The sequence below is a fragment of the Yersinia sp. IP36721 genome (assembly GCF_003634395.1).
Lineage (GTDB): Bacteria > Pseudomonadota > Gammaproteobacteria > Enterobacterales > Enterobacteriaceae > Yersinia > Yersinia entomophaga.
This window is the reverse complement of sequence record NZ_QCZL01000030.1, coordinates 1-52,222: the sequence shown is the minus strand read 5'-3', so window position 1 is coordinate 52,222 and position 52,222 is coordinate 1. Positions and strand designations below refer to the sequence as shown.

Genomic DNA, 52,222 nt, shown 5'->3' with positions numbered 1-52,222 from the left:
CTGTTAGGGCGCGGCTGGCAACAGAGCCTTATAGGCGCATATGAAAAACCTCCGGCTATGCCGGAGGATATTTATTTATATCCATCGGTTCTTTAGATGCAAAGCTAGCGGGCTATTTGCTCGCCAGCGCCTGTGCGCACGCCCAGGCGGAGCTCCATGCCCACTGGAAGTTGTAGCCGCCCAGCCAACCGGTCACGTCCACCACTTCTCCGATAAAATACAGCCCCGGAACTTTATGAGCTTCCATAGTTTTGGAAGACAGCTCCTGCGTATCTACACCGCCGATGGTAACTTCTGCGGTGCGGTAGCCCTCAGTACCATTAGGTTGCACCCGCCATTCTTGCAACGTCACCGCCAGCGCTGCCTGCTGAGGCACATTAAGCTGTTTTAAGGTGACGTCAGGTATCTGACCTAACAGCTGTAAGCACTCCACCAAACGTTTCGGAAGCAGCTGCGCCAGCGTGTTCTTCAAACTTTGATTCGGATGTGCCTGGCGCTCGCTATTCAGGAAAGCGTCCAAATCGGTATCAGGAAGTAAGTTAATGCTCACATATTCGCCAGGCTGCCAATAGCTGGAAAGCTGAAGAATGGCCGGGCCAGACAGGCCGCGATGAGTAAACAAAATGCTTTCGCGGAAACTGACGCCGTTTTCTGCCGTCACTACCGCGGGCACTGAAACGCCGGAGAGAGTTTGTAGATGCTCCAGCAGAGGTTTATGCAGTGTAAAAGGCACCAACGCGGCGCGGGTCGGCAAAACCTTCAGGCCAAACTGTTCGGCGATTTTATAACCGAAAGGCGTCGCGCCCAGCCCCGGCATCGACAAGCCACCGGAAGCGATAACCAGTGAGGAAGTGCTCACTTTATGTTCATTTATCTGTAATTCAAAGCCCGCGTCGATTTTCTCGACCGCCAGAATCTCGCTGCGTAAACGGATAGTTACCTGACCTGATTCGCACTCTTTCAGCAACAGTTCCACCACTTGCTGCGCGGAATCATCACAAAACAGCTGACCGAGGGTTTTCTCGTGATAGGCAATACCGTGTCGATTGATCAGATCAATGAAATCCCATTGGGTATAACGCGCCAGCGCAGATTTACAGAAATGAGGGTTTTGCGAAAGATAAGCCGCAGGTTCCGCGTAGAGATTGGTGAAATTACAGCGCCCGCCGCCAGACATCAGGATTTTACGCCCAGCCTTTTTGCCGTTATCCACCAGCAATACCCGACGCCCTAATTGCCCTGCCTGAGCCGCGCAAAATAGCCCTGCGGCACCCGCGCCCACCACCACTACGTCAAACTGTTCCACTTTCGGCCTCTCTCTGTAAAATCATTATCGCCGCAAAATTGCTCATATTTCGCAATTTTACCGCAGTGTTCACCACAAATAACCGAATAATCAGCGGCGGAGGATTGTAAGGCCCTAACAGAAAGATCGCTATAGTAAGAAAATGTTAGATTCAGTAAATCAGAGTAACTTGCTGATATCTCATGGTTATGTTCATGGTTATGATGCATCTATCCACATTTATATCAAAGAAAGGTCATTTTTTCCTTTTCCCCAACCCCTATTGTCACCGATAATGCGCCGCGTTCATGTCCACAAACTGGCGTAACGCTTATGCTACATCTTTTCGCTGGCCTGGATTTCCATACCGGCCTTATGTTAGTTCTTGCTCTTTTGTTCGTGCTGTTTTACGAAGCCATCAATGGTTTTCATGATACAGCCAATGCGGTTGCTACCGTAATTTACACCCGTGCCATGCGTTCACAGATCGCTGTGGTTATGGCGGGGGTATTCAACTTTCTTGGCGTGATGCTGGGCGGTTTGAGCGTGGCCTATGCCATCGTTCATTTATTGCCTACAGATCTCCTGTTGAATGTCAGTTCGGCTCATGGGTTGGCGATGGTCTTCTCCATGTTGTTGGCGGCGATCATCTGGAATCTGGGAACCTGGTACTTCGGTATTCCTGCTTCCAGCTCACATACGCTGATTGGTGCCATCATTGGGATCGGCCTAACCAACGCGGTGATGACTAGTACATCCGTGGTGGATGCACTGAATATTCCAAAGATGATACAAATCTTCCTATCACTGATTTTGTCGCCGTTAGTGGGCTTAATTATTGCTGGGTTGATGGTATTCCTGCTGCGTCGTTACTGGAGCGGAACCAAAAAGCGAGCTCGTATTCACTTAACGCCTGCTGAGCGTGAAAAGAAAGATGGTAAACGCAAACCACCGTTCTGGACCCGTACAGCTCTGATTTTATCGGCTATCGGCGTGAGTTTCTCTCACGGCGCTAACGATGGTCAGAAAGGTATCGGCCTGATTATGTTGGTGTTGATTGGCGTCGCACCGGCTGGTTTTGTCGTTAATATGAGCGCGACTGGTTACGATATTGCCCGTACGCGGGATGCCGTAACTCATTTGCAGCAATATTATCAGCAACACAGTGAAGCCTTGCCGCACGCTATCGCGTTGAAGCCTTTGGTCCCCGCACCAGAGACTCTGCCTGATACACCGGCGCAGTTCCATTGTGACAGCTCTCGCGCCATGATTGCTATCGACCATGCGCAGGCACTGTTGGCTAACCTGCAAAGCTACGACGACCTGACTGTGGAGCAACGCAGCCATATGCGTCGCTTGCTGATGTGTGTCGCCGAAACGGCTGGCACGGTTGCCAAGTTACCGGAAACCAGTTCTGCGGACAGGCGTTTCCTGAACAACCTGCGTAAAGATTTGCTGGAAACCGTGGAATACGCACCTACCTGGATTATCGTTGCAGTAGCTTTGGCGCTCTCTCTGGGCACTATGGTTGGCTGGAAACGTGTTGCAGTGACCATTGGTGAGAAGATTGGTAAGAAAGGAATGACCTACGCGCAAGGGGTTTCGGCCCAGATGACCGCGGCGGTATCTATCGGTATTGCCAGCTACACCGGTATGCCGGTTTCCACGACCCAGGTTCTCTCCTCAGCCGTTGCCGGTACTATGCTGGTCGATGGCGGTGGCGTACAGGGTAAAACCATTAAGAGCATCATGCTGGCCTGGATTCTTACTCTGCCAGTATCGATTCTTCTTTCCGGTTCACTGTACTGGATAGCGTTGAAATTCATCTAAGCCTGGCTGGATGACTCCACGTTACCGCAAATAAAAAGGCGGCCTCATCATCGGGGTCGCCTTTTTTAGTTGGCTATCATCAAAAATCATCTCAGTACCATAGAGCCAGCGCCATCAAGCTGACAACGACCAAGCCGCACAGGGCGCTGGTGAGAATGAACTGGCCGCGCAGTCTTTCACAGCGACGGATAAATTCCGGATCGTGGTGGTCGGTATAACGCTGGGCGTAGATATAACGCACTAGCCGAATTTGTTTACTGGGTTGTCCGTGAGAGGTGAAAAAACCGCCCCCATCCACATATTGATACAGCAATGGATCACAGCCGCGTAACACCACTAATAGCGCACGTAGAGACGAATAATAACGCGCCATATTCACCACGCACACCACACATAAAGCCCAGAAAAGCGCGACGGTACTGATCATGATTCCCCCTCCAGCGATATTTCGCGTTAACGACACCTTTGATTCGCCGTTACGCCATCGCCCGCTCTAGCCATTACAACCATCCCCGAGGCGCAGAAACATGCCTCTCCATCACCTTTTTTATATATGAGCCGACGCTACCGCTAAAATTTTGCCTAACCCATTTACCAGTGTAGGAAATGAAATCAGAAATAGCCTGATAATCTCTGATTTATCCGGTCACATTTTGTACGCAACTGATGCTTTTAGGCGCAAATTTCAGTGAAAAACCGCCAGAAACAGCTCAAAATAGTTAGTCTCTCTTAACTTAAATGCAGAGATAAAAGCTAGCGAACCGGCGTTTTTGATCAATACTCACTGCTTTATCAGTACTATAATTATGGATATAGCGAGCCAAATGATTACCGGATAAACGGCCAAATATTTGACAACAGCGGTCTGAGCAATAGGATTAAGCCGTCTATTGGTGTAAAACAGTGACTTAAGCTTTAACGCGTACAATTAAAAGCCTGCGTTGTGATCGGTGAAACACTTCGCTTATGGATCATAGTGATAGTATCTAGACATAGCCTTAGCGCCCGTTCAGTTACCTGAATGATTGCTTACCCATTAATTAGCATTATGGAAGGAGTTTACTTATGGCTTACAAACACATTCTGATTGCGGTAGACCTGTCTCCGGAAAGCAAGGTGTTGGTTGAAAAAGCGGTCTCTATGGCCAAACCATACAATGCCAAAGTGTCCCTGATCCATGTGGATGTTAACTATTCGGATCTCTATACCGGCCTGATCGACGTTAATTTGGGCGACATGCAGAAACGTATTTCTGAAGAAACCCACAGCGCGCTGACCGAGCTATCCCAAAATGCAGGTTATCCAATCACTGAAACCTTAAGCGGTAGCGGCGATTTGGGCCAGGTTCTGGTTGATGCGATTAAAAAATACGATATCGATCTGGTGCTGTGTGGTCACCATCAAGACTTCTGGAGCAAGCTGATGTCCTCTGCTCGCCAGCTGATTAATACCGTTCACGTCGACATGTTGATCGTTCCGTTGAAAGACGAAGATGACGAATAATAAACCACGATTGAATTAATATACATTTAGAACGCCTGCCTATGCAGGCGTTTATCATTATATAACCCCAAATCCCTTTGTCCCCCGCCCTAATAACTTCGTTATATTTCAGTGAGAAAACCCTTGCGGTATGATTATAAAGCGGTGATATAGTCAAGAAAGACACAACATCGCCCTCTCACTATTTCGCCATACTCATTCCAATAAGAAATCGTTAGCGGGGATCTACCATGTACAAAGGAATCTTTTTTGATGAATGATTTAGCCTCTCTGGAGTCGTTTCTAGAATCTTTACAACAACGTGATGCCCACCAGCCGGAATTCCTTCAGGCAGTCCGTGAAGTTTTCACCTCCCTATGGCCATTCCTGGAACAGAATCCGCGCTATCGCGAGCAAAGTCTGCTGGAGCGTCTGGTTGAACCTGAGCGAGTCATCCAGTTCCGCGTATCGTGGGTTGATGATAAAGGTCAGGTACAGGTTAACCGCGCGTGGCGGGTGCAGTTCAGCTCCGCAATCGGCCCTTACAAAGGCGGGATGCGCTTCCATCCATCGGTAAATCTTTCGATTCTGAAATTCCTCGGCTTTGAGCAAACTTTCAAAAATGCTCTCACCACCCTGCCAATGGGTGGCGGAAAAGGTGGATCCGACTTCAACCCTAAAGGGAAAAGTCAGGCTGAAGTCATGCGTTTCTGTCAGGCATTGATGACCGAACTCTATCGTCATCTTGGCCCAGACACCGACGTGCCAGCCGGTGATATCGGCGTTGGCAGTCGTGAAGTTGGATTTATGACCGGCATGATGAAAAAGCTGTCCAACAACACCGCCTGCGTGTTCACTGGCAAAGGTTTGTCCTTCGGTGGCAGTCTGATTCGCCCAGAAGCTACCGGCTACGGTCTGGTTTATTTCACCGACGCTATGTTGAAACGCCACGGTTTGGGATTTGAAGGCATGAAAGTGGCAGTATCCGGCGCGGGTAACGTAGCGCAGTATACCATTGAGAAAGCAATGGAATTGGGCGCGCGCGTGATTACCGTTTCCGATTCTGGCGGCACTCTGGTAGATGAGGCTGGCTTTACGCCAGAAAAACTGGCCCACCTGTCTGAAATCAAAAACCAACGTTATGGCCGCGTGGAAGATTATGCCCGCGAGCGCAATCTGACCTATCTGACGGGTGAGCAGCCTTGGAACGTGCCGGTAGACATTGCTCTGCCTTGCGCGACCCAAAATGAATTGGATCTGCCCGCCGCTCGTCAGCTTATCGCCAACGGTGTGAAAGCCGTCGCGGAAGGCGCAAATATGCCAACGACCATTCAGGCCACTGATGCTTTTATCGAAGCTGGCGTGCTGTTTGCTCCGGGTAAGGCTGCCAATGCCGGCGGCGTTGCCACATCGGGTTTGGAAATGGCGCAGAATGCGGCACGCCTGAGCTGGAAATCAGAGAAAGTGGATGTGCGTTTACGTCACATCATGCTGGATATTCACCAGTCTTGCGTGGAATTCGGCGGAGAAGGAAAACAAACGCAATACGTTCACGGTGCCAATATCGCAGGCTTTGTAAAAGTTGCTGATGCCATGCTGGCGCAGGGCGTGCTTTAAGTTAAGGTCGGATAATAAAACCCCATTCTGGCAAAAACGTCGCGCTGGAATGGGGAGTTTAGACAACGAATTTAAACGATATCGCCTAAGGCAAATACAGATCGAAACGGTGACTTTTGGTCGTAATGGCGGCCTGAGCGGGCACGCCAGCCAAAGGTTCAGCGTAGTCAGGCCGCTTCACTACCACTCTTTTGGTGGCCAGTGCGCGCGCCGGGGCCAATAGTCCATCAGCATCCTCATCCGCGCCAACCAATGACTGAAACACTCGCATTTCTTTCTTCACCAACGCGCTTTTCTGCCGGTGCGGATACATAGGATCGAGATAAACCACTTCTGGACGCGGATCGAGATCGGCCAACGCCGTTAGGCTGGAAGCATGTAGCAAAGTCATACGTTCCTGTAACCAGCCACCGATTTCAGGGTCCTGATAACCCCGCCGCAGGCCATCATCCAGCAACGCAGCCACTACCGGGTTCCGCTCCAGCATCCGGACTTTGCAGCCCAAAGCCGCCAAAACAAAAGCGTCGCGCCCCAAACCGGCGGTTGCGTCTACCACGTTCGGCAAATAGCCTTTTTTGATACCAACGGCTTTCGCCACCGCCTCACCGCGTCCGCCGCCAAACCGACGGCGATGAGCCAGAGTACCGGAAACAAAATCGACAAAAATCCCGCCGAGCTTGGGTTCATCCAACTTACGCAGCTCCAATTGCGTTGGCGTTAACACCAGCGCCATCGTCGCCTGCTCGTCAGAAATCAAACCCCAGCGTTCAGCCAGAATAGATAAGGTGCTGGGATCGGCACCTTCTTCACAAATTAAACGAATACTCACGCGGGATAATGCCCTTCAGACTTAACCTTTAATACCGTAGTGGCGCAGCATAGCATCCAACTGCGGCTCGCGCCCACGGAAGCGTTTGAACAACGTCATCGGCTCCTCGGAACCACCGCGAGATAAAATATTGTCGAGGAAAGATTGGCCTGTTTCAGCGTTGAAAATGCCCTCTTCTTCAAAGCGGGAGAACGCATCCGCCGACAGCACTTCTGCCCACAGATAGCTGTAATAACCCGCCGCATAACCACCGGCAAAAATATGGCTGAAAGCATGGGGGAATCTACCCCAGCTTGGTGATGGCACTACGGCAACCTGTTTTTTCACTTCCTGTAAGGTTGACAGAATCTGCGCACCTTTAGCCGGATCAAACTCGAAATGCATACGGAAATCAAACAGTCCGAATTCGAGCTGACGCAGGATAAACAGCGCCGCCTGATAGTTTTTCGCCGCCAGCATCTTATCCAGCATTTCCTGCGGCAAAGGCTCATTGGTTTGATAATGGCCAGAGATAAACGCCAGCGCCTCCGGCTCCCAGCACCAGTTTTCCATAAACTGGCTCGGCAGCTCGACCGCATCCCAAGGCACACCGCTGATGCCGGAAACACCGGCGGTATCAATTTGGGTCAGCATATGGTGCAAACCGTGGCCAAATTCATGGAATAGAGTCGTGACTTCATTATGGGTAAACAGCGCCGGTTTATCACCGACCGGGCCATTGAAGTTGCACACCAGATAAGCCACCGGCTTTTGCAGCTCACCGTTAGCCAGACGCAGACTGTCGATACAATCGCCCATCCACGCACCGCCGCGTTTGTGTTCGCGAGCGTACAAGTCCAGATAGAAGCTGCCGCGCAGCTCGCCCTGAGCATCAAACAGATCGAAGAAACGCACGTCCGGATGCCAAGTATCCACGCCCTGCCGCTCTTTGGCGGTAATACCGTAAATGCGTTTCACGACCTCGAACAGACCTTCTACCACGCGCTGTTCCGGGAAGTAAGGGCGCAGTTGCTCGTCGCTGATGGAGAATAAATGCTGCTTTTGTTTCTCGGAATAGTAAGGAATATCCCACGCCGCTAACTCGCTGACACCGAAGTGTTGTTTGGCAAAAGCACGCAGCTGCGCCAGCTCTTCTTCTGCCTGCGGACGTGCACGTTTGGCCAGATCATTCAGAAAATTCAGCACTTGCTGCGGATCTTCAGCCATTTTGGTCGCCAATGAATGATCGGCATAGCTTTCAAATCCTAATAACTGAGCCAGTTCGTGGCGCAGAGTCAGGATTTCAGCCATGATTTCGCTGTTATCCCACTTACCGGCGTTCGGCCCCTGATCGGAGGCCCGGGTTGCAAACGCGCGATACATTTCTTCACGCAGCGCGGCGTTATCCGCGTAAGTCATCACCGGTAGATAGCTCGGCATATCCAACGTCAGCAGCCAGCCATCCAGCTCTTTGGCTTCGGCCATCGCGCGAGCGGCGGCCAGAGCGCTTTCCGGCAAACCAGCCAGCTCTTTCTCATCGGTAATCAGTTTGGTCCAGCCCATAGTGGCATCCAGCACATTATTGCTGTAGGTCGAACCCAGCTCGGACAGACGCGCCACGATTTCACCGTAACGTTTTTGCTGCTCTTCCGGTAAACCAATACCGGACAATTGGAAATCACGCAGCGCATTCTCCACCGCTTTACGCTGCGGCGGAGTCAATTCGGCAAAGCCGGGGCCTTCTTTCAGGCTGACGTAAGCCTGATATAAACCTTTATGCTGGCCAACCCAGGTGCCGTATTCAGACAGCAGCGGCAGGCTTTGCTCGTAGGCGGTACGCAATTCCGGGCTATTTTTTACCGCGTTTAAATGGCCGACAGGCGACCAGATGCGAGAGAGACGGCCGTCGGATTCTGCCAGCGGCTGGCACAGATTATCCCAGGTGAAAGGACCCGGTTGGGCCACAACCCGCTCCACCGATTGACGACATTCATCTAAAGCGGATTGCACCGCAGGCACGATATCTTCAGGGCGGATAGCCGAAAACGGCGGCAAGGAGAACGGAGTCAACAGCGGATTTGTCATAGGGTGTCCTGATTATAGTTGTCGTCCTGACGATGGTTTACTCATGATTTTCCTACCGTCAGATGATAAATGCGGATGAACATTTAACATGAGGTCTGTCGCGCGGAAAATCAATGGCTGGCGGCATCATTCCCTTTGATAGATAATGCTGCCTAAGCCGCAGGAGAAGCCGCAAATGTTAAGTTATCGCCACAGTTTTCACGCAGGCAACCATGCCGACGTACTCAAACATACTGTTCAAAGCCTGATTATTGAGTCTTTGAAAGAAAAAGAAAAACCTTTCCTTTATCTAGATACCCACGCTGGCGCAGGCCGCTATCAGCTAAGCGGCGAGCACGCCGAACGCACTGGGGAATATCTGGAAGGTATCGCCAAGATTTGGCAACGAGATGATTTACCGGCTGATTTAGCTCCGTATATGAGCGCCATTAATGCGTTGAATCACAACGGGCAGCTACGTTATTACCCTGGTTCGCCGCTGATCGCCCGTCATTTGCTACGTGAATATGACAAAATCAGCCTAACCGAGCTGCATCCCAGCGATTACCCGATGCTGCGTAAAGAATTTGTCAAAGACGAACGCTCCAAAGTGCAACGCGCCGACGGTTACCAGCAACTGAAAGCTCAGTTACCACCGCAGTCTCGCCGCGGTTTTGTGCTAATGGATCCGCCTTATGAAATGAAAACCGATTATCAGGACGTGGTAAAAGGGATTCAGGAAGGTTATAAGCGCTTTGCGACCGGTACTTACGCTTTATGGTATCCAGTGGTATTACGCCAGCAAATCAAACGATTACTGCGTGAACTAGAAGCCACGGGCATCCGCCGGATTCTGCAAATCGAACTGGCGGTACGTCCGGATAGCGATCAACACGGTATGACTGCCTCTGGCATGATCGTAATTAACCCGCCGTGGAAGTTGGAAAAACAAATGACCGATCTGCTACCTTGGCTGCATAAAGCGCTAGTACCCTCTGGTCACGGCCACACCTTGGTAAAATGGGTCGTGCCGGAATAATCGCCGCGCCTTTCGCTCCTGGCCGGGCTGCAATCCATGCTGTCCGGCTCATTCAATATTACCCAATTTTTATCACCGTTTAGCGCAAAAGCTTTCTCGTCTTCCAACACCTATCACAGCCATCGATGCAATCTTTGCGACAAAGTGGGATCTGGCGTTAAACTCTTTGCTTCTATAAAACTACACTCATGGAAATGATCCTGATGACCAAACATTACGATTATCTGGCAATTGGCGGCGGCAGTGGCGGGATCGCATCGATCAACCGGGCAGCCATGTACGGTAAAAAATGTGCGCTGATCGAAGCTAAACAGCTCGGCGGCACCTGCGTCAACGTCGGCTGTGTGCCGAAGAAAGTGATGTGGCACGCGGCACAAATCGCTGAAGCGATTCGCATGTACGGTCCGGACTACGGTTTTGATACCACGGTGAACCACTTCGACTGGAAAACCCTGATCGCCAACCGTACCGCCTACATTGATCGTATTCATCAGTCCTACGAGCGTGGTTTAGGCAATAACAAAGTTGATGTGATTCAGGGCTTCGCTCGCTTTGTCGATGCTCATACCGTTGAAGTCAACGGCGAGAAAATCACTGCGGATCACATCCTGATCGCCACCGGCGGCCGCCCTAGCCATCCAAATATTCCCGGCGCGGAATACGGTATTGATTCCGACGGTTTCTTTGAGCTAGATGAAATGCCAAAACGCGTTGCCGTCATTGGCGCGGGTTATATCGCCGTCGAAATCGCTGGCGTACTGAACGGTTTAGGCACCGAAACTCACCTGTTTGTACGTAAACACGCGCCGCTGCGCAGTTTTGATCCGCTGATCGTAGAAACCCTAGTGGAAGTCATGAACACCGAAGGGCCAAAACTGCATACCGAATCCGTGCCAAAAGCCGTGATTAAAAATGCTGACGGCAGTCTGACGCTGCAACTGGAAAACGGCACAGAAGTGACCGTTGATCATCTGATCTGGGCGATTGGCCGCGAACCTGCGACCGACAACCTGAATCTGGCCGCCTGCGGTGTGAAAACCAATGAAAAAGGCTATATCGTCGTCGATAAATTCCAAAATACCAATGTAAAAGGTATTTATGCCGTTGGTGACAACACGGGTGCAGTGGAGCTGACTCCGGTTGCAGTGGCTGCAGGTCGCCGCCTGTCCGAGCGCCTGTTTAACAACAAGCCAGACGAGCATCTTGATTACAGCAATATTCCAACCGTGGTATTCAGCCACCCACCCATTGGCACTATTGGTTTAACCGAGCCGCAGGCGCGTGAGCAGTTTGGCGACGATCAGGTAAAAGTCTATAAATCCTCCTTTACTGCGATGTACAGCGCCGTCACTCAACATCGCCAGCCGTGCCGTATGAAGCTGGTATGCGTGGGCGCAGAAGAGAAAATCGTCGGTATCCACGGAATCGGCTTTGGTATGGATGAAATTCTGCAAGGTTTCGCCGTAGCAGTAAAAATGGGCGCAACCAAGAAAGACTTCGACAATACCGTAGCTATCCACCCGACCGCCGCGGAAGAATTTGTCACTATGAGATAATCATTTAGAGATGAGTTTCTCTATTTGAGTCATGGAACGTGAAGCCGAAATGCAAATTTCGGCTTTTTATTGCTTGGAATTCAGCTTCGCTACACCCCCTCTCCTTTCTTACAGCTATATCACCACCGTCTACATCAGCGCGATTAAATAGAAATGACGATAAAAAGAGGCGTTGAGTCACTTACCGAGTCTGAACATCATTGCATCTTACAACATAGAAACTTGATGAATACATAAAGACAGTGTATGAAAATTGACATATAGAAATTATCAATACTTACTGAGGTAACGATCAAATTGCATTTATTCTTACTTGTTCGAATTACCCAGCTCTAAGACATTAATCAGGTCGAAAAAATAAATTAAATACCCTTTAAAATCAAAATATTAAAAAGAAAACCTCCGGCGGGAAATAAATTTAAATAAACTATCACTTATATAAAATAATATGAAAATAAAAAGAATAATTAAGTCAATGATGATTCACAAAATTAATTTATTGATGCGATACTTTGTTTCTAAATTTATCCCAAGCGAATCAGATAACTTTATTTTCTTTTTATTACTCACGATCAATGAGAATAAATAGCTCATGAAAATATATTCGCCGTTCGCAGCGGTTAATTTAGAACCTAAAAATTCATTTAAAATATAAAAAGGAACATCTATGAAACCTATCAATTGTAAAAATAGTCTGATTACGATTCTGACTCTATGCACCCTGTTTGGTTTTTCTCATTCCTCCGCGTTTGCCGCCTCGGTTAATGATGACGCGTCGGTTATGCCAAGCCTGGTAAATAAAAAGATTATGGCGGGTTTCTGGCATAACTGGGACAGCCAAGAAAGCCGTGGCTATCAAGGTGGTTATCCGAAGAATCTAAAAATAAACGAAACACCCGCGGCCTTTAACGTTGTCATTGCCTCCTTTATGAAAGGCAGCGGTATTCCAACCTTTAAGCCGTACAACGCAACGGACGCAGAGTTTCGCGCACAAATCGGTGAGTTAAATAAACAAGGCCGCGCTGTGCTCATTTCATTGGGCGGCGCTGACGCACACGTGGCATTGAATAACGGTCAGGAACAGGCTTTCGCAGACGAGATTATTCGTTTGGTTGAAACCTATGGTTTTGACGGGCTGGATATCGATCTGGAACAAACGGCTATTAATGCAGCTAATAACACCACCGTTATTCCCGCCGCGTTGAAAATTGTTCGGGCGCATTACGAACAACAAGGTAAACACTTTATCATCAGTATGGCGCCAGAATTCCCATATCTGACAACCGGCAGACCTTACACTACCTATATCAACGCCTTGGACGGTGTGTATGACTTTATTGCCCCTCAGCTCTACAATCAAGGCGGTGACGGCGTATGGGTCGAAGAAGTAAACCTGTGGCTGGCGCAAAACAATGACGCCAAAAAATATGAATTCCTGTATTACATGGCCGATTCTATTGTTAATGGCAAACGCGGCTTCATTAAAATCCCAGCCAATAAATTAGTATTGGGTTTACCAAGTAACGTTGACGCTGCGGCATCAGGTACGGTAAAAAATCCGCAGGACGTTTATCGTGCCTTTGCTGATTTAGAGAAAGCGGGAACGCCAATCAAAGGCCTGATGACCTGGTCGGTCAACTGGGATCAGGGTAAAGATAAAGCGGGGAATGCTTATAATCAGGCATTCGCCAAGGCTTATACCGACTTGATTCACGGTAAATAATATTAACCGCTCATAAAGTTGTTCCGTAAGGCTGTTTTATTAGCCTGGGGTACAAATCTACAGCCGGAGCTCTTGTTCCGGCTGCTTTATATCAATACTCTTCAATTTGCCTGAATGCGAAAATAAATATCAGCCAATTAATCGATTGAAGCCGGCTTCCAAATCAGCAATTAAATCATCGACATTTTCCAGTCCAATATGAACACGTACCAAAGTACCCTCAAAACCTACGCCGCCTACCGGACGAATTTCGTCCAGTTCTTCCGGCTGATTAGCCAGAATCAGAGACTCAAATCCACCCCATGAATACGCCATGCTGAAGTGCTCAAAATTATCCAGATAATGAGCCACTTGCTCATCACTGAGACGAGATTTCAACACAAAGGAGAACAATCCGCAGCTCCCAGTGAAATCACGTAAATAAAACTCATGGCCGGGGCAGGATGGCAGTGCTGGATGGTTAACCTGCGCCACTTCCGGACGAGCGGCCAGCCATTTGGCGATCTGGATACTGCTGGTTTCATGCTGCTTTAGCCGTACGCCTAAGGTGCGCAGACCGCGGCTAGCAACGTAAGCGGTGTCTGCATCGACCATTTGCCCCAGCAAATACGAATGTTCCCGCAATTGATCCCAACAGCGCGCATTAGATACCGCCGTGCCTAACATAGCGTCTGAGTGACCGACGATATATTTGGTTCCGGCCTGAATAGAAATATCGATGCCAAACTCCAGTGCGTTAAATAGCACTCCGGCAGCCCAGGTATTATCGATCATAATAACGATATTGGGATTAACTGCCCGAATAGCCTGCACCATGCCGGGAACATCCTGAACTTCCATTGTGATGGAGCTGGGAGATTCTAAAAATACCACTTTGGTATTTGGCTGAATAAGCTCGGCAATTCCAGCGCCGATCAGTGGAGAATAATAAGTGGTGGTGACACCCAGTTTGGACAGCACTTTATTGCAAAAATCCTGCGTTGGCTCATAAGCAGCACCGGTCATTAATATATGATCGCCGGTGGCCACAAAAGACAGAATGGCATTGGTCACCGCTGCGGCGCCGCAAGGATAAAGCGCACAACCTGCGCCGCCTTCCAATTCCACCATCGCTTCTTGGAAGGAAAAATGGGTCAGCGTACCGCGACGACCATAAAACAATTCGCCTTTTGCCCGGTTTGCTGTGGCAAATTTTTTCGCCTTTACGGAATCAAATACCAGGGAAGAGGCTCGTTGAATAATGGTGTTTACCGATCCTTGGGTAAATTTTTTCGCCCGACCGGCAGTCACTAACGCTGTTTCTAATTTTTTAGATGTCATTATTTTTTCCTTTTCTGGTGCTGGCATACTCAAATATTCACAGCGACTTACGGACAATCCGCCACGCTGTATCGTTATGTATTAACAAGTAGGTTCATTCACCGCAGGAAGCTCAGCCTGCCGCTTGGAGGATTTTTTACCGGTAAATCTTTCGATAATTTGGGCTGCATTAAGGTCATGAATGACGTTAATTAGCGTTGCAGGTGCATCGGTAATGGTGCCAATAACAACCAGCATTGGAATAGTTTCAACCGGTAGCCCCAGCGTGGTGACAATAAATATTTCACCGAGGAAAGCGCCACCGGGAACGCCGCCGACAATAATGGCGGAGAGCACCGAAATCAGCATGGTCAGGAAGAAAGTCTCGGTGGTGAAATCCAATCCCAGTACCGAGAAGATAAAGACGATTTTCAGCGCGGCAATCATTGCCACGCCGCCTTTATTTAAATTAACCAACAGCGGCAGAGAAATATCTACGATTTCAGGGTTAATGCCCATCGCTTTGGCCGCTCGAATAGTCACTGGCAGCGATCCCAATGAAGAGCAGGTGCCTAAGGCGGTGGCTGAAGGTTCAATAGCGTGTTGCCAGAAAGCCCTTACCGCTTTCATGCCGCCGCCAATCCAGGAATAAAAGATAGAGCCGAAAACGTAATACAGCAGCGAGGCGATAAAGAATAAGCCGATGGCTCTGGCGAAAGTCATCAGTAATTGTGGATCCTGACTGGCCATCGTCGCGGCGAAATAACTGCCCAAACCAACGGGTGCCGCTTTCATGATGATTGAGACAATCTTCATAATCACGGTATTTAAGCCCAACAAAGACAGGGCAATTTGTTTACCTTGCTCGCCCGATTGCCCAATCGCAATACCGGCGATAACCGACATAATAATCAGCGCCAGAATATTGGATTTAGACAATAAACCAACAAAATCATTAGTGGTGACCATATTCACAAAGTTCATTTCGCCGCTGCCGGCCTTGAACTCTTGGGTTAATTCAATAGTGACGCCCTGAGCCGGATCAAATAAGGTCGCTAGCCCAACGATTCCTGCCGCCGGAATGAGCGCCATAATGATAGAGACTGCAAAAATCAGCCCCATTATGCGCCCCAGTTTTTTCAAATCCGTCATACCGGCAATGGACGACATAACGCTTACGCTCACCAATGGAACGATAATCATAAACAGCAAATTCAGGAAAATTTTACCGATAGGCTGTAATTTGAGAGCCAGAGAAGGGGCATAAATACCTATAACCCCACCGAGAATCAGTGCAAATAAAAGAATAATAGAGGACTTGTAGGGTTCCAAACGTTTCCACATAGGATTTTCCTTGGTGTATTATTTAAATTTCATGTGACTTCAGTCACCTTTTATTTTTCTTTCGGCAAGCAAATATCTTATCTGTGATTAAGCTCACCTTTTTATTTCTTATTCTTAATATGAATAACATATCGCTATTGGTAATAAATGATTACATTTGTAGTCTACAAATGAAATACGACATTGATGCCATTTACTAAAATCACTAATGAGCTGAAGGAAAGAATGAGTAATATCGCATCGCTAAAACAGCTGGAAATACTGGTCAAGATCGTTGAGTGTGGTGGGCTGTCTGAAGCCGCAGCTCAGCTGAACATCTCGCCTTCTGCGGTCAGCAAGAGTCTGTCTCATCTGGAATCACAGCTGGGCACTATGCTGCTAAAAAGAACGACGCGTAGCCTGACGTTAACCGACGCGGGGAAATATCTTTATCATCGGGCAACTAAATTATTATTAGATTTTGACGAATCTCTTAATACTACCGCTGGATTTTATAACCACCCGCAGGGTGAATTACGCCTCACCTGTTCAATTGCCTTTGGTTATTCTCACCTCATCACTTTGGTTAATAAATATCGAGAGCGTTACCCCGATGTTGAATTATATATAGATCTAAACGATAACTTTGTTAATTTAAATGAGAGTAACTTTGATATCGCTATTCGCGTTGCATCAACTCCGCCAGATAATTATTCGTTAAGAAAACTGTCGACTATCCACTGGGCTTATTGCGCTAGCCCCACTTATCTGGAAAAAATGGGGACACCAACTTCCGTCCAACAATTATCAGACCATCAGTGTTTGTTATATCCCGGTTTGACACCGGTATTAAAAGATACCGACGAAAGCGGCAGCGCTCATTTACTTAAGTTACGCTCACCGATTCAGGCAAATAGCAGCCTGGTATTGCTGAAAGCGGTGCTGGAACATCAGGGTGTTGCCTATTTGCCGACTTATTTACTCGGCGATGCTATTCAACGAGGTGAAATTACTCCTCTGGCGCTTGATGGGGAAATAACCCACGCGACTCATGGCCTGTATGCCTTGTATTTCCCCAGCCGTTATAGCAATCCCAAGGTTCGTTCTTTTATTGATTATCTGGTGGAAACTTTGCAGCCCGTACCGGTATGGGATAATTGGATCACCCGAAGGCCCTGACGTTAATGACGAATTAAATGAGGCAATCAGGATGAATTGGGCTGGCTGCAATCCCTTTTGTCGTTCTCTTTATCGGCCTAGCCTCTGCCTTAGCCGCCGTTTGTGATAAGCCATGACTCTGCTATCATCAACAGAGTTAGCCGTCTTTGTAGGATATTCTGTAGGATAATCATCTGCATAAGGCATGAATTTAGGCCATGAGGAATATTATGCCGAACTCATTCAAGGATAATCAGACTTCATCCAGCGCAGATACTGATTCGCAGCAGAGCAAAACAGCGCCGTTAAGTGCAGGAATTGAAAACGGAAAAAAAGCTATTTCCGTATTAACCCGTCTTGGCAATCGGATTAAAACCTATCCCAGTGTTGCGCATATTATTCGCGCTACCGATCGCTTTAACGATCGATTAGGCAGCCAGTTTGGCGCTGCAATCACTTATTTTTCCTTTTTATCGCTCATTCCCATTTTGATGGTTTCTTTCGCCACCGTGGGTTTTGTATTGGCATCTAATCCAGATTTGCTGGCCGAGTTGATCAATAAGATCGTGAATAGCATCAGCGATCCCAGCCTGGCTGCTACCTTGAAAAATACGGTAAATACCGCTATTCAGCAGCGTACTACCGTTGGATTAACCGGTTTAGCCATTGCGCTTTATTCCGGTATCAGTTGGATGGGAAATTTACGAGAAGCAATTCGCGCTCAGTCCAGAGACGTTTGGGAGCGTAATCCGCAGGATCTGGAAAAATTTTATGTGCGCTACACCCGTGATTTTATTTCGCTTACCGGTTTGGTGCTGGCGCTGATTATTACTCTCTCTCTTACATCAATTGCCGGTTCTGCGCAGTCTGTGATTGTGAATGCGTTAGGGCTGGGTGATATTGAATGGCTACGACCGGCCATGACGCTAATTGCGCTGTCTATTTCCATCGCCGCGAACTATTTATTGTTCTTATGGATATTCTGGATTTTGCCGCGTCATAAACCAAAAAAGAAGGCCTTGCTGCGGGGAACTCTTATTGCCGCTATCGGCTTCGAAATCATTAAATTCATTATGACCATGATGCTTCCGCGTCTTGCCAGCTCGCCTTCGGGCGCGGCTTTCGGTTCGGTCATCGGGCTAATGGCTTTCTTCTATTTCTTCGCGCGTTTAACCTTATTTTGCGCCGCCTGGATCGCCACGGCGAAATATAAGGATGACGAAACCTTGCCTGAACGCCATGCCTAAGCGGCTGTCAGATGCCCGCCGTCAACGTGCGAGAGGTTTTTCTCCTATCGGCGATGAAGCCTTTGCCGCGCGTTGGAATTTAACCCTATACTGCTGGCTACTTAATCGATCATGGAGGGTCAGTTAATGCCACTTTTATCTTATCGTCGATGGATTGCTTTGGGCGTATTGGTACTGATCGCCGCCATTGCGGTGTATGCGCTGCAACCCAAAATCGGGAATCCAGATGCTCTGTGGCAAATTGTTAGCCAACAGTGCGTTCCCCATCAGCGCCAGCTGAATTCCCCTCAACCTTGCGCCGAAGTGAATACTCAGGCCGGTTTTGCGGTGTACAAAGACCGTAACGGACCGCTGCAATACTTGTTAATACCAACTGAAAAAATTACCGGTATCGAAAGCCCCGAGTTGTTATCCGCAGCAACGCCTAACTATTTTGCTCTGGCATGGCAAGCCAGGGATTACATGGCGCTAAAATACGGTCATCCTATTGATAATCAAAATATCTCTCTGGCGGTGAATTCAGAATTGGGCCGCAGTCAAAATCAGCTGCATATTCATATTTCCTGCCTATCACCGAAAGTGAAAAAAGCGCTGGCAGATCAAAGCGATTCGTTCCGCCCAAGCTGGCAACCATTGCCGAAAGGATTGCTCGGTCATGATTATCTGGCAAGGCAAATCACCCCCAGTGAACTCCAGGAACAAGGCGCGTTCCGCCTGCTAGCCAGCGGCGTACAGGGCGCTGCGGAAAATATGGGCAAATACGGCTTAGCCATGACCTCTCTGCCCAACGGCGATTTCTTACTATTAACCACGAAACGCGATTTGACCGGCCTGAATCTTGCCTCGGTCGAGAGTATCCAGGACCACAGTTGCAGCGTGCTGCCCGTGCCTCCTCACTAAAACTTACTTCTGCTTCATGCTTTTCAGCAGCGGCGTGCATTGGTTTTCTTCACCTTCACTAGGCGAAATCAATGCCAACAACGCCGCCGCTGGCGTTAAAGCCACGCCCAACACAGCCGCCACCGCACCGCGAGCAATTAACGGCCCGGTCTTCACACCCGCGTCCGGATTTTTAAACGTGCCTTTAACGTACAGAGGCGAACGCAACGTCAGAATACGTAACCCTTTGCTTTGCGGGTCGATTGAGAGATCCAACCGTTCGGTGGCGAAATTAGCATTACCGGTAATATTGATGATGGCATTTTCCGTGTCGAAGACGAACAACCGCGGCGTAGCCAGACCGTTTCGCATCACGATATCCGCAGCAGCACAGTTAATTCTTACTTCGTCATCACCGAAGAGTTTTGCCACTATGTAGTTACCCACGTTCAGCCCCAATAATTCCATCAGGCTGCGGCTGATTAGCCCCTGATTCAGCAATATTCGCAGGCTACCATTACTGGTTCCCAACAGCGCCGCCACCGAGTTACCCCGAGCAGTGAAGGAAGCGTCGCCATTGAGCTGCCCCAGACTGTTACGCATCGACTCGACTTCCGGCAGCAGCTGCTTTAACTGGAATCGACGCGCGTGAAGGTCGATGCGCCCTTGCATCGGATTTTTATTACCATTCAGGCGTAAAGTGGCGTTGAGATTGCCACCGGCAATACCGAAGCGCAGCGGATCGAGTAACAACTCACCGTTTTTCATCACCACATGAGTAGAAAGATCGCTGATAGGTAAGGCTTTATCCCGCTCGATACGTTTAGCGGCGTAGGTCACATCTGCATCCATAACGTTCCAGCTTTGGGTTTCAAAAGCCTCTACCGGCAGAATTTTATCGGATGGCTGGCGACTTTTCTCACCGCGCCCTTTTTTCTGTTGATTGGAATCAGCGCCGATTAAAGGAGCCAGATCGGCAAAACGCAGTTGATTGGAGACAACCTTTCCTAGCAGTTTGGGTCTTGGCTGACTGGCGGTATAGGTGAGATCGCCGTGAATATCGCTGTCGCCGATTTTACCGTTGAATTTTTGATACTGATAAACCGCACCGCCCGATTGACGCAACCGAGCAATCAAATACCCATCGGTGGCATAAGGTGGTGTATTCGGTAAAAGTACACCAATCAACGGATATAAGTTACCCAGACTATCGCCGGAGAATTTCAGCCGTAGATTGATATCCGCCAGATTGCTCGGATCATTGAGCGTACCGACGATAGCCACTCGCGTAGAGCCGGAGCGCACATCTGCCTGAATAGGGAAAGGAATATCAGCGTTAGTCAGAGAAAGCATCCCCCCGATTTTTCCGCTGCCGCTCACAGGTTGCCCTTGGTATTTGCCTTCTACCTGCCAGCCGAAAATATAATCCACCGACGTACTTCTAACCTTGCTGTCCTTCACTTCACCCTTGTCGCCAATCACTTCGGAAAAAGGAAGAGGCTTGCCCAAAGGGTCGATTTTCGCCCGTAGATCCGCTTTCAATACCGAATCTTTAAGCGAAATCTGGCCGCGATCGAACACAATATCGCTGATATTCACCGACCAATCGGAAGATGCTTCACCCTTAGCTTTGTCGCGATTGGCGAGATTAAAGGTCCAGTTGTTTTTACCGTTGGCCAAGCGCTGCAAATTAGCATCGGGTTCCGTCAGCCAAATTCTGGGAATGCGAACCTGCTTACCCAACAATGCCAGTGGAGACAAATTAGCCTCAACTCGCTTTAGGGTCATCATATTATCCCCAGGAATATCTGGCGGGTTGCCGAGTACCAAATCTTCTGCATGAATCTGCGGCCAGGGAATCCAGGCACGCCAACCGCGATCGTCCGTTTTGCGCGACCAGTCAACGCCCAATTCGCCACGAATGGCAAAGGGACGCTGCAATTCAGCACTAACCTTTTGGTTTATTGTGGGTTTTATGCGATTCCAATCGAACGTAAGAACGAAAATCACTAAAACAGCCAGCAATACCAGCACAATTCCGGCCACCCAAAGCAGTACCTTCCCGGTTTTTGTCATAATCGCTCCACAAAATTTATCAGAAGCTAAATCCGGTTCGGCAATAAACAAAACGGCTATGGGTACTACCGCTCAGCCTGTCAATGTAGAAAAAAGAGTTAATCGATGAGGAACGCGGACTTAGACGCTTGTATTAACCATAGTTGAGGATCAACTAACGTCCATTATTATTGGCCTGATGAAAAGCAGCCAATAGATATAAACGTCAATTTATCAGACGGTTAATGATAAAACGACTCATCGGTTTTGACGATTATTTCACCCGGACGTTACCCGGCGAATAACAGGGGAAGTGACTGTAAAGTATCAAAATGTGCGGGTCTGGAAAGATAGTAACCTTGCGCAGCACAGGCATCAGATCGTTTAACCAGCGCCCATTCTTTGTCAGTTTCCACTCCTTCTACAATCACGCCTTTACTGTAGCGGCTCATCAATGTTACCAGCGTAAAGAACAGCTGTTGCCCTACCTCACTTTGCTGTAACAGAATAAATAAATCGCGAGCTATTTTGATGTATTCATAGCGCCAACTGACAAAAGACGAGAAGTTAGCCACACCGCTGCCAAAATCATCCAGCCATAATCGATCGGCCTCAGCGATTTGAGCAAACGGAGTAATACAGGCGGTATCCATATGTTCGACCAGCTCAAAACGCACATAAGGCATAGAATCAATAAGCTGCCGCGCTTCGGGATCGTTTTGCATCTCCATCAATGCCTGACCGTCGATATTGATCGATACCAACATTGAGCGATGGGTAAAAATACCGTGCCATTGCTTCACTAATTCCAACTGTTCTAACACCACGTTCAGACGCGCCCGAATGCTGATAGAGGAGAAATAATCCTCTGGTGAGAGTCGGGTTTCCGGCGAGGAGGGATGATAAACAGCCGTCAATAATTCTATCGCCAGTAACTTCCCTGAAGTGCGATAAATAGGTTGGAAAGTATACCTACGCTGACATTGCCGCCAAAAGTTGAATCCCTTATTACAATCCTGAGCGGCAAGGGATGGCGCAAGTAAATCTGATATTTTGTTAGTTAGCATCAGTTTTGTCGCCATATGTCGGGGTATCAGGCAGTCAAAGCTCATACTATGCTTACTGCCATAAAGACGCTCCCCAATGAGAGCGTTCTTCCTTCTGGAGATGTTATCGACTCGTTCGACCAGAACTTTATATGTGAGCCAGGCAGATTCTCAAAACTGCGAAATCGCCTCCAACTGAGCAACGAACGACAAACCGGCAAACGTGATTGAGTTAACGCTAACATTAGGATAAATGGAGAAAATAATGCCATACGTAAATATTAAAATTACCCGTGAAGGTGCCACCGCCGAACAAAAGAAGCGGCTGATTGCCGGTGTTACGCAACTGTTAGTCGATACCTTGGGCAAAAATCCGGCTACCACCGTCGTGGTCATTGATGAAGTTGATACCGATAACTGGGGTATTGGCGGGAAATGCGTAACCGAACTGCGAAAAGCCCCCTAATTTTAACGGAACAAACGGGAAACCTGTCAGTTTCCCGACCTAGGTCATAAAAAATATAAAACGCCATTTTAATTCTATTGACTCACGCAGAACCAGCAGAGAGACTAAGCCTATATCCCTCATATCGAGTTTTCTTTAGAAATAGGCCGCTTTCCATGACCAGCAAAAAGATTGCCGTTATCGGCGAATGCATGATTGAACTGTCGCAAAAAGGTAACGATTTGAACCGAGGTTTTGGCGGCGACACGCTAAATACTGCGGTTTATATTGCCCGTCAGGTTGACGAAGAGGCGCTGGAAGTCCACTACGTTACTGCCTTGGGCACTGACAGCTTCAGCGAAGACATGTTGGCGGCATGGCAGAAAGAGAAAGTTAAAATCGATTTGATTCAGCGTATGGATGATAAGTTGCCGGGCCTCTATTTTATTGAAACCGACGAGACCGGTGAGCGTACTTTCTATTACTGGCGCAATGATGCCGCCGCCCGTTTTTGGCTCACGGGGCCGCAAGCTGATAAAATTTGCCAGAAGCTGGAAAACTTCGATTATCTCTACCTCAGTGGTATTAGCCTGGCTATTCTGGACGCCTCCAGCCGCCAGCGCCTGTTGAAACTACTGCAAGCCTGTCGTACCAATGGAGGTAAAGTTATCTTTGATAACAACTACCGCCCGCGCCTGTGGCAGAGCAAAGAAGAAACTCAGGAAGCCTATCGCGCTATGCTGTCCTGCACTGACACCGCGTTTCTGACGCTGGATGATGAAGATATGCTGTGGGGCGAGATGACGCTGGAGCAGGTTATCGATCGCACTCAAGCTTTGGGCGTTAACGAAATCGTGATCAAACGAGGTGCAGATTCCTGCATTGTCTGGAATCGGGAACCCGATAGCCAGCGGCCCGCGGATCAACATGTGGTACCCGCCGTAACCTTGCCAAAGGAAAAAGTCGTCGATACCACCGCAGCGGGAGATTCATTTAGTGCAGGTTATCTGGCCGTTCGCTTAACCGGAGGCACACCTCAGCAAGCCGCAGCGCGTGGCCATTTGACGGCCAGCACTGTGATTCAGTATCGGGGGGCGATTATTCCCATCGCGGCAATGCCAAAAATCTAAGCCAAACGAGATGTATTGACGGGAGAGATAGAAACAATATTCGGGACCAGAAAGGCCCCGAATATCTGATTTGAACACCCGGTTTTACTGCGCAGTCGAAGCTTCCGGCGGCGTCCCTTCTGGCGTGGTGCCTTCTGGCGTCGTTCCTTCTGACGCAACGCCTGGCGTAGCTTCCGGTTTCACTTCTTCCGGCGCAGCCATTGGCGTACCCGATGTCATAATGCTGTTATAGCTTTCCTGCAATGCTTTCACGCTGACTTCAGGCTCACCTTTCGGCTGAACCAGAACCAAAGTGGTATCTTGCGAAAGCTGTTGTTTTAGCTCCTGATTCAGATTGGCCAACGTTAAGCCGGACAGGAAGGTTTGTCGCAGCTTCTGATATTGCTCAGGTGCGATATCCACTACACCGCTCTGCTGAGAACGCAGGCGCTGACTCATCAACACATCGGTATCAGTACGGGCATAAGTCGCGAACAGCTTGCTTAACTGATCGTTTTTCTGCGCCATCAGTCCATCAAATTCAGCCTGACTCAGCCCATTAGCACGAATACTGGCTAATTCATTAGCAATAAACGTCATGCCGGCATTCAGATTTTCCGTTGGCGTATTCAGATGAATCGCACACTGAGCACGTTGGTATTGCACCCGGCAATCAAAGCCCAGCTTCATATTCTTCTGACCGCTTTTTTCCAACGCCTGCTGCATATGCCAGAACAGCGCTTCTCGCGCTAGATCACTGCGCCAATAGCGGCTAAGTGCCTGGGAGTCCTGTATCGGATGCCACGGGGTATCCCAAATTAGCGACAAAGTGTCCTGCGTCACCTGCTCGCTCATCAGGTTCACCGGCTGAGGCGGTAAAGGAGCCAGCATCGCGATAGAAGACGGGGTCTGTCGCTTCCCTTCCAACGAAGAGAAGGTTTTACTGATTTGCGCCACCAAACTACGGCTATCGACATTGCCCACGACATACAGCGTCATCGCATCTGGCGTGTACCACTGTTTGTAGAATTGCTTCAGTTTTTCCGCATCAACCGGACTATTTACCGGCTGCCCAGGATCGTGACCCAGCAGTGAAGACCCTTTTAGGCGATAGCGCCACCAAGTGTCCTGTACATTTTGCGGGAAAGTAGCAATGGGATCATTAGGAAGATTCAGCGCAGCATTCACCGTTTGCTCGCTGATGGCCAGCTTACCGCTGGTATCAGATAGCCAAGCCAAAGCCTCTTTAATCAAATCAGGGCGATTGTTTGGCAGGCTCAGGCTGTATAGCGTGAAATCATAAGAAGTAATCGCCGGTGGTAAAGGGCGCTCGTTATCGACCCCTTGCTGCCACAGCGATTGGAGTTGTGCCGGAGTAAAGCTCTGGCTGCGAATAAGCGCCAAACGAGGTAACAGATGGGCAAAGCCAACCTGCTGTGCGCTTTCCGACAGAGATCCGGTATTGACCACCAGACGCATCTCTACTCTATCACTTGGGCGCTGCGGCGTTGCCAGCAGCTGCCATGTAAACCCGTTTTCTAACTTTCCCTGCTGCCAGGCAGGATCGGGTTGTAGTGCTTCAGCTTGCACATTGCCGCTGGCCGCCGCCAACAACAATCCACCAACTATAAGACGAATTCTGGTGCCCTGCATGTGAACCCCTACTTAATAACTATCCAATTTAAAACTATCCAACTTTCAAAGAAATTACACGCTCAAAACAGCCCAATGATACGAAACTCATCGGCGTGTGCTTATGTTGGATAAAAAAACTACGCTCATCACAGTTATGACCGCGGAAAAAGCAAGTGTACCATTCTGTTAGACCGCATGCTTTTGCCGATATCACCCATCACTGCGAAAAATAATGTTCAACGGGCAATACGAGCGAAAAATGGTAGTGATTGACTATGCAGAAACCACCGGTAACGATGAGCTACCGGTGGCTGATTGACTAATCTGGTGACCTAAAAGAATCAGGAAGAGGATATCTGCCCTTCTGATTTACCTGCCGGACTCTTATTCGACAATGTCGCCTGCAGTTGATCGTTATCCAACTGGTTACACCATTTCGCGACCACAATGGTCGCTACGCCGTTACCGACCAGATTGGTCAGCGCCCGCGCCTCAGACATAAAGCGGTCAATACCCAGAATCAGTGCCAAACCGGCCAATGGTAAATGTCCAACAGCGGAGATAGTCGCAGCCAGAACGATAAAGCCGCTACCGGTCACGCCAGCTGCGCCTTTAGAGGACAGCAGCAATACCACCAGCAGCGTCACCTGATGCATGATATCCATGTGGGTATTGGTTGCCTGAGCAATAAATACCGCCGCCATGGTGAGGTAAATGGAAGTCCCATCGAGGTTAAATGAATAACCTGTCGGAATAACCAAACCCACTACGGATTTTTTACAGCCCGCACGTTCCATTTTCTCCAGCATCCGCGGTAATACGGATTCTGAGGAAGAGGTTCCCAGAACAATCAGTAATTCTTCTTTGATATAGCGAATAAATTTGAAGATATTGAAGCCGTTAGCGCGCGCAATGGAGCCTAGCACCACCACCACAAACAAAATACAGGTAGCGTAGAAGCAGACAATCAATTGGCCCAGTTGCAACAACGTACCCACGCCATATTTACCAATAGTAAACGCCATCGCACCGAAAGCACCCAGCGGAGCCAGGCGCATAATCATATTGATGATACCGAAGATTACGCGGGAGAAACTTTCAATTACGTTAAAGATAAGCTGACCTTTTTCGCCTAAACGATGTAAGGCAAAACCAAACAGTACGGCAAACAGCAAGACTTGCAGAATATTACCGCTGGCAAAGGCGCCAATCACGCTTCCGGGAATAATATCCAACAGGAATGGAATTATTCCTTGCTGAGAAGCTTGCTCCGCGTACATGGCAACCGCTTTAGCATCCAAAGAGGCAGGATCGATATTCATCCCTGCTCCAGGCTGCACCACGTTCACAATAACCAGGCCGATCAACAGTGCAATCGTACTTACAATTTCAAAGTAAAGCAGAGCAATGGCACCTGTTCGCCCGACCGCTTTCATACTTTCCATTCCGGCAATACCGGTCACGACGGTACAAAAAATAACCGGAGCAATAATCATTTTAATTAATTTAACAAATCCATCGCCCAGAGGTTTCATCTGAGCACCGATGTCAGGATAAAAATGGCCTAATAGGATACCTAACGTGATTGCCGTTAATACCTGAAAGTAAAGGCTTTTAAAGATGCTGGTTTTCATATCAATGTCCTTTTGGAGAATGCACGGCAATGTGTCGTTATGGTCTCCGCAAATGAAAGGGACGCTTCATTTTTCTATCCGCGCTAGCGCGAAAAATAACACCCCAATAACAATATGTAAGTCATTTATTATCGTAAATTGTCCCATTAACACGAAACTAAGAACTGAAACGCTTCAAGAAAAGGTAACTGGAGTGGAGCAGTGAAATATTCTTTGCTACCGAGCCGGTCTGAGAGACCTGATAAGGGAAAGGATAAATAAGAGAAGGTGGGGATATTGCGAACCAACGTTGACCGGACAAACCCGATCAACGTGGCAGGAAACTGGCCTCAAACTCTTCGCGCGGCACCGGACGGGAGAACAGGAAACCCTGCCCGCTCGTCACACCGTGGTCTAACAACCATTGACGCTGAGCTTCATTTTCTACGCCTTCGGCCATCACGCGCAGTTTGAGCACATTGGAGATACTGCCGATAATTCGCGCCATCGCATCATCCTGCGGTAGCGTGTGGACGAAACTTTTATCGATCTTAATCATGTCGATGGGCAGACATTTTAGGCGATTGAGATAATGCAGGCTGGAATAACCCATACCGAAATCATCCATTGCGATGGAAACGCCGAGTTCATGCAGCTCACGCAACAGTAGCAACGCCTCATCCAGATCGGGAATACGGGCAGTTTCGGTGATTTCCAGCATTAACTGGCTGGCATCAATTTTGTAATGACTGAGGATAGTTTTGAGGTGCGGTAAAAACGTCTCATGCTGCACCTGCAAACCGGAAATATTCACCGCCAAGGGCAATTTAATGCCTTGTCGCTGCCAGTCTGCCAGTATCCGGCAGGACTCTTCCAATACCCAATTACCCAGCGGCACCATAATGCCTTTTTCTTCCACCAGCGGAAGAAAATCCACCGGCGAGAGGTAAGTACCATCGGCCTGATTCCAGCGCAGCAACGCCTCCGCGCCTATGACTTTTTCATTACGCATGTCCCACTGCGGCTGTAGGTGCAATATAAAATCACGTTTCTCAATGGCTCGAAGAATGTCATTTTCGTAAGTCAGATGCTTTTGCGTTTTTTCCGACAAATGCTCTTCGTAATAGAGAATCTGATTTTTACCCTTATGGTGGGCTGCCACCATGGCAGAGCTAGCACTGCGCATTAAATCTTCAGCGCTTTCATGCTGATTAAGATATTGCACGATGCCAATACTGGCTTTCGGACGCAACTGCATGTTTTCAAAGGTCAGAGGAGCGGTAATCTGCGCCATAATCCGCCGGGCAAGCTGCATCGCCGGGAAAGGTCGCGATATCTCTTTTGCCATGACGGCAAACTCGGTTTTACTCAAATGGCCCAGCAAGCAGTTCTGGTCAATGCACTGCTCAAGCTCCTGCACTATGGTCAGCAACAGCTGCTCATGCTGATGTTCCGTCATGACGCCGGACGCTTCATGCAGCGTTTCTATGCCAATAACCAAGAGGTGAAATTTTTCTGGTCGAACAGGGGAATCAATGTGCTCATTCAACATGGCTAAAAACAGCGTGCGATTCGGCAATTCAGTCACCGGGTGGCGGCTGCTGATACGGCTCATTTCCGCATAGGCTTTCGCTAACAAATGCTGGTTACGATTATAATTTCGCGCCAATACCCCTAATTCATCATCAAGATGACGAGCGGGCATGGAAAGCTGATGATCTAACACCTGATCCTGAGAGATATTCTCCAGTTCACGAGCCATTGAGCGCAATGGATGCACGATTAACCGGTTAATACACCATGTAATTGAAACGGAAAGAATCAATGCTAACAACAGATAGGTTGAAAGCATGGTGGATAAGGTATTAAGAATAAATTGATAAATACGGTAAGAATCAGCCTGTAACACCAGATAAGCCAGGGGCTTAGGGTTGGCGGGGACTCTTTCTAATGAATAGAGCGGAACGGTAATTTGCACCGGCAGATTAAATACCCGGTTAACCCAATTGGGTACCGGCTGCTCTGGCTTAAAATTAGCGTGTAATACCTGTAGCTCATTAGGCAACACCACATCTGCCCGACTCAAAATCCCAATCGGCAATGTGCTCTCCAGCACACGTTTAGCACCTGGAATATCGACGCTGAGTATGGCCGAAGAAAGGGGGTTTTTAACGGAATACGCGATACTCTCCAACTGCTTGGCGTAGTCATCTTTGCGCTGCTGCACAAAATGGAACAGTTGAATGACAATAAAGATACAAATCGTCACCAGCGCCACACCGGACACCGTTGCCATTTGCTTTATCGTTAACGAATGCCTAACCCGCAAACTTTTTCTCCGCCTATCGTACCCGTAAAAAAGCGGCTTTATCATCAAGCCAACCGCCAACTCAGTCTGAGTATACTCGATCGTCTGCCGATTTTATCTTGCGAGACTAAACTGATGGGCAAGAATATCGCGGGTTTTGGCGTTTTCCTATCAGGATCCTGCTTTTTATAGCGTAAAAATCACTTTTAGAGCAGTTTTTCACCAGGCAAACCGCCCCGAAAGATTATTTAAAATCGGCGTAAGGTACCAACGGCTGCGGCGGCATATCCAGATCGCCCTGCCAGCCCGCCATTGAGTATCGCAGATACACCAGTGCATGACTTGGGGTGTAGTCTTTCGCCTGCTGAATATCAATACCGGCACCCAGCGTCCAGTGAGAACTGAGTCGCCGCTCTATCAGCGCTCGCAGGGTATAACCCACGCCGCTGCTGCTGTCGCCGAACTCGGTTGCGTTGCGATCTCTGATTTCCTGCAAGCTTGGCGACAATAAACCTTTCAGCGGATAACGCGGCTCATCGCTGGTTGCCGAATGAGAAAGAGAAATCGAGCCACCCAGTTCCCATGACCAGTTTTCCGTGCGCTGGCGATAATTCACCGGAATAGCCACAGACAGGTATTTTTGCGGACTGTAATAGCCCCCTTGCCCCAAGGTGTAGCCGCTGAGGTCTTTTTGATAGTGCCACCACATTCCGTTCAGACCCACGGAAAGGCGGCGGTTATCTTCGTTAATCAGCTTGTAGTAATAGCCGGTCATCAAACGCAGGCGTTGGTTATCCGCAACGTTTTGCCCCGTCAGATAATGGTAACTGACATCGCTCCAGACTCCGTGCGCTTCGCCACGATCGTAACTGGTACCCAAGCTGACGCCGTTGGCGCGAACGCCGCCCCAGGTCACATTGGTATTGGGATCTTTTGTTCCGGCAAACGCCAGTAATGAACTGGAAATCGGGCGGCGAGATGCCGTTGCTGTCCAGCCAATATGGTTCCAATCGCTGCTATAACTGACGCCACCGACCACATCAACCACATCAAAACCCATCGGAGTGGTACCGATATCCGTTTCCCAGCTATCGTTTTGCCAACCGGCGGCAATACTGGTACCGGTTGCCCGCTGGCGCATGTTAGCTACACAAGGATTTTCAACGTCATAGCAGGTGCCAGCCTTATAGCGTTCATTGGCATTGAAAGTACCTGCATCCATTTGAATGGTATCAGCACGGAAGAACGCCCGTCCATCAGACAGCGGCGTATCCACCTGTAACATGGTGTTGTGGGCATTCAGATCGGAAATACCTTCTGTTCCGCTGGAACGAACATAATCATGATCCAGCGTGACCCGCGTATCTTGTTGACGATACAAATCGGCGGCATCGGAACGGATACCGCGTTTCAGCCAGTCATCCGTAGCCTGATTGCGCGTAAGAAGCGTGTAGCTGTCGTTATCCGCTGGCAGCGTTGGCGTGATGCCGCTACCAACCATGGCCCGCTTATAATCCTCCTGCGCCAACTGCGGATCGCCCAGTTTTTGCGAAAGACGCGCCGAATCACGGAACACTAACGCGTTAGCCTGAGATGGGCCTTCTTTCTCAGCCTGTGGTTTTAGCTGCTGGAAGATGGCCGATGCCTTTTGTGGATCGCCCACGCCGCTCCAGGCATTCGCTACACGCCGCTGGGTATTTAGTGTTGCATCTTTCGCCACCAGAGAATCGCCTTGCAGAAGCTGGCGCGCATCGTCGGTTTTCCCCTGAGCCACCAGCGCTTCGATTTCTCCCAAACGAGCGTCTGGATTATTGGGTTCACGAACACGAATACCGCGATAGCCGGCTAGCGCCTGCGCGTAGTCGTTACGCTCCAGCGCCCAGTCCGCCAGCGTCATATCAATACGCGTACTCGGCGGCTGCTGACGTAATAAAGCTATCGCCGACGGTTCATCCCCGCCAGTACGTAGCCGTTGGGCATTTTCCAATACTCGTTCGAATTGAAGTCGTTGATCCAATTCGCGAATATCATCATTCCATTGGCCCTTAGGAAGCGTGGCCAGGTGGCTAAGTGCTTGATTGTCTCGCTCGGTGCTAGAAAGATATAGCGCATAAGCATAAACCTGCTGGGGATCGGCCGGTTTGCGTACCGCCAACCCGGCGAATTCCCTGTCAGCCTGCTGCGGCTGCCCGCTTTGATACAGCGCCTGCGCCAAACGATAAGTCAGCCAGACATCGTCCGGCGCCATTTTCTGCGCCTGTCGGTATTTTTCCGCTGCCTGATGCCACTGTTGCTGCGCCGCGAGTTGCTCGGCCTGCTGTTTCAGCATATCCAGCTTCAGCCCGTTCAGCGTGTCGCGCATTTTCGCCTGTTGTCCCGCCGGTAAACCGCTGAGGTAAGCCATAGCTCTTTCCGGAGACTGACGCTGGTAGATATTTGCTAGACCGCGCACCGCACTGCTGTTACCGGGTTCCAGACGCAACGACTGCTGGTAAAGCTGTTCAGCGGTTTTATCATCATGGCGCGCTACGGCAACGTCGGCTAAACCCAGTACCGCGTAGCTGTCGCTGCTATTAAGCTGGCGCGCCTGCTGATATTTCTGCTGTGCCAAATCAGGGTTACCCGCTTTCAGGGCTTTATCTCCCTCATCCGCGAGTAACCAATAATGGTTGGTTTTAATCAGGCTGGTCCATTTATCGCTGTTCAGCCCAGTTTTATCGACTTTCTGCGCCTGTTCAAACAAACTAGCAGCTTTTTGCCGATCTCCGGCTCGCGCATAGGCGATACCTAATGCGCCCAAAACGTCGGCGTCATTGGGGGCAGTAGAAAGCGCCTGTTTCAGATCAGGAATGGCATTGCGGCTCTCGCCACTATCCACTCGGGACAATCCGGCCAAGCGTGCCTGATAGCTGGGATCGGACAACATTTTTTCCTGCCGAGCCAATTCGATACGCGCTTTATCACCCGCGGTACCACCGGCGAAAACATCGAGAAAACGATTCAACAGAGAAATACTCTGCGGGCTAACAGGCAACGCTTTGATTTGATCCATCCACAAATCGGCAGCCGGTGAGTTACCCGCAGGATCCGCAGCCATTTTTTGGAGTAAAGCATAGGCCTGATCATCCTGTTTTTGACTAAACAGCATTCTGGCTAATGCCATACGCAGCGGAATATTACCGGGGAACTGTTGATCCAAACGCTGCAACTGCTTCATCGCCGTCTGCTCTTGCCCCGGCAAACGTGCCACCAGCCGCCAGTATTCCACCGCTAAATCCAGCGTTGGCAGCTCACCTTTCAGTAGCAGGTCATATTGGACTTTCGCTTCCTGAACGCGGCCAGCGGTGGCCAGCAATCGCGCCTGCTGTAATTTCTGCATGACTTCGGGCTGCGTAAGCGCCAGCGCCATTTTTGACTGGCGATAAATATCGGAATTCGGGGCAAGCTGTTGCAACCTATCCAGCTGTTTTTTCGCCTCTTCCGTGTTCCCTTGGCGCAGTGCCTGACGTATTCCCGCCGCAGCAACTTCCGGGTTATTTGGATCCATCAGGCTGAGGCGATACAAGGATTGGCGCACCAGTTCATCTTTATGGGTAGCTTCCCCCAGACGAACCTGTTCCAGAAGAAATTGAGCGGGAGCAACGGCCTCTGCGCCTTTAGCCTGGGGCAATAACGCCAGACTAAAAGGAAATACGCTCAGCCAGTTTAATTTGAAGTTACGCATTGACTGCCCCAAGAGGGTAAAAGCTCACCCTGCCGATTAAAACGATAACGATTCTGTGCCCATCCCTGACCATAAAGCGTCAAAACGGAACTGTAATAAGCGTCGGAGCCGGGAGGTGATTCTTCCACCCGCTGCGTCTGTTTTTTCAATATTTGTGAGCCACTTGCCGTTGCGCTGGCGCTTAACAACGGCAATAGGGCGGCCGAGAAACCTACAGGCCCGTTGCCCGTCGTTTTGCCACTGGCGGTATCGGTTTTCTCTGGTGGAAGCCCTTGCTGCTGCGTCACTTCAACCATCGGCTGAAAACGTTCGATTAGCGCCGCTTTCTGTGGGCTGTCGTCCGCTAACATACCGGCCCAGAGATAAACTCGAATGGCATCGTAGCTGCCGATATTGGGTTTCACTTTATCCGGCTGCCAGCCGTTGGTTTTGCGCCACACCACCCAATCCGGCGAGAATCCTTTCGGTGCTGTTTCCAGCCAGAGTCGCTGATTTACCGACTCCATTGCCTGCCACGGCCCTTTTTTCATACTGGCAAACCGCGCCAATAACTGTGGCGGCTGATAGCTGGGATTGACGCGCCAGGTATCTTCGTCAACAAAACCCACTTTTCCCGGTAATAGCATTCGGCCTAAACCCGGAATATGCGCCACCTCTTCTTTGGCAATCCGCTGCAATAGCAGAGTCCCCATTGTGGTGTAGCGGCGACTATTCCACAGCCGTCCGGCCTCCAGCAGATCGTAGGCAATCCACAGATCCGCATCGGAAGCGGAATTGCTATCCAGCACGCCCCAGGTTTTATCCTTTTTCTGCCCCCACGACCAAGCGGGCAGGCGAGCGGTTAAATCTCCCGCCGCCAGATTGTTTTCCGTCCAATCCAACAGCAGGTTAAAAGCCGCGCGATCGTTAGCTACCAGCGCAAAAAATAGCGCATAGCTTTGGCCTTCCGAAGTGGTCAGCATTTCGGGGACGCTAGCATCAATAACGCGCCCCCCTTGGCTTATATAGTGTTGTTTGAACTGCTGCCATGCGGGCCAATGACATTCTGCCGCTGTTGCCCCGCTATAGGCCAACAGCAACAGGCTGCATATCAGTCGTTTAAACATCACAACCATAAAACCTAGTCCCTCTCATCTGGAGATAAACGACGGCGGCTCACTGCGCGCAGAACCCGCCACAACATCACGGCAATCAGCACGACAACCAGCACCGCAACCGCAGCCAGCAGCACTGGATGGGTGGATAAGGCGTACCAGATGCGTTCCCACCACGGCAGATGGCCGACGCTGTAGGTATCGCCAACCCGCAGACTGTTAACGCCGGAATCACGAATCACCGCCACGGAACCGAACACGGCCGCACGTTTGCCAGTATCCAGCAAAGCATCATTCAGCAATTCATAACCCTGCGGGCTATCAGCCAGTAATGCGACGATGCTGCGTTGATCGAAATAAGGAGATTGAACCCCGATAATCGCCGACATGGCGCCTTCGGAGCTGATGGCCGTTTTACTATCAGGCACCGCATCCGTTGGATCGATAGTTGCCGCCGCGACAATCGACTGGCGATTCGGCATTTTCACCCAGCTTTGAGTCGCATCAACCAACAGGTTGATTTTCTTATCATCCCGCAGTTCTGGCGGAATAGAGCCAATCATCAGAATATCGGCATCTTTGTCCTTCGCCTGGCTCCAATCATCGGTAATGCTGATGCCCACCGCAGGATAACCGACCTGCGCACCGATATTCCCCACCGTATTCAACAGTGCGGTAACCTGAGCGGGCTGCGGCTTAGGCTGTACCAAAACCAAGGTTTGGGATAAATCGGCCATACGGCTGAATGGGAAGCCTGCATTGGCAAATGAGCGCAGATCCGGCATTTCCATAAAGTGGCGATAACCGGAGAAATCGATCGTGGAGTTTTCGTCGATCACCACATGGTTAGGCGAGGTGGTGAAGGTTTCGCAGCGCCCTCCGGCATTGCTGGCAATAAGCGTGCTGTAATCGAAATCAAAGCGCAGTTGATTGGTCATACCCAATTTCAGCGCCGGGATCGTCACCGCTCGCGTGCCGTCTTGTAGACCCTGAATCAATGGTAAACGCAGAATTTTGGCGCTTTCCTGACGATTAGGCACTAGCGGATAATCGGTAAAGAACTGATCATTCAGGCTGACGCTTAAGCGTGAGCCGTCTTTCAGGATCGGTGCCGTATAACGATATTTCAGCTGCATATCGATACCGGCACTGCGTAGCAAGAACAGATCCGGCGGCAAATTCATCGAAAGCAAGATCGGTGACGGCATCAACCCACTACTTTGTAACTGTTCAGGATATTGCTGTAGCTCGGCAAAGGTCATGGGTCTTTCGGTACGCACCCAGTTTGGCGCATCGTAAGGCACACGCGGAGCCAGCTGCTCAACTTTGTCTACGGTCACATTTTGACCGCGGAACAGAATGTTACCTTGAGCAATACCCGTTGCCGCCGCAATCAGATCCTTGTCATCCCGCCCGAGAACCAGCAGTAGCTTCACGTAAGGATTATCCGGGTGACTGATCATTTCCACCGTTGGCGCATTCACCGCCGGATAATCTTTCAGAAAATCAGGCCGTTTGTCATTGGTGGCAAAAATCACCCCGTGACGATCGGGAATCTGATTGAAAACTGCAGGGAAGTGTTGACCGCGCCACTGAGCTTGCTCACCAAACCAGGAAGCCAGAATTGCGGCCGCTTTTTGCTGAGCCACATCAGGAGCCGCTGCAAAAACAATTGGCAATGTTAGCGGGCGGTTATCTCGCGCATCGAAGAAAGGCTCAGGGAAATGAGACAAATCATTCTTCAGCGGCAGTGACTGATAGCGTAAGTCCAGCGAGCTATTCTTACCGATATCCAGCCACAGCGTACTGTTTGCCGGATTTTCACAGTCATTCTGATAATGCCCGATAAAGACCAGCCGCAGACGGTTGAAGTCGGTAATGTAACGAGGATCGATGGATAGCTGGATGCGATTCGGTTTACCCAATTGTTCGCGGGTAATAGCCGTCACGTTCATTAGCTCATCGTTCAGGTAGACTTTGAGCTGCGATTCGATCGGCGTTAGCGACGGCGACGGGGTAAACTCCAGATTCAGAGTTGCCTGTGTCACCACTTCATCGCTACGTACGCCAAATTCCAACTGACCGTCCGGCTTAACGCCCCCTAGGGAGAAATTGCCCGGCGGCGGAGCCAATTTGGCAAAAGGATGCACCACATCCCTCACCGGCGCGGCCTGCGGTATAGCACTATCCGCAGGCGTAACGGCCAACGAAGGATCGACTGCCGCGGGAGAGGCCAACGTCGGCTGTTCGGACGCCGTAACGGTTGGGGTCGTTTCGGCATGAGACAGTGTCGTTAGCCCCAAAGCCATTGCTGTAAACCAGGTTATTTTTCTAATCATCATATCATCATCAATGTTGAGCCACTGTCTGGTCCTGACTCCGCAGAGTCTGACCCTGTCCTACGCCATGAGGAACAAATGACGCTACCCACGCAAGCAAAGAGGTAAATCCAACCAGTACATTACGAATAAGCGGCGGCGCGTAATTCGCCATACGAACATAACCCCGGAAACCCAACGCCAGAACATCGCGCAGACTTTCGATAGGTTTATCTTCAGGGAAACTGTCCTGCCACAGCGCCCAGGTATCGGCGCGGGCAAAAGTACACTGGATAAAGTCGATGTGCTGAGCCACGCTCAGTTCGTCAATACGCATCCCGACTTTTCTGCCAAATGCCCGAGTGACCTTGCAGGGGAAGATGTATTCTTGCTGACCGCGCTTCAGTAGCAAATTGACCGCCTCGCCGTCCTGTAATAGCCCTTCGTTACGCATTTCAATCCCTACGCCACCGTCGGAATAGTCACGCAATGTACAGGCAAACAGGTGACCGTCTTTTCGCTCAACCGCCGCGGGCATAGCAATTTCCACCCGGTGCGCCTGACGAACCTGTTTAGCTTCAACCGCCACGGCCACGGCACCACCCAGAATCGTCATGTTGTAAATAACCCACACCAAACTGATTATCACCGTCATGATTTCGTTGGTCGGCCCATTCCCCAAACGCCACAACCCGGCAATCAATCCCGCCAGATTGAGCAGCACCAGCGCGATATAAGGACGGGTGATAACCCAATCCACATGTTGCTCTTCTATCAAACCGCCTTTGGCCGTTACGTTAAACTTCCCTTTATGCGGATTCAGTAGCGCGACCGTGGTTGGACGGGCGATATACCACGCCAATACGGTTTCGTAGATTTCACTCCAGAACGAGTGGCGATATTTACCCTGCAAGCGGGAGTTGGTCAGGCTAGCGTGAATCATGTGTGGCAAGACGTACAACGCAATCGCCAGCGCCGGAGCAAAAATGATGTACGCATGCATCAGCAAGAAGGCTAGCGGTGCGGTTAGGAAGATCAGCCGCGGAATACCGGCCAAAAAGTGCAGCATGGCGTTGGCATAACACAACCGCTGGACAAACTTCAGCCCCTTGCCAAACAACGGGTTATCCAGCCGGAAGATCTGCACCATGCCTCGCGCCCAACGAATACGCTGGCCGATATGCGCCGAGAGGTTTTCCGTCGCCAGCCCCGCCGCCTGTGGAATACGAATATAAGCCGAAGTATAGCCCTTACGGTGAAGTCGCAATGAGGTGTGGGCATCTTCGGTGACGGTTTCGACGGCAATGCCGCCCACATCATCCAGCGCGCTGCGGCGCAAAACGGCGCAAGAACCGCAGAAGAAGGTCGCGTCCCACATGTCATTCCCGTCCTGCACCAAACCGTAGAACAGCGTGCCTTCGTTTGGCGTCTGACGGAAACGTCCAAGGTTGCGTTCAAAAGGATCCGGCGAGAAGAAATGGTGCGGCGTCTGCAACATACCCAACTTTGGATCTTTGTAGAACCAGCCCAGCGTTAGCTGTAGGAAAGAGCGGGTTGGCACATGGTCGCAGTCGAAAATCGCCACAAACTCGCCTTTAGCCTGCTTCAACGCATGGTTGATATTACCGGCCTTGGCGTGCTCGTGGGTTGGGCGAGCGATATAATTCACGCCAACCTGATCGGCAAAGGCTTTAAATTCCGGTCGATTACCATCATCCAGAATATAGATATTCACCTTATCCTTCGGCCAATCTATGCCTAACGCCGCGTAAATTGTGGGTTTTACAACACCCAGATCTTCGTTGTAAGTCGGCACCATAAGATCGATGGTCGGCCAGGTCGAAATATCCTCCGGCATCGGTACCGGCTGGCGATTAAGCGGCCAGATAGTTTGGAAGTAACCCAGAATCAACACTACCCAAGCGTAGGTTTCTGCCAATAGCAGCAGTAAACCGCAGACCAGGCTCACCGGGTCGTCCCAATTTAGCGTTTCGGTATAGCGCCACCACAGATAACGGCAGGAAACGGTAAGCGATAGCACAATCAGCATTAGGGTAGGCAAACGCCCCGGAATACGCCGAACCACCATCGCGATCGCCCATAGCAGCAGAACAAACACAAACTGCGCCATCAAACCAAAAGGTTGGGAAATACAAATCAGCGCCAGAATTCCGGCAAAAATACCCAATGAGATAAACAGAATGCGTCGGGTACGCTGCTGCAAACGACCGACCCACGCCACTAACGCCTGCTCCCAGCGACTTTTTTTGACTTTTTCCGGCAATATATTCAGCCAGGAGCGATAGCTCAGCTTTTTGGTGCGAACCCAGCCCGGAGCCATATCGACGGGCTTCGGTTTTTTCTCCCGCGGTTGAGACGAACGCGTCAACACCAGCCACAGGCCTTGCAGCAAATAACGCACCGCATCTGCCAAGCGCGGACGGCGATTAGCAATATGCGGGAACCAGTAACGACGATTCTGAATTACATTTTGCCAGCTCGGAGATTCAAGACGCAAAAATAGCCACCCCAGCGCCACCGCGAACGTGGTCAAAAAAGCGGTCAGAATCGTGCAGCCCTGGTCCAGATAGTGGTTATATCGGTGCTGTAGCCTCTGATAGACCGGAGGCATAAAAAGTCCCCGAATTAACAGGCTCATAGATTTTTTTCCGCGCCGTGAATCAGACACCAATTTGCCAGCGTATTGATTTCTTCCGCAGCCAGACTTTGCGGCGCATATTCACCCAACGGCTGCTTCGCCGCTAACGCTTCCGCAACGGCTTCATCACGATGAATAAATAGCGGCAATAAATTGCGCAAACTTTGTAGCCACAATTGATGCATATCTTGCTGTAAGTGGCTGGCAGAAGAGAATTGATTCAATAGGAAATGACAGCCAACCGGCAGCGCCTGTTGGTGCAAACGAGCATGAATCGCAGCATCGGCGGCGATCAGCAACAGCACGTGATCCGCCAACGCCAGCGCTTGCTGAGTGAGCGGGCTATCTCCTGCGGGAACATCCAGCAAAATCCAGCGGTGATCGCCAGCGGCCTCTAGGTCAGCCAGCTTTTCCTGCCAGTCGAACGAAGCTAAAGAACCGGACAGATGGCGCTGCTCATTCATATTGAGCTGGCCAAAAGGCAGGAAATCCAGCAAAGGCATATAACGCATGGCTTGCTGCTGCCAGCGATTACCATCCATTGCCGCCCGCGCCCAGCCGTTCGCCTGTTCGTAAGGCATATTAAAATGGAGACGTAATAAATTATCAGACGAGAAATCAATGACCAGCACCGATTCCTCAAGCTGTTGTAATGCCCAAGCGAGTGCAGCCGTAATGGATGTCGCACCAACACCGCCTCTTAGCCCTTGCACCGCAATCACTGGCATAAGCTATTTGCTCCCCGAGTTTTGCGCCAATTCGGCTAATAATGGCCAGCGCGCCATCATTTGCGCCATACGTTCCTGACGGACAATATCGATATAACTTAATTTGGGTAATGCGAATGCTCGGCTTAATGCTAGTAGATCGTCCTGAACCTCGGGAGATGAATTCACATAAAACCGATTGATTGAAGTATTCATTCTGCTGCCCTTGAAAAATAGGCTAGTGTAATAAAGTATTTTGATTATTAGAGTATACTTTGCCTAATAAGATAAGTCTTAATTTAATATCCTAGTACAGAGTTGGTTAATGTGAGATGCGATGATACAATTAAAGCATAGCATTTCTTTTTACATTGACCTGTAGAACTTCAACAAAATTAGAAGCATAAAAATCTATGTTGAGAACATTCTCGTTAGGTATTGATAAAATTTGGGATGAATTAGCCGTTGTGCAGGCTTCAGGTCTCTATTGGATCAATATAGACCGCGAAAGTGACGCTAATCTATTCTGCCAACAGATAATTAGAGACCAGCCCAAAGATACCCGCTCGGCATTGATTTGTTCTGGCCAAAAACCCTCGAATTTACTAGAAAATATTGTCGGCTACGGGCCGGAAAAACTCCCTTTATTTACTCTGCCGGAAAAAAAAGCCGCCGTTAAAAATCTCGTCAATGATTTGATGCGCTCATTAAGACCGCAGCGACGTTTTTTTATTTTATTGGCTCATGCCAGCTTATGGCAAACATTTACAACGGAAGAAATTCAGCGCTGGGTAAAGGAATTAAATAACTGGCTGGAAAAATATCAGGCCACATTAGTGATTCTGAGTCATGGCAGCGGCGTCAGTAAACTTAAAACGCAATTAGTTAACCAACATCGAGCATTGCAAGGACTTGCCAGCCTGCAATGGCAGCACGATCACGCCCAATATATGGTTTCCTGGTGGAGCACCCTCAGCGGCGTTACCGCAAACCAATTGGTAAAATTGCAGCCAAGCCCGGAAGGCTGGCAGATGGCGGAAGAGAAAGAACAGCAGCCATTGGCGCAATCTCGTAACGACGAGTATATCTATTTGGCTGAAGCCAGCGTGCTGGAAGGCGCTCCGCCGCTATCTACCAGCTGGCAACTGTTTGAAAACAATCTTTTATTGTCTGAGAAAGCCTTTAATGCTCACGCAGCAACGCTGATTTTTTCGCTTCACCAAAGCGATCAAATAGATGAACTGGCGCACCAGATACACAGCCTGCGCCGCCACCGCGGCAATGCGTTAAAAATAGTGGTGCGGGAAATGGATTCCAGTCTGCGTTATAGCGATGAGCGCCTGTTACTCGCCTGTGGCGTCAATCTGATTGTGCCACATGTCGCTCCGCTATCCCGCTTTCTAACCATGATCGAAGGTATTCAGGGCCAGCGTTTTTCTCGTCATATACCTGAAGATATTAATAATTTACTGGCTTCTCTGCGCCCATTGCAGCTAAAGGGCTATCTCTCACCGGAGCAATTCTGCCAGTCGGTGCTAGCCTTGATGAGTAACACCCTATTGCCAGAAGACGGCAAAGGCGTGCTAGTAGCATTACGCCCGGTTCCCGGTTTATCGGCGCGTCAGGCGCTGACTCTGTGCCATATGCGTCGCTTTGGCGACATCGTCACGTTGGCTGGCGATCGGCTGGTCGTATTCTTATCCACGTGCAGAATCAATGATCTGGATACTGCCCTGAACTTTATTTTCCACCTTCCGGTGAATGAAACCTTCACTAATCAGCTGGTGTGGCATCAGGATCAGGAAATCATCTCTGAAATCAATAAGATGAACAATCCGGACTATTTACAAAATGTCGGAGAAAATAAAATCCATAAACTGAACAAAACTCAGCAGAAATTAACGCCGTCAGCGCGCAGAACCCCCGTAGCTTTGACGCTGAATCTGGGTAGCCGCAAGGAGAACGTTTAATGAATCTCAGCGATATTTTTCAGGTTATCTTACTGGCAGCCATCGTCTTTTTCCCTTTGGGTTATTTTGCTCGCGGCCGCCTGCCCGCATGGTGGGCGAAGAAACAACACTTTTTTCTCTCAGCACGCTATCTGAAATCAGAAGGGATCTGGTTGCGTGACGGCTCTTCCTTACATATTAAGAAATAACCATGAACCTGAAAAAAAATGCGCAAGAATCGCAGGCGCCATGGCGTTATTGGCGCGGCCTGGGCGGCTGGAACTACTATTTTCTGCTAAAATTTGCCCTACTCTGGTTTGGCTACCTTAACTTTCATCCATTAGCCAACCTGGTATTCGTCGCTTATCTGGTTTTCCCTATTCCTTCTGAGCGGCTACATCGTTTGCGCCATTGGGTCGGTATTCCTATCGGTCTGGGGCTTTTCTACTACGATACTTGGCTGCCGGGCATCAATAGTATTTTCAGCCATGGCTCGCAGGTTGCCGGGTTTAGTTTCAACTATTTCATAGAGTTAGTTGAACGCTTCATCAACTGGCGCATGATCGGCGCAGCCTTCGTGATGCTGGTTGGTTATCTGTTCATTTCCCAGTGGATTCGCGTCACCGTGTTTATCGTAGCGGCAATGATCGGGCTAAACGTGTTGACCATCGCTGGCCCTGCGTTTTCGCTGCTGCCGACTACCACAACAGCCGCTGATACCACGGCGTCCTCGAGTCAGACCAATGGGTCGGGCGCCACGACCAGTGCGCAACCCGCGGCTGATGCGCCGCCAACCAGCGCAAACCTGACGGCGTACTTAAACAGTTTCTACGAACAGGAAAAAGGTCGCATCACTCAATTCCCGACTACGCTGCCAGCTGATGCTCAACCATTTGATTTACTGGTAATTAATATCTGTTCCCTATCTTGGTCAGATATAGAAGCCATTCAGTTGGAAAAGCATCCGCTGTGGAGCAAGTTCGATTTAGTGTTCCAGAACTTCAACTCGGCCACCGCCTATAGCGGCCCGGCATCCATTCGCTTGTTGCGCGCCAGTTGCGGCCAGGAATCCCATCACGACCTGTATCAACCCGCCGAGCAGCAGTGCTATCTGTTTGATAATTTAGCCAAACTGGGCTTCAGCTCTCAATTAGTTATGGATCACTCCGGCGCATTCGGCAACTATCTGCAAAATCTGAGAGAAGATGCCAATATGCGCGCGCCGCTGATGTCTCAGACTGGTATTAGCAACCAATTGATTTCCTTCGACAATGAACCGGTTTACAACGGTTTAGAGCTACTGAACCGCTGGCTGGAGCAGCAAAAGAACCAGGCAGGAGATGCGCGTAGCGCGACTTTCGTCAATATTGTGCCGCTACACGATGGCAACCGTTTTACGGGAACAAGTAAAACCGCCGATTACAAAGCCAGAGCGCAAACCTTGTTCGATCAACTAGATAGCTTCCTGAATGAGTTAGAAAAATCTGGCCGCAAGGTAATGGTCGTGGTGGTTCCTGAGCACGGCGCAGCGCTGATCGGAGATAAAATGCAGATGTCCGGCCTGCGTGATATCCCAAGCCCGAGCATTACTCACATTCCTGTTGGCGTGAAGCTGATCGGTATGAAAGCACCACAGCCAACTAGCCCGCTGGAAATCAAAGCGCCAAGCAGCTATCTGGCAATTTCAGAGCTGGTTTCTCGCGTCGTGGACGGCAAAATATTTACCGCACCGAGTGTAGATTGGCAGACACTGGTTAAAGGATTACCGGAAACCGCCATCGTTTCAGAGAATGATAATGCGATTGTTATGCAATATCAGGGTAAAAGTTACATTCGTCTGAACGGTGGAGATTGGGTGCCGTACCCGCAATAAATCTGATGCGGTATACAACCTAAAAGGGGCGTAATAATACGTCCCTTTTTTATTTCGTCTGGACGAATAATCTATATTCCCTGATTAGCATTACGCTAACAAAGATAAATTTACCCATTTATTAATCAATGTCAGACTATTGAAGTGAATAAATATCCCCATCAAGTGAATATGCCAGATGTGAATAAATTTATAATTTATATCTTCAATTCCTTGATGTTTATTGACGACAGACAATAAAACTCATTTGCTTATAGAGTTATTCATCTTTTATCGATTCTTTATTTGTTTTTGTTATAAAAAACGCCGGCAGCAACATCACCGGCGTTGTTATTAACTTCCTCAGTCCATATTAACCGGCCGCTTCGGCTTCATCCTGCTCGATAGCAAAACACGCCACCATTTGATCGCCATACTGTTTAAGCTGCGGCTGTAATTGGCTACAGGTGCCAAAGGCCCGACGGCAGCGAGCATTAAACGCACAGCCCGGAGGCGGATTCATCGGGCTGGGTAGCTCGCCAGTTAGCTTGATACGTTCCCGGCGCATATCCGGATTCAGCCGTGGCGTAGCCGATAGCAGCGCCTGCGTATAGGGATGACGCGGATTATTAAAGATGGCCTCTTTGCTGCCTTTTTCCACGCAGCGACCGAGATACATCACCATCACTTCATCCGCAATATGTTCAACCACCGACAGGTCATGGGAGATAAAGACATAAGACAGCCCCATTTCCTGCTGTAAATCCATCATCAGGTTCAATACCTGCGCCCGCACCGAAACATCCAGAGCAGACACCGGCTCATCGGCAATAACCACATCCGGATTCAACATCAACCCTCTGGCAATCGCAATACGCTGGCGCTGGCCACCGGAAAACATATGAGGATAGCGATCGTAATGCTCAGTTTTCAGGCCAACTTTCGCCATCATTGCCAACGTTTTCTCACGGCGTTCCTTACTGCTCAACGTCGTGTTGATTTGCAAAGGCTCTTCGAGAATCTGCCCCACTTTTTTACGCGGATTAAGCGAGCCATAAGGGTTTTGGAAAACGATCTGAATCTTCTGGCGCCGTAGTTTCTCTGCGCTTTCATCCGGCTTCAGCAAATCCTGCCCTTGGTAATACAGCTCACCGCCGGTAGGTATTTCGATCATGGTCAGCAAACGGCCTAGCGTCGATTTACCACAGCCAGATTCACCAACTACCGCCAACGTTTTGCCGCGTTCCAAAGTGAAGGAGACACCGTCCAGCGCTTTTACCAAGCGTTCCGGAGCAAAAAAGCCTTTCTTCACTGGATAGTATTTTTTCAGGTCAATCGCCTGCAAGAGCGGCTTGGCCGCCTGGGATTCAGGCTTCATTTCAGTTTCATTGTGGTTCATAGGGTCGGCCTCCCCGCATCATCCAACGGTGTATGGCATTTAACCTGACGTCCCGGCGGGCCGAGCAGTTCCGGTTCTTCGCTGCGACAGCGTTCGTTGGCATATGGGCAACGAGGATTGAGCAAACAGCCGTCGGGACGGTCATATTTACCCGGCACCACGCCCGGCAATGATGCTAACCGTGCTTTATCCTGCGCAAATTCCGGCAATGCACGCAGCAATGCCTGAGTGTAAGGATGGCGCGGCGCACGGAAGATTTCCGAGGCTTTACCGGTTTCCACTACCTGCCCGGCATACATCACAATAATATAGTGCGCCGCCTCGGCTACCAGTGCCAGATCGTGAGTGATCAGCAACAGAGCCATATTTTCCTGCTGCTGCAACTCCAGCAATAGTTCGATGATCTGCGCCTGAATAGTCACATCCAGCGCGGTAGTTGGCTCATCGGCAATCAGCAGTTTAGGGCGACAGGCAATCGCCATGGCGATCATCACCCGCTGGCTCATCCCGCCGGAAAGCTGATGAGGATAAACATCCAGACGTGAAGCCGGATCGGGAATACCCACCAGCGTGAGTAAATCTACCGCTCGCTGATGCCGAGTACGACGATTGCCGCCCTGATGCACCTTCAGCGCTTCCATAATCTGGTAGCCCACGGTGTAACACGGATTCAGGCTGGTCATCGGGTCTTGGAAAATCATCGCCACTTCTGAGCCAACCAGTTGGCGGCGTTCGTTTTCCGAAATTTTCGTCAGATCGCGACCGTTAAACTCCAGTTTGTCGGCCATGACTTTGCCGGGGTAGTCAATCAACCCCATAATCGCCAGAGAACTGACCGACTTACCGGAACCGGACTCACCCACGATACCCACAACCTGACCTTGCTCAATGCTATAGCTGATACGGTCTACGGCTTTAAACGGCGCTTTTTCATCACCAAAATGCACCGACAATTTATCTACTTTTAAAAGTGCCATCTCTCTCTACCTCTACTGCTTGAGTTTGGGGTCGAGAGCATCACGCAGGCCGTCCCCCATCAGGTTAAACGCCAGAACCGTCAGCAGAATTGCCACGCCGGGGAAGGTCACCACCCACCAGGCACTCTGCGCGAACTGCAACACGTCGGAGAGCATGGTGCCCCACTCCGGCGTTGGTGGTTGCGCGCCCATGCCCAGAAAGCCGAGTGCTGCCATATCCAGAATGGCGTTAGAGAAACCGAGAGAGGCTTGTACGATCAAAGGTGCCAGGCAATTTGGCAAGATATTGATAAACATCTGACGTAGTGCGCCAGCGCCGGCAACGCGGGAGGCGGTCACATAGTCGCGATTGACCTCCACTAGCACCGCCGCGCGAGTCAGACGCACATAGTGCGGCAGTGCCACAAAAGTCAGCGCCAGAGAGGCATTCACGATTGACGGCCCAAATACCGCCACCAGCACCAAAGCCAGCAACAAGCTCGGCAGTGCCAGCATGATATCGACGAGACGCATGATAATGGCGTCAACTACGCCGCCAAAATAGCCCGCCAATAAACCTAAAATCACGCCCATCACCAGCGATAGCGTAACGACCAGGCAGCCAACCAACAGGGATAAACGTGCGCCATACATCAGGCGGGATAGCACATCACGCCCTACGTCATCGGTGCCAAGAATGAATTTCCAACTGCCCCCTTCCTGCCACACCGGCGGTTTCAGCAAAGCATCGCGAAACTGTTCTGCCGGCAGATGCGGCGCCAACCAGCCAGCGCCAATCGCGACCACCAGCATGATAATGATATAGAACAGGCCGGCAACGGCTCCTTTGTTGCGCTTGAAATAGTGCCAAAACTCCTGCATCGGGGTCATTGGCTTCGGCGCACTTTTTACTGCTGACTCGGTAAGTTGAGACATTCTGCGCCCCTTATTTCTTATGGCGAATACGCGGGTTAACCACGCCGTAGAGCACATCTACCAGCAGGTTAACAACAATAATCATGGTCGCGACCAGCAATACACCGCCCTGCACCACTGGATAATCGCGGCGTTGCAATGCATCTATCAGCCAACGCCCCAGCCCCGGCCAGGAGAAAATGGTTTCGGTCAGAATCGCTCCAGCCAGCAGAGTGCCAACCTGTAAGCCAATGACGGTGACAACCGGCAGCAAAGCGTTACGCAGGGCATGTACCACAATCACGCGCATCCGGCTCAATCCCTTGGCGCGCGCGGTACGAATGTAATCTTCCCCCAGCACCTCCAACATGGATGAGCGGGTCATTCGCACAATAACCGCCAACGGAATAGTGCCCAGCACGATGGCAGGCAGGATCATATGCATCACGGCGTCTTTGAAATCGCCTTCTTCACCCCAAATCAGGGTATCTATCAGCATAAAACCGGTGAGAGGATGACTGTCGTCGAGGAAAATAGTATCGCTGACTCGCCCGGATACCGGCGTCAGATTGAGCTGCACCGAAACCAGCATAATCAGCATGATGCCCCACCAGAAAATCGGCATCGAATAACCCGTCAGGGAAATACCCACGGCGGTATGATCGAATATCGAACCCCGTTTGACTGCGGCCAAAACGCCAACCGGAATCCCGACGCTGATGGCAAATAGCATCGCGCACAACCCCAGTTCTAGCGTAGCTTTAAAGCGCGGCACGAATTCTTCCCATACGGAAATACGGCTTTTAAGGGAAATCCCCAAATCGCCGTGCAACACGCCGTTAACGTAATGGAAGTATTGTTGATAGAGAGGCTTGTCCAGCCCCATTTCTGCCATGATTTGCGCATGACGTTCTGCGGATATACCGCGCTCCCCAGCCATGATGGTCACCGGATCGCCGGGGATCATATGGACAAAAGCAAAGGTCAGCAATGTTATGCCGATAAACGTTGGGATCACTAATCCCAAACGTCGGAGTATGAACTGAAACATATCCCGAGCTCTCTGTGTAAAGTGCCCAACAGCTCATAGGCCGTCAGGCTTATTAAAAACCCGGCCCCGGAGCCATCCGCACAGGCTCTGCTCTCAGGGATGGGTTTAAGGCTCACATCTAAAACGATGTCTTAACTATCTGGAATGCCAGACAAACGAGGGCACCTTAGCGCCCTCATTCATGAACCGCATTGACAGGTTATTTATCGATATCCACTTGCTGGAAGTAGTGGCCACCCAATGGATCGACGATGTAGTTTTTTACTTCTTTACGCACAGGTTCGTACACGGTGGAGTGAGCCACAATCAGCGCCGGAGCCTGATCGTGCATAATCACCTGAGCCTGTTTGTACAGTTCGGCACGTTTAGCCTGATCGGATTCAGCACGCGCAGGTTGGATTACGTCTTCAAACGGCTTGTAACACCATTTGGAGTAGTTGGAACCTTGCTTGGCCGCATCACAGCTAAACAGCGTAGCGAAGAAATTGTCCGGATCCCCATTGTCCCCAGTCCAGCCCATCATCACGGTCTGATGTTCACCTTCTTTGGCGCGCTTCAGATACTCGCCCCACTCGTAGGTGACGATTTTGGCTTTCACACCAACTTTCGCCCAATCAGACTGGATCATCTCGGCCATACGACGAGCATTCGGGTTATACGGGCGCTGTACCGGCATCGCCCACAGATCGATAGAGAAACCGTCTGGCAAACCAGCTTCTTTCAGTAACTCTTTCGCTTTTTCTGGGTCATAGGCGTAATCTTTGATTTCATCGTTGTAGCCCCACATTGTTGGTGGGATCAGGTTTTTAGCCGGCTGACCAGCCCCCTGATAAACTGCTTTGATGATCGCGTCCTTGTTCACGGCCATAGTCAGCGCCTGACGAACCTTGACGTTATCCAGCGGTTTTTTCTCAACGTTAAATGACAGGTAACCCACGTTCAGGCCAGCCTGCTCCATCAGATTAATTGATTTGTCTTCTTTCATGCGGGCAATGTCAGCCGGATTCGGGTACGGCATGACCTGACATTCGTTTTTCTGCATTTTGGCGTAACGCACAGAGGCATCTGGCGTAATAGAGAAGACTAAACGATCGATTTTTGGTTTGGTGCCCCAATAACCGTCGAAGGCTTTATACAAAATGCGTGAGTCTTTTTGATACTGCTGTAGCTGGAACGGGCCAGTACCGATTGGATTCAGATCGACTTTCTCCGGCGTACCGGCTTTCATCATGTTATCCGCGTATTCGGCAGACAGGATTGAAGCGAAGTCCATCCCCAGATCGGCCAGGAAAGGCGATTCCGGACGAGTCAGCACGAAGCGAACGGTATGATCGTCAACTTTCTCAATGTTGCTGATTAACTCACCCATCCCCATCCCCTGGAAGTACTCATAGCTGCCGCCAGAGACTTTATGGTAAGGATGGTTGGCGTCTTTCTGACGCATGAAGGTGTAGATCACGTCATCCGCGTTGAAAGTGCGGGTAGGTTTAAAATCTTTGCTGCCCTGCCACTTCACGTCTTTACGCAGATGGAAAGTGTAGGTTTTGCCGTCTTCGCTGACTTCCCATTTCTCAGCCAGCGCTGGCTGAATTTCTGTTGTACCAATCTTGAACTCAACTAAACGGTTATAAATGGCACGAGAGCTGGCATCGTAAGTAGTGCCAGAGGTGAACAACTGCGGGTTAAAGCCTTCCGGCGAGCCTTCTGAGCAATACACCAGTGTTTTTGCCTGAATCCCGGCAGAAACAGCCAGCGCAACCAGCCCAATACCGAATTTTACTATCCCTGCCTTTCCCAAGGAAATCGTCATCGCTTGTGCTCCATTGTGGTGATGTGTGTTGTGTGTACAGCCAGACCCTATAATTTTTTAGTCCGCGGTCTGTGCTGTTCTGGCCTGATGGCCGCAGGAATGGTGGAATGCGATGCCGAATAGAAACCTATTCAGGCGGTCGGTTTGAAGAGGTTAAAACCCCAAAACTTCTGTCGCTAACTACCCCTGAGGGTACCAATTTGGCAACAGTTAACAGCAACGTCAATATGGCTGATGGGGTTTTATACAGAGTATGAGAAACAGCAAGCAAACATAAAAAAAACTTTTTATTAACATAATTAGCATTAAAAATTATGCTACTACTAATTAGTCAGTGTTATCCACTGGGTAAAATTCATACTCCAGTGGTAATACCCAGAGATAATCAGAAAAACTTTGTTGCTAAATGATGAAAATCTGCTCAATTATTTTTGTGATCTCACAGCAAAACAGGATGAAATGCTGCCTTATACCCATAAATAGGTGACGACTAGACTCATTTCATACATGGTTCATTCATCTTTACCGACTGGTTCGCGAAAGGAATAAGGTCAGGTCAATCAAAAGCAGATTTGAGATCGTTGGGCGTCTAGCCTTCGCGCACCAAAGCAAAGCACCAAAATAGTGCGTCCGGGCAAACCGCTTTAATCACTTCGCATTGGCCGCATAAAAATATGTCTTTGCGCCGCCATAAATCACCCGGCGCTTCAGGAAAATTAAAATAGTCCTCCATCAAGATCTGAACGTTTTCTTCACCCCTAAGCCGCCTTGGATCAGACCCGAATCACTGGTCAGCCTTTCGACGTCCTCAAAACTACAACCATTACATAAAAACCCTGACCTGTTAGCGATAACTACATAACACGCGCTCTTTTCCCCGCGATGCCTAGCTCGCCGTCTCTCTAACTCCTTTTCATTAATAATAATCTTGGCTTGATCGCCCGTTAAATAAGGGTTTCCAATGGGAGAGGTAGCCAGAATATTGTTAATATATTATCTGATCATGCTTTTTACGATCCTTCACTTCAGATTTAGTCAATTTATTGTATGAAACGCCATCTTTACTCGGAGTCTGAATATTTATTATCGTACTTAATCCTCCCTGAAAATATCTATCCTGACATTTACATTTTTTTCTTTTCTCGCTGATATTAATCCAGCTATTTGGCTCTCAGCCGCTTTTTTATCGACCACGATTTCAGCTCAAACATTTGACAAGAATAAAAGAAAGAATATTGGTGTATAAATATCTATGGCGTTGAATGGCATGTTGAAATAAGCATTAAAACATTGAGCGCGCTCGTTCGCCCTCCTTAACTATCAACAAAGTCAAGTGACAACAGAGGTCCGGCGTCTGGCAGGTGAGAGTCAACGGTTGATGGAATGCGGGTCTATAACTGAACTCTTGGTTTGCTGGTATAAAAGGTTTACTCGCTGAGCCTGAGAGCTAAGAGCTAAGAGCTAAGAGCTAAGAGCTAAGAGCTAAGAGCTAAGAGCTAAGAGCTAAGAGCTAAGAGCTAAACAATGTTCACGGGTTCTTGTGTAAATGCTAATGTATAGTTAAACATCGCAAGCAAAGTGAGCCACTCTATTTCTTGCTGGTAGCTGATATTGCCGTCCAATTGCCAATCACCCAACCGGCGGCCAAGATTACAACCCCAAACTCCATCGGCTCAAACGTCGTCTCTGTATTACGATCCCCGTATCATTGAGAAAAAAATGACATAACACTTTGTATGAGAACCGAGTAAAACCTTTTATCTATTATTATCCTCAAATTGCCTATCAAGTATATATTCATCCAATAACATTAGATGATTCCAAATTTATAATTACGGATTAACATCAAATATAATATCCAAGATAAATAAAAATCCTATCGAGATAAATTTATGCCATCGAGTATTAAATATTTTTATTTATAGTAATAATACTATATCTCAGCCCTGACAATGGGATGTATATCATTAAAATTAATGATAATAAATAGAGGTTTTTATTTATACTGAAAATATTCACACCGTAAAAAAACCTTTCATATAATATTTATTAATGCCTGATGCATTACCAATAAAAATTAAAACTTATCCGATAGATTGATTGGTTACCTTCCACTGAAGTCAGCGAGTTAATAGCCAAAAGATCCCGTGGGAACAGACAGAAGATTTATTGTAGGAAAAGGTTGGAGTCTTGGAGTCTTGGAGTCTTGGAGTCTTGGAGTCTTGGAGTCTTGGAGTCTTGGAGTCTTGGAGTCTTGGAGTCTTGGA

34 protein-coding genes and 2 pseudogenes are annotated in these 52,222 nt (G+C 49.4%); 14 read left to right on the top strand and 22 right to left on the bottom strand.

Annotated features, from left to right (window positions below; all coding sequences use genetic code 11):
- Positions 1 to 112: 112 nt before the first annotated feature.
- Positions 113 to 1,306, bottom strand: coding sequence for an NAD(P)/FAD-dependent oxidoreductase (locus tag DBA33_RS18210; RefSeq protein WP_064515715.1), 1,194 nt, complete (start codon positions 1,304 to 1,306; stop codon positions 113 to 115).
- A gap of 312 nt (positions 1,307 to 1,618) precedes the next feature.
- On the opposite strand from DBA33_RS18210, the gene pitA reads away from it, so the two are divergent.
- The gene (gene pitA, locus DBA33_RS18205) at positions 1,619 to 3,115 is read left to right on the top strand and encodes an inorganic phosphate transporter PitA (protein WP_064515718.1); all 1,497 of its coding nucleotides are present in this window, start codon (positions 1,619 to 1,621) and stop codon (positions 3,113 to 3,115) included.
- A 91-nt stretch (positions 3,116 to 3,206) separates the two neighbouring features.
- Here the strand turns inward: pitA and uspB are convergent, their stop codons facing one another.
- On the bottom strand, positions 3,207 to 3,542 hold the full coding sequence (gene uspB, locus DBA33_RS18200; RefSeq protein WP_004722620.1) for a universal stress protein UspB: 336 nt from the start codon (positions 3,540 to 3,542) through the stop codon (positions 3,207 to 3,209).
- A gap of 638 nt (positions 3,543 to 4,180) precedes the next feature.
- On the opposite strand from uspB, the gene uspA reads away from it, so the two are divergent.
- Both uspA and gdhA read left to right on the top strand, forming a co-directional pair.
- Positions 4,181 to 4,618 carry a universal stress protein UspA gene (uspA, locus tag DBA33_RS18195; protein WP_064515721.1) on the top strand — a complete coding sequence of 146 codons (438 nt, stop codon included), beginning with the start codon at positions 4,181 to 4,183 and terminating at the stop codon, positions 4,616 to 4,618.
- A gap of 252 nt (positions 4,619 to 4,870) precedes the next feature.
- Positions 4,871 to 6,214: an NADP-specific glutamate dehydrogenase gene (gene gdhA, locus DBA33_RS18190; RefSeq protein WP_064515724.1), complete on the top strand. Its 1,344-nt coding sequence runs from the start codon at positions 4,871 to 4,873 to the stop codon at positions 6,212 to 6,214.
- Positions 6,215 to 6,299: 85 nt separating this feature from the next.
- Here gdhA and rsmJ read toward each other — a convergent pair whose 3' ends face one another.
- Both rsmJ and prlC read right to left on the bottom strand, forming a co-directional pair.
- Complete coding sequence (gene rsmJ / locus DBA33_RS18185) at positions 6,300 to 7,043, bottom strand: 16S rRNA (guanine(1516)-N(2))-methyltransferase RsmJ (RefSeq protein ID WP_120806934.1); 744 nt, start codon at positions 7,041 to 7,043, stop codon at positions 6,300 to 6,302.
- 21 nt (positions 7,044 to 7,064) lie between these two features.
- Positions 7,065 to 9,107: an oligopeptidase A gene (prlC, locus tag DBA33_RS18180; RefSeq protein WP_064515729.1), complete on the bottom strand. Its 2,043-nt coding sequence runs from the start codon at positions 9,105 to 9,107 to the stop codon at positions 7,065 to 7,067.
- Between the two features lie 175 nt (positions 9,108 to 9,282).
- Between prlC and DBA33_RS18175 the strand changes: the two genes are divergently transcribed.
- From DBA33_RS18175 to DBA33_RS18165, 3 genes and pseudogenes are all read left to right on the top strand, one after another.
- Positions 9,283 to 10,125: a 23S rRNA (adenine(2030)-N(6))-methyltransferase RlmJ gene (locus tag DBA33_RS18175; protein ID WP_120806933.1), complete on the top strand. Its 843-nt coding sequence runs from the start codon at positions 9,283 to 9,285 to the stop codon at positions 10,123 to 10,125.
- A 203-nt stretch (positions 10,126 to 10,328) separates the two neighbouring features.
- Positions 10,329 to 11,681 carry a glutathione-disulfide reductase gene (gene gorA, locus DBA33_RS18170; RefSeq protein ID WP_064515734.1) on the top strand — a complete coding sequence of 451 codons (1,353 nt, stop codon included), beginning with the start codon at positions 10,329 to 10,331 and terminating at the stop codon, positions 11,679 to 11,681.
- Between the two features lie 781 nt (positions 11,682 to 12,462).
- Positions 12,463 to 13,359, top strand: a pseudogene (locus tag DBA33_RS18165) (glycosyl hydrolase family 18 protein); the annotation flags it as partial.
- A 174-nt stretch (positions 13,360 to 13,533) separates the two neighbouring features.
- On the opposite strand, the gene metC reads toward DBA33_RS18165, so the two are convergent.
- Positions 13,534 to 14,724, bottom strand: a complete 1,191-nt coding sequence (gene metC, locus DBA33_RS18160) for a cystathionine beta-lyase (RefSeq protein WP_120806932.1) — start codon at positions 14,722 to 14,724, stop codon at positions 13,534 to 13,536.
- Positions 14,725 to 14,805: 81 nt separating this feature from the next.
- Complete coding sequence (locus DBA33_RS18155; RefSeq protein WP_120806931.1) at positions 14,806 to 16,047, bottom strand: dicarboxylate/amino acid:cation symporter; 1,242 nt, start codon at positions 16,045 to 16,047, stop codon at positions 14,806 to 14,808.
- 225 nt (positions 16,048 to 16,272) lie between these two features.
- Here DBA33_RS18155 and DBA33_RS18150 point away from each other — a divergent pair, with 225 nt between their 5' ends.
- From DBA33_RS18150 to DBA33_RS18140, 3 genes are all read left to right on the top strand, one after another.
- The gene (locus DBA33_RS18150) at positions 16,273 to 17,205 is read left to right on the top strand and encodes a LysR family transcriptional regulator (protein WP_064515745.1); all 933 of its coding nucleotides are present in this window, start codon (positions 16,273 to 16,275) and stop codon (positions 17,203 to 17,205) included.
- Positions 17,206 to 17,414: 209 nt separating this feature from the next.
- On the top strand, positions 17,415 to 18,431 hold the full coding sequence (gene yhjD / locus DBA33_RS18145; protein ID WP_235600967.1) for an inner membrane protein YhjD: 1,017 nt from the start codon (positions 17,415 to 17,417) through the stop codon (positions 18,429 to 18,431).
- Between the two features lie 126 nt (positions 18,432 to 18,557).
- Positions 18,558 to 19,331, top strand: coding sequence for a CDP-diacylglycerol diphosphatase (locus DBA33_RS18140; RefSeq protein WP_064515747.1), 774 nt, complete (start codon positions 18,558 to 18,560; stop codon positions 19,329 to 19,331).
- Positions 19,332 to 19,334: 3 nt separating this feature from the next.
- Here DBA33_RS18140 and DBA33_RS18135 read toward each other — a convergent pair whose 3' ends face one another.
- Both DBA33_RS18135 and pdeH read right to left on the bottom strand, forming a co-directional pair.
- The gene (locus DBA33_RS18135; protein WP_120806930.1) at positions 19,335 to 21,386 is read right to left on the bottom strand and encodes an AsmA family protein; all 2,052 of its coding nucleotides are present in this window, start codon (positions 21,384 to 21,386) and stop codon (positions 19,335 to 19,337) included.
- A gap of 269 nt (positions 21,387 to 21,655) precedes the next feature.
- Positions 21,656 to 22,447, bottom strand: a complete 792-nt coding sequence (gene pdeH / locus DBA33_RS18130) for a cyclic-guanylate-specific phosphodiesterase (RefSeq protein ID WP_064515753.1) — start codon at positions 22,445 to 22,447, stop codon at positions 21,656 to 21,658.
- Between the two features lie 229 nt (positions 22,448 to 22,676).
- Here pdeH and DBA33_RS18125 point away from each other — a divergent pair, with 229 nt between their 5' ends.
- A complete protein-coding gene (locus tag DBA33_RS18125; protein ID WP_049597327.1) occupies positions 22,677 to 22,877 on the top strand; it encodes a 4-oxalocrotonate tautomerase family protein in 201 nt (66 codons plus the stop codon).
- 155 nt (positions 22,878 to 23,032) lie between these two features.
- Positions 23,033 to 23,986 carry a sugar kinase gene (locus DBA33_RS18120; protein WP_120806928.1) on the top strand — a complete coding sequence of 318 codons (954 nt, stop codon included), beginning with the start codon at positions 23,033 to 23,035 and terminating at the stop codon, positions 23,984 to 23,986.
- Between the two features lie 216 nt (positions 23,987 to 24,202).
- On the opposite strand, the pseudogene DBA33_RS18115 reads toward DBA33_RS18120, so the two are convergent.
- The 9 genes and pseudogenes from DBA33_RS18115 to bcsR form a co-directional block, all read right to left on the bottom strand.
- Positions 24,203 to 25,618 (bottom strand): annotated as a pseudogene (locus DBA33_RS18115) (pitrilysin family protein); the annotation flags it as partial.
- A 323-nt stretch (positions 25,619 to 25,941) separates the two neighbouring features.
- Positions 25,942 to 27,234, bottom strand: coding sequence for a dicarboxylate/amino acid:cation symporter (locus DBA33_RS18110; protein WP_064515761.1), 1,293 nt, complete (start codon positions 27,232 to 27,234; stop codon positions 25,942 to 25,944).
- 307 nt (positions 27,235 to 27,541) lie between these two features.
- Entirely contained in the window at positions 27,542 to 29,542 is a 2,001-nt protein-coding gene (gene hmsP / locus DBA33_RS18105) for a biofilm formation regulator HmsP (protein WP_205582787.1), read from the bottom strand.
- Positions 29,543 to 29,765: 223 nt separating this feature from the next.
- Positions 29,766 to 33,245: a cellulose synthase complex outer membrane protein BcsC gene (gene bcsC, locus DBA33_RS18100; RefSeq protein WP_120806926.1), complete on the bottom strand. Its 3,480-nt coding sequence runs from the start codon at positions 33,243 to 33,245 to the stop codon at positions 29,766 to 29,768.
- On the bottom strand, positions 33,227 to 34,360 hold the full coding sequence (bcsZ, locus tag DBA33_RS18095) for a cellulose synthase complex periplasmic endoglucanase BcsZ (RefSeq protein WP_120806935.1): 1,134 nt from the start codon (positions 34,358 to 34,360) through the stop codon (positions 33,227 to 33,229). The genes bcsC and bcsZ overlap by 19 nt, the downstream gene beginning before the upstream one ends.
- Positions 34,361 to 34,365: 5 nt before the next feature.
- On the bottom strand, positions 34,366 to 36,678 hold the full coding sequence (bcsB, locus tag DBA33_RS18090) for a cellulose biosynthesis cyclic di-GMP-binding regulatory protein BcsB (protein WP_162975238.1): 2,313 nt from the start codon (positions 36,676 to 36,678) through the stop codon (positions 34,366 to 34,368).
- Between the two features lie 10 nt (positions 36,679 to 36,688).
- Positions 36,689 to 39,316, bottom strand: a complete 2,628-nt coding sequence (gene bcsA / locus DBA33_RS18085; protein ID WP_064515771.1) for a UDP-forming cellulose synthase catalytic subunit — start codon at positions 39,314 to 39,316, stop codon at positions 36,689 to 36,691.
- Positions 39,313 to 40,044, bottom strand: coding sequence for a cellulose biosynthesis protein BcsQ (bcsQ, locus tag DBA33_RS18080; RefSeq protein WP_064515773.1), 732 nt, complete (start codon positions 40,042 to 40,044; stop codon positions 39,313 to 39,315). The genes bcsA and bcsQ overlap by 4 nt, the downstream gene beginning before the upstream one ends.
- Positions 40,045 to 40,047: 3 nt before the next feature.
- Positions 40,048 to 40,239, bottom strand: coding sequence for a cellulose biosynthesis protein BcsR (gene bcsR, locus DBA33_RS18075; RefSeq protein ID WP_064515776.1), 192 nt, complete (start codon positions 40,237 to 40,239; stop codon positions 40,048 to 40,050).
- A 197-nt stretch (positions 40,240 to 40,436) separates the two neighbouring features.
- Here bcsR and bcsE point away from each other — a divergent pair, with 197 nt between their 5' ends.
- From bcsE to bcsG, 3 genes are read left to right on the top strand one after another with little or no spacing between them, the layout of a single operon-like run.
- Positions 40,437 to 41,993, top strand: coding sequence for a cellulose biosynthesis protein BcsE (bcsE, locus tag DBA33_RS18070; RefSeq protein ID WP_064515778.1), 1,557 nt, complete (start codon positions 40,437 to 40,439; stop codon positions 41,991 to 41,993).
- Positions 41,993 to 42,181, top strand: a complete 189-nt coding sequence (gene bcsF, locus DBA33_RS18065; protein WP_064515781.1) for a cellulose biosynthesis protein BcsF — start codon at positions 41,993 to 41,995, stop codon at positions 42,179 to 42,181. The genes bcsE and bcsF overlap by 1 nt, the downstream gene beginning before the upstream one ends.
- 2 nt (positions 42,182 to 42,183) lie before the next feature.
- Positions 42,184 to 43,845, top strand: coding sequence for a cellulose biosynthesis protein BcsG (gene bcsG / locus DBA33_RS18060; protein WP_064515784.1), 1,662 nt, complete (start codon positions 42,184 to 42,186; stop codon positions 43,843 to 43,845).
- Positions 43,846 to 44,197: 352 nt separating this feature from the next.
- Here the strand turns inward: bcsG and dppF are convergent, their stop codons facing one another.
- From dppF to dppA, 5 genes are all read right to left on the bottom strand, one after another.
- Positions 44,198 to 45,202, bottom strand: coding sequence for a dipeptide ABC transporter ATP-binding subunit DppF (dppF, locus tag DBA33_RS18055; protein WP_064518410.1), 1,005 nt, complete (start codon positions 45,200 to 45,202; stop codon positions 44,198 to 44,200).
- Positions 45,203 to 45,219: 17 nt separating this feature from the next.
- Entirely contained in the window at positions 45,220 to 46,200 is a 981-nt protein-coding gene (dppD, locus tag DBA33_RS18050; protein ID WP_064515786.1) for a dipeptide ABC transporter ATP-binding protein, read from the bottom strand.
- A 12-nt stretch (positions 46,201 to 46,212) separates the two neighbouring features.
- Positions 46,213 to 47,115 carry a dipeptide ABC transporter permease DppC gene (gene dppC, locus DBA33_RS18045; protein ID WP_064515789.1) on the bottom strand — a complete coding sequence of 301 codons (903 nt, stop codon included), beginning with the start codon at positions 47,113 to 47,115 and terminating at the stop codon, positions 46,213 to 46,215.
- A gap of 10 nt (positions 47,116 to 47,125) precedes the next feature.
- Positions 47,126 to 48,145, bottom strand: coding sequence for a dipeptide ABC transporter permease DppB (dppB, locus tag DBA33_RS18040; RefSeq protein WP_064515792.1), 1,020 nt, complete (start codon positions 48,143 to 48,145; stop codon positions 47,126 to 47,128).
- 199 nt (positions 48,146 to 48,344) lie between these two features.
- Positions 48,345 to 49,955: a dipeptide ABC transporter periplasmic-binding protein DppA gene (gene dppA, locus DBA33_RS18035; protein WP_064515795.1), complete on the bottom strand. Its 1,611-nt coding sequence runs from the start codon at positions 49,953 to 49,955 to the stop codon at positions 48,345 to 48,347.
- Positions 49,956 to 52,222 lie beyond the last annotated feature (2,267 nt).

What these genes read in the sequence shown, in the direction of transcription:
- bcsF (WP_064515781.1), top strand. Translation starts at nt 41,993, where the DNA reads ATGAATCTCAGCGATATTTTTCAGGTTATCTTACTGGCAGCCATCGTC.
- dppF (WP_064518410.1), bottom strand. Translation starts at nt 45,202, where the DNA reads ATGAAGCCTGAATCCCAGGCGGCCAAGCCGCTCTTGCAGGCGATTGAC.
- bcsQ (WP_064515773.1), bottom strand. Translation starts at nt 40,044, where the DNA reads ATGCCAGTGATTGCGGTGCAAGGGCTAAGAGGCGGTGTTGGTGCGACA.
- dppA (WP_064515795.1), bottom strand. Translation starts at nt 49,955, where the DNA reads ATGACGATTTCCTTGGGAAAGGCAGGGATAGTAAAATTCGGTATTGGG.
- gorA (WP_064515734.1), top strand. Translation starts at nt 10,329, where the DNA reads ATGACCAAACATTACGATTATCTGGCAATTGGCGGCGGCAGTGGCGGG.
- dppB (WP_064515792.1), bottom strand. Translation starts at nt 48,145, where the DNA reads ATGTTTCAGTTCATACTCCGACGTTTGGGATTAGTGATCCCAACGTTT.
- DBA33_RS18110 (WP_064515761.1), bottom strand. Translation starts at nt 27,234, where the DNA reads ATGAAAACCAGCATCTTTAAAAGCCTTTACTTTCAGGTATTAACGGCA.
- bcsC (WP_120806926.1), bottom strand. Translation starts at nt 33,245, where the DNA reads ATGCGTAACTTCAAATTAAACTGGCTGAGCGTATTTCCTTTTAGTCTG.
- yhjD (WP_235600967.1), top strand. Translation starts at nt 17,415, where the DNA reads ATGCCGAACTCATTCAAGGATAATCAGACTTCATCCAGCGCAGATACT.
- bcsB (WP_162975238.1), bottom strand. Translation starts at nt 36,678, where the DNA reads ATGATTAGAAAAATAACCTGGTTTACAGCAATGGCTTTGGGGCTAACG.
- uspB (WP_004722620.1), bottom strand. Translation starts at nt 3,542, where the DNA reads ATGATCAGTACCGTCGCGCTTTTCTGGGCTTTATGTGTGGTGTGCGTG.
- bcsE (WP_064515778.1), top strand. Translation starts at nt 40,437, where the DNA reads ATGTTGAGAACATTCTCGTTAGGTATTGATAAAATTTGGGATGAATTA.
- dppC (WP_064515789.1), bottom strand. Translation starts at nt 47,115, where the DNA reads ATGTCTCAACTTACCGAGTCAGCAGTAAAAAGTGCGCCGAAGCCAATG.
- bcsG (WP_064515784.1), top strand. Translation starts at nt 42,184, where the DNA reads ATGAACCTGAAAAAAAATGCGCAAGAATCGCAGGCGCCATGGCGTTAT.
- DBA33_RS18135 (WP_120806930.1), bottom strand. Translation starts at nt 21,386, where the DNA reads ATGACAAAAACCGGGAAGGTACTGCTTTGGGTGGCCGGAATTGTGCTG.
- dppD (WP_064515786.1), bottom strand. Translation starts at nt 46,200, where the DNA reads ATGGCACTTTTAAAAGTAGATAAATTGTCGGTGCATTTTGGTGATGAA.
- DBA33_RS18125 (WP_049597327.1), top strand. Translation starts at nt 22,677, where the DNA reads ATGCCATACGTAAATATTAAAATTACCCGTGAAGGTGCCACCGCCGAA.
- bcsR (WP_064515776.1), bottom strand. Translation starts at nt 40,239, where the DNA reads ATGAATACTTCAATCAATCGGTTTTATGTGAATTCATCTCCCGAGGTT.
- DBA33_RS18155 (WP_120806931.1), bottom strand. Translation starts at nt 16,047, where the DNA reads ATGTGGAAACGTTTGGAACCCTACAAGTCCTCTATTATTCTTTTATTT.
- DBA33_RS18175 (WP_120806933.1), top strand. Translation starts at nt 9,283, where the DNA reads ATGTTAAGTTATCGCCACAGTTTTCACGCAGGCAACCATGCCGACGTA.
- metC (WP_120806932.1), bottom strand. Translation starts at nt 14,724, where the DNA reads ATGACATCTAAAAAATTAGAAACAGCGTTAGTGACTGCCGGTCGGGCG.
- bcsZ (WP_120806935.1), bottom strand. Translation starts at nt 34,360, where the DNA reads ATGGTTGTGATGTTTAAACGACTGATATGCAGCCTGTTGCTGTTGGCC.
- prlC (WP_064515729.1), bottom strand. Translation starts at nt 9,107, where the DNA reads ATGACAAATCCGCTGTTGACTCCGTTCTCCTTGCCGCCGTTTTCGGCT.
- gdhA (WP_064515724.1), top strand. Translation starts at nt 4,871, where the DNA reads ATGAATGATTTAGCCTCTCTGGAGTCGTTTCTAGAATCTTTACAACAA.
- uspA (WP_064515721.1), top strand. Translation starts at nt 4,181, where the DNA reads ATGGCTTACAAACACATTCTGATTGCGGTAGACCTGTCTCCGGAAAGC.
- bcsA (WP_064515771.1), bottom strand. Translation starts at nt 39,316, where the DNA reads ATGAGCCTGTTAATTCGGGGACTTTTTATGCCTCCGGTCTATCAGAGG.
- DBA33_RS18120 (WP_120806928.1), top strand. Translation starts at nt 23,033, where the DNA reads ATGACCAGCAAAAAGATTGCCGTTATCGGCGAATGCATGATTGAACTG.
- pdeH (WP_064515753.1), bottom strand. Translation starts at nt 22,447, where the DNA reads ATGGCGACAAAACTGATGCTAACTAACAAAATATCAGATTTACTTGCG.
- DBA33_RS18140 (WP_064515747.1), top strand. Translation starts at nt 18,558, where the DNA reads ATGCCACTTTTATCTTATCGTCGATGGATTGCTTTGGGCGTATTGGTA.
- DBA33_RS18150 (WP_064515745.1), top strand. Translation starts at nt 16,273, where the DNA reads ATGAGTAATATCGCATCGCTAAAACAGCTGGAAATACTGGTCAAGATC.
- pitA (WP_064515718.1), top strand. Translation starts at nt 1,619, where the DNA reads ATGCTACATCTTTTCGCTGGCCTGGATTTCCATACCGGCCTTATGTTA.